This window comes from Desulfobacterales bacterium, from assembly GCA_030066985.1.
GTDB lineage: Bacteria > Desulfobacterota > Desulfobacteria > Desulfobacterales > JAHEIW01 > JAHEIW01.
In genome coordinates, this window is record JASJAN010000005.1 from 57672 (window position 1) to 115342 (window position 57671).

49 protein-coding genes, 3 tRNA genes and 1 riboswitch (1 of these 53 only partly in view) are annotated in these 57671 nt (G+C 46.3%); of the genes, 15 read left to right on the forward strand and 37 right to left on the reverse strand.

Annotated features, from left to right (window positions below):
* From QNJ26_04165 to QNJ26_04245, 17 genes are all read right to left on the reverse strand, one after another.
* A protein-coding gene (locus QNJ26_04165; GenBank protein MDJ0984717.1) for a ComF family protein crosses the window boundary here: on the reverse strand, positions 1 to 212 show its start. It extends 646 nt beyond the left edge of the window; the window shows 212 of its 858 coding nt (coding positions 1-212); it begins with the start codon at positions 210 to 212; the stop codon falls past the left edge of the window.
* A gap of 34 nt (positions 213 to 246) precedes the next feature.
* The gene (gene rlmB, locus QNJ26_04170) at positions 247 to 999 is read right to left on the reverse strand and encodes a 23S rRNA (guanosine(2251)-2'-O)-methyltransferase RlmB (GenBank protein MDJ0984718.1); all 753 of its coding nucleotides are present in this window, start codon (positions 997 to 999) and stop codon (positions 247 to 249) included.
* Between the two features lie 106 nt (positions 1000 to 1105).
* On the reverse strand, positions 1106 to 1678 hold the full coding sequence (gene gmk / locus QNJ26_04175) for a guanylate kinase (GenBank protein MDJ0984719.1): 573 nt from the start codon (positions 1676 to 1678) through the stop codon (positions 1106 to 1108).
* Positions 1679 to 1827: 149 nt separating this feature from the next.
* On the reverse strand, positions 1828 to 2082 hold the full coding sequence (locus QNJ26_04180) for a DUF370 domain-containing protein (protein MDJ0984720.1): 255 nt from the start codon (positions 2080 to 2082) through the stop codon (positions 1828 to 1830).
* 149 nt (positions 2083 to 2231) lie between these two features.
* Positions 2232 to 3113 carry a YicC/YloC family endoribonuclease gene (locus QNJ26_04185; protein ID MDJ0984721.1) on the reverse strand — a complete coding sequence of 294 codons (882 nt, stop codon included), beginning with the start codon at positions 3111 to 3113 and terminating at the stop codon, positions 2232 to 2234.
* A 136-nt stretch (positions 3114 to 3249) separates the two neighbouring features.
* On the reverse strand, positions 3250 to 3780 hold the full coding sequence (locus QNJ26_04190) for a DUF4416 family protein (GenBank protein ID MDJ0984722.1): 531 nt from the start codon (positions 3778 to 3780) through the stop codon (positions 3250 to 3252).
* A gap of 166 nt (positions 3781 to 3946) precedes the next feature.
* Positions 3947 to 4123: a Trm112 family protein gene (locus tag QNJ26_04195; GenBank protein MDJ0984723.1), complete on the reverse strand. Its 177-nt coding sequence runs from the start codon at positions 4121 to 4123 to the stop codon at positions 3947 to 3949.
* 12 nt (positions 4124 to 4135) lie between these two features.
* The gene (gene lptG, locus QNJ26_04200) at positions 4136 to 5212 is read right to left on the reverse strand and encodes an LPS export ABC transporter permease LptG (GenBank protein MDJ0984724.1); all 1077 of its coding nucleotides are present in this window, start codon (positions 5210 to 5212) and stop codon (positions 4136 to 4138) included.
* A 27-nt stretch (positions 5213 to 5239) separates the two neighbouring features.
* Complete coding sequence (gene lptF, locus QNJ26_04205) at positions 5240 to 6412, reverse strand: LPS export ABC transporter permease LptF (GenBank protein ID MDJ0984725.1); 1173 nt, start codon at positions 6410 to 6412, stop codon at positions 5240 to 5242.
* Positions 6413 to 6541: 129 nt separating this feature from the next.
* A complete protein-coding gene (fabZ, locus tag QNJ26_04210; GenBank protein ID MDJ0984726.1) occupies positions 6542 to 6979 on the reverse strand; it encodes a 3-hydroxyacyl-ACP dehydratase FabZ in 438 nt (145 codons plus the stop codon).
* A 73-nt stretch (positions 6980 to 7052) separates the two neighbouring features.
* Positions 7053 to 7580: an OmpH family outer membrane protein gene (locus tag QNJ26_04215; GenBank protein MDJ0984727.1), complete on the reverse strand. Its 528-nt coding sequence runs from the start codon at positions 7578 to 7580 to the stop codon at positions 7053 to 7055.
* A 59-nt stretch (positions 7581 to 7639) separates the two neighbouring features.
* Complete coding sequence (gene bamA, locus QNJ26_04220) at positions 7640 to 10333, reverse strand: outer membrane protein assembly factor BamA (GenBank protein MDJ0984728.1); 2694 nt, start codon at positions 10331 to 10333, stop codon at positions 7640 to 7642.
* A 95-nt stretch (positions 10334 to 10428) separates the two neighbouring features.
* Positions 10429 to 11175 (reverse strand): ABC transporter ATP-binding protein, encoded by a 747-nt coding sequence (locus tag QNJ26_04225; protein MDJ0984729.1) that lies wholly within the window; start codon positions 11173 to 11175, stop codon positions 10429 to 10431.
* Entirely contained in the window at positions 11168 to 12406 is a 1239-nt protein-coding gene (locus QNJ26_04230; protein MDJ0984730.1) for a lipoprotein-releasing ABC transporter permease subunit, read from the reverse strand. The genes QNJ26_04225 and QNJ26_04230 overlap by 8 nt, the downstream gene beginning before the upstream one ends.
* Before the next feature lie 179 nt (positions 12407 to 12585).
* Positions 12586 to 14079 (reverse strand): lysine--tRNA ligase, encoded by a 1494-nt coding sequence (gene lysS, locus QNJ26_04235; GenBank protein MDJ0984731.1) that lies wholly within the window; start codon positions 14077 to 14079, stop codon positions 12586 to 12588.
* Positions 14080 to 14268: 189 nt separating this feature from the next.
* Positions 14269 to 15552 carry an ATP-binding protein gene (locus QNJ26_04240; GenBank protein ID MDJ0984732.1) on the reverse strand — a complete coding sequence of 428 codons (1284 nt, stop codon included), beginning with the start codon at positions 15550 to 15552 and terminating at the stop codon, positions 14269 to 14271.
* 178 nt (positions 15553 to 15730) lie between these two features.
* Positions 15731 to 16939, reverse strand: a complete 1209-nt coding sequence (locus QNJ26_04245) for a type II secretion system F family protein (GenBank protein ID MDJ0984733.1) — start codon at positions 16937 to 16939, stop codon at positions 15731 to 15733.
* A gap of 633 nt (positions 16940 to 17572) precedes the next feature.
* Here QNJ26_04245 and QNJ26_04250 point away from each other — a divergent pair.
* From QNJ26_04250 to QNJ26_04275, 6 genes are all read left to right on the forward strand, one after another.
* Positions 17573 to 20245, forward strand: coding sequence for a CBS domain-containing protein (locus tag QNJ26_04250; GenBank protein MDJ0984734.1), 2673 nt, complete (start codon positions 17573 to 17575; stop codon positions 20243 to 20245).
* Positions 20235 to 20897, forward strand: coding sequence for a site-2 protease family protein (locus QNJ26_04255; GenBank protein MDJ0984735.1), 663 nt, complete (start codon positions 20235 to 20237; stop codon positions 20895 to 20897). The genes QNJ26_04250 and QNJ26_04255 overlap by 11 nt, the downstream gene beginning before the upstream one ends.
* A gap of 45 nt (positions 20898 to 20942) precedes the next feature.
* The gene (gene trpS / locus QNJ26_04260) at positions 20943 to 21929 is read left to right on the forward strand and encodes a tryptophan--tRNA ligase (GenBank protein MDJ0984736.1); all 987 of its coding nucleotides are present in this window, start codon (positions 20943 to 20945) and stop codon (positions 21927 to 21929) included.
* Positions 21930 to 21941: 12 nt separating this feature from the next.
* Complete coding sequence (locus QNJ26_04265; protein ID MDJ0984737.1) at positions 21942 to 22655, forward strand: segregation/condensation protein A; 714 nt, start codon at positions 21942 to 21944, stop codon at positions 22653 to 22655.
* Complete coding sequence (gene scpB, locus QNJ26_04270; protein MDJ0984738.1) at positions 22655 to 23353, forward strand: SMC-Scp complex subunit ScpB; 699 nt, start codon at positions 22655 to 22657, stop codon at positions 23351 to 23353. The genes QNJ26_04265 and scpB overlap by 1 nt, the downstream gene beginning before the upstream one ends.
* Positions 23354 to 23455: 102 nt before the next feature.
* Positions 23456 to 23530 (forward strand) — tRNA-Val (locus QNJ26_04275).
* Between the two features lie 96 nt (positions 23531 to 23626).
* Here QNJ26_04275 and QNJ26_04280 read toward each other — a convergent pair.
* From QNJ26_04280 to gdhA, 3 genes are all read right to left on the reverse strand, one after another.
* Complete coding sequence (locus QNJ26_04280; protein MDJ0984739.1) at positions 23627 to 23914, reverse strand: GYD domain-containing protein; 288 nt, start codon at positions 23912 to 23914, stop codon at positions 23627 to 23629.
* 144 nt (positions 23915 to 24058) lie between these two features.
* Positions 24059 to 24805, reverse strand: coding sequence for a CoA pyrophosphatase (locus tag QNJ26_04285; GenBank protein MDJ0984740.1), 747 nt, complete (start codon positions 24803 to 24805; stop codon positions 24059 to 24061).
* 597 nt (positions 24806 to 25402) lie between these two features.
* Positions 25403 to 26752: an NADP-specific glutamate dehydrogenase gene (gdhA, locus tag QNJ26_04290; GenBank protein ID MDJ0984741.1), complete on the reverse strand. Its 1350-nt coding sequence runs from the start codon at positions 26750 to 26752 to the stop codon at positions 25403 to 25405.
* A 490-nt stretch (positions 26753 to 27242) separates the two neighbouring features.
* On the opposite strand from gdhA, the gene QNJ26_04295 reads away from it, so the two are divergent.
* The gene (locus QNJ26_04295) at positions 27243 to 27734 is read left to right on the forward strand and encodes an ATP-binding protein (protein ID MDJ0984742.1); all 492 of its coding nucleotides are present in this window, start codon (positions 27243 to 27245) and stop codon (positions 27732 to 27734) included.
* 92 nt (positions 27735 to 27826) lie between these two features.
* On the opposite strand, the gene QNJ26_04300 is transcribed toward QNJ26_04295, so the two are convergent.
* Positions 27827 to 28798 carry a YvcK family protein gene (locus tag QNJ26_04300; GenBank protein MDJ0984743.1) on the reverse strand — a complete coding sequence of 324 codons (972 nt, stop codon included), beginning with the start codon at positions 28796 to 28798 and terminating at the stop codon, positions 27827 to 27829.
* Positions 28799 to 29042: 244 nt separating this feature from the next.
* On the opposite strand from QNJ26_04300, the gene QNJ26_04305 reads away from it, so the two are divergent.
* From QNJ26_04305 to QNJ26_04315, 3 genes are all read left to right on the forward strand, one after another.
* Positions 29043 to 29639 (forward strand): histidine phosphatase family protein, encoded by a 597-nt coding sequence (locus QNJ26_04305; GenBank protein ID MDJ0984744.1) that lies wholly within the window; start codon positions 29043 to 29045, stop codon positions 29637 to 29639.
* A 213-nt stretch (positions 29640 to 29852) separates the two neighbouring features.
* The gene (locus QNJ26_04310) at positions 29853 to 30038 is read left to right on the forward strand and encodes a hypothetical protein (GenBank protein ID MDJ0984745.1); all 186 of its coding nucleotides are present in this window, start codon (positions 29853 to 29855) and stop codon (positions 30036 to 30038) included.
* A gap of 80 nt (positions 30039 to 30118) precedes the next feature.
* Positions 30119 to 30454, forward strand: coding sequence for a hypothetical protein (locus QNJ26_04315; GenBank protein ID MDJ0984746.1), 336 nt, complete (start codon positions 30119 to 30121; stop codon positions 30452 to 30454).
* Positions 30455 to 30471: 17 nt separating this feature from the next.
* On the opposite strand, the gene QNJ26_04320 is transcribed toward QNJ26_04315, so the two are convergent.
* Both QNJ26_04320 and QNJ26_04325 read right to left on the reverse strand, forming a co-directional pair.
* Positions 30472 to 31284: a radical SAM protein gene (locus tag QNJ26_04320; protein MDJ0984747.1), complete on the reverse strand. Its 813-nt coding sequence runs from the start codon at positions 31282 to 31284 to the stop codon at positions 30472 to 30474.
* An 81-nt stretch (positions 31285 to 31365) separates the two neighbouring features.
* On the reverse strand, positions 31366 to 32976 hold the full coding sequence (locus QNJ26_04325) for a hypothetical protein (GenBank protein MDJ0984748.1): 1611 nt from the start codon (positions 32974 to 32976) through the stop codon (positions 31366 to 31368).
* A gap of 820 nt (positions 32977 to 33796) precedes the next feature.
* Here QNJ26_04325 and QNJ26_04330 point away from each other — a divergent pair.
* Positions 33797 to 35344, forward strand: a complete 1548-nt coding sequence (locus tag QNJ26_04330; protein MDJ0984749.1) for a PP2C family protein-serine/threonine phosphatase — start codon at positions 33797 to 33799, stop codon at positions 35342 to 35344.
* 376 nt (positions 35345 to 35720) lie between these two features.
* Here the strand turns inward: QNJ26_04330 and QNJ26_04335 are convergent.
* Positions 35721 to 35797 (reverse strand) — tRNA-Arg (locus QNJ26_04335).
* Between the two features lie 111 nt (positions 35798 to 35908).
* Positions 35909 to 35984: transfer RNA gene (locus QNJ26_04340), tRNA-His, on the reverse strand.
* Positions 35985 to 36238: 254 nt separating this feature from the next.
* Here QNJ26_04340 and QNJ26_04345 point away from each other — a divergent pair.
* The 3 genes from QNJ26_04345 (at position 36239) to QNJ26_04355 (ending at position 39880) form a co-directional block, all read left to right on the forward strand.
* Positions 36239 to 36412 (forward strand): hypothetical protein, encoded by a 174-nt coding sequence (locus QNJ26_04345; protein ID MDJ0984750.1) that lies wholly within the window; start codon positions 36239 to 36241, stop codon positions 36410 to 36412.
* Between the two features lie 91 nt (positions 36413 to 36503).
* Complete coding sequence (selB, locus tag QNJ26_04350; protein ID MDJ0984751.1) at positions 36504 to 38414, forward strand: selenocysteine-specific translation elongation factor; 1911 nt, start codon at positions 36504 to 36506, stop codon at positions 38412 to 38414.
* Between the two features lie 47 nt (positions 38415 to 38461).
* Entirely contained in the window at positions 38462 to 39880 is a 1419-nt protein-coding gene (locus tag QNJ26_04355) for a patatin-like phospholipase family protein (GenBank protein MDJ0984752.1), read from the forward strand.
* Positions 39881 to 39941: 61 nt separating this feature from the next.
* Here the strand turns inward: QNJ26_04355 and hemW are convergent, their stop codons facing one another.
* The 11 genes from hemW to QNJ26_04410 all read right to left on the reverse strand — a co-directional run bounded on the left by hemW (position 39942) and on the right by QNJ26_04410 (position 55115).
* Positions 39942 to 41132 (reverse strand): radical SAM family heme chaperone HemW, encoded by a 1191-nt coding sequence (gene hemW, locus QNJ26_04360; GenBank protein ID MDJ0984753.1) that lies wholly within the window; start codon positions 41130 to 41132, stop codon positions 39942 to 39944.
* A 210-nt stretch (positions 41133 to 41342) separates the two neighbouring features.
* Positions 41343 to 41672 carry an HIT domain-containing protein gene (locus tag QNJ26_04365; protein ID MDJ0984754.1) on the reverse strand — a complete coding sequence of 110 codons (330 nt, stop codon included), beginning with the start codon at positions 41670 to 41672 and terminating at the stop codon, positions 41343 to 41345.
* 153 nt (positions 41673 to 41825) lie between these two features.
* On the reverse strand, positions 41826 to 42539 hold the full coding sequence (aat, locus tag QNJ26_04370; GenBank protein MDJ0984755.1) for a leucyl/phenylalanyl-tRNA--protein transferase: 714 nt from the start codon (positions 42537 to 42539) through the stop codon (positions 41826 to 41828).
* Positions 42540 to 42629: 90 nt separating this feature from the next.
* Positions 42630 to 44873, reverse strand: a complete 2244-nt coding sequence (gene clpA, locus QNJ26_04375; protein MDJ0984756.1) for an ATP-dependent Clp protease ATP-binding subunit ClpA — start codon at positions 44871 to 44873, stop codon at positions 42630 to 42632.
* A gap of 3 nt (positions 44874 to 44876) precedes the next feature.
* On the reverse strand, positions 44877 to 45191 hold the full coding sequence (gene clpS / locus QNJ26_04380; protein MDJ0984757.1) for an ATP-dependent Clp protease adapter ClpS: 315 nt from the start codon (positions 45189 to 45191) through the stop codon (positions 44877 to 44879).
* Between the two features lie 151 nt (positions 45192 to 45342).
* Positions 45343 to 47868 carry a preprotein translocase subunit SecA gene (gene secA, locus QNJ26_04385; GenBank protein MDJ0984758.1) on the reverse strand — a complete coding sequence of 842 codons (2526 nt, stop codon included), beginning with the start codon at positions 47866 to 47868 and terminating at the stop codon, positions 45343 to 45345.
* A gap of 275 nt (positions 47869 to 48143) precedes the next feature.
* On the reverse strand, positions 48144 to 49082 hold the full coding sequence (locus tag QNJ26_04390) for a peptidoglycan DD-metalloendopeptidase family protein (GenBank protein ID MDJ0984759.1): 939 nt from the start codon (positions 49080 to 49082) through the stop codon (positions 48144 to 48146).
* A 289-nt stretch (positions 49083 to 49371) separates the two neighbouring features.
* Positions 49372 to 49456: riboswitch (cyclic di-GMP riboswitch) on the reverse strand.
* Between the two features lie 122 nt (positions 49457 to 49578).
* The gene (gene folD / locus QNJ26_04395; protein MDJ0984760.1) at positions 49579 to 50487 is read right to left on the reverse strand and encodes a bifunctional methylenetetrahydrofolate dehydrogenase/methenyltetrahydrofolate cyclohydrolase FolD; all 909 of its coding nucleotides are present in this window, start codon (positions 50485 to 50487) and stop codon (positions 49579 to 49581) included.
* Positions 50488 to 50650: 163 nt separating this feature from the next.
* Positions 50651 to 51688, reverse strand: coding sequence for an N-acetyl-gamma-glutamyl-phosphate reductase (argC, locus tag QNJ26_04400; protein MDJ0984761.1), 1038 nt, complete (start codon positions 51686 to 51688; stop codon positions 50651 to 50653).
* A gap of 205 nt (positions 51689 to 51893) precedes the next feature.
* Positions 51894 to 52688, reverse strand: a complete 795-nt coding sequence (locus QNJ26_04405; GenBank protein ID MDJ0984762.1) for a response regulator — start codon at positions 52686 to 52688, stop codon at positions 51894 to 51896.
* Between the two features lie 18 nt (positions 52689 to 52706).
* Positions 52707 to 55115, reverse strand: coding sequence for an ATPase, T2SS/T4P/T4SS family (locus QNJ26_04410; GenBank protein MDJ0984763.1), 2409 nt, complete (start codon positions 55113 to 55115; stop codon positions 52707 to 52709).
* A 353-nt stretch (positions 55116 to 55468) separates the two neighbouring features.
* Between QNJ26_04410 and QNJ26_04415 the strand changes: the two genes are divergently transcribed.
* Positions 55469 to 55783 carry a zinc ribbon domain-containing protein gene (locus tag QNJ26_04415; GenBank protein ID MDJ0984764.1) on the forward strand — a complete coding sequence of 105 codons (315 nt, stop codon included), beginning with the start codon at positions 55469 to 55471 and terminating at the stop codon, positions 55781 to 55783.
* A 224-nt stretch (positions 55784 to 56007) separates the two neighbouring features.
* Here QNJ26_04415 and QNJ26_04420 read toward each other — a convergent pair whose 3' ends face one another.
* On the reverse strand, positions 56008 to 57471 hold the full coding sequence (locus QNJ26_04420; protein ID MDJ0984765.1) for a Do family serine endopeptidase: 1464 nt from the start codon (positions 57469 to 57471) through the stop codon (positions 56008 to 56010).
* Positions 57472 to 57671: the final 200 nt, after the last annotated feature.

The following is a 57671-nucleotide window of genomic DNA, read 5'->3' on the forward strand; positions in this document are numbered from 1 at the left end:
TGGCAACAGAGTGCCGTCAGCCATCGCTGCGCATAGAACAGCACATCCCGCTGTTGGGAAATTGCGGACTCGCTTACGGGATCAGTCGCCGCGGATTGGAAAAGGTGGCCGCACATTAGACATTTTGGCGGAAAGATCGCATCCAGGAAAATATTCTTTATGGATGTCAACCAATGCGGTGCTGCCGTTTTAGCGCTAGAATTTTGTTGCACGCTCGCAAGTTCTCCTGCACGGTTTGGCCAACCATTATGAATGTTGATCAACCCAGCGCTGTCGGTAAGATTCATACATGGCGATGGCCCCGGCCACCGAAGCATTCAACGAACCGATAGTTGTGCGCTGGGGAATGGAAATCAGAAAGTCGCATTTCTTTCTCACCAAAGATCTCAAGCCTCTTTCCTCACCACCGATCACAAGTCCGAGCGCCCCTGTCATTGGAGCGCTAAAGAGCGATTGCGTGGCGCTTGGGTCCAGTCCCACAATCCACACATCGCGTTCTTTGAGGGATTCTATACAACGCACCACATTATTCACCTGAGCCACCTGCATGTGCTCCAGGGCGCCACTGGAAATTTTGCATACCGCTGGTGATGGATACGCAGAGCGATCCTTCGGAATAATAACGCCATCAACACCGACACAAAGCGCTGTTCGAATAATAGCGCCCAAATTATGCGGGTCTAAAATATGGTCCAACAATAGCAAAAATGGTGGATGCCCGGTTGATATAGCAGATTTAAGGATTTCAGCGACCTCGACCAGCGGATACGGTTTTACGCTGGCCGCAACGCCCTGATGAGAGGCATTTCCAGCTAAGGTTTGCAGTTTGGGCAGGCTGAGCTTTTTTATGGGGAGTTTTTTGCGTTCGGCCAACAACCGAACATGTTCAATGCGCTTATTCGCGGTTTTCTCGGCAATAAAAATTTCGTGAAAAGTGCGGCGGCCCGCTTTCAATGCCTCACAAACCGGATGGAAACCATAAAGAATTTCTTCCTTCACATCAGCAACTGTCCTTTGAGCACGTAATAATCCTCAGCGTTAAGAAGAATCAGGCCTGTATCCCGGCGCCTTGTCATCGGGTTACCTGAAGAAAAATGAGGTGGCCCTAAACCGGCTTACGATAGATTTCTATGACGGATATCAAATCTTCAAGGGCCACTGAAAGCTGTTCATTTACGATGACATGGTGGTACATGTCTTGCTGGGCCATTTCGTTTTCAGCCTGCCCCATGCGGACTGCAATCGTTTCCACACTGTCGGTTCCCCTCTTTTCTAAACGCTGCCGCAGCACCTCCAACGATGGCGGCCGGATAAAAATGGCGACACATTGGCTGTAACGTTCAAGCAGCTGGCGGGTTCCCTGCACATCCAGATCTAGCAGAATATCTTTTCCAGCACGCAGGCCTTCATCGATAAAATCTGCCGAAGTCCCATAATAATTGTCGTAAACCAAAGCCCATTCAGCCCAGCGACCCGTATCGATGCGATGTTTGAATTCTTCCCGATCGATGAAATGATAGTCAATACCTTCTTGTTCACTCTTACGGGGATGCCGCGATGTATACGACACCGAATAACGCATATCTGGGAATTGTTTGTGCACCTGCCGACAAAGAGTTGTCTTACCGGTACCGGATGGCGCTGAAATGATAAACAGATGCGGCGATGGTGAAGGCATATAAGCGGATATCCCCCGACTTTAAATGGTGTGTATCGGTATTAAGACGCGCTGTTCAAGGATTTTATGTTGAGTGACCCCAAAACAGCTATTGTTGGCACACGCGGGTCTGGCTATCTGCCCTGTTTTTTGTGAATGGTTGCCAAGCGTCACACAAGCTCTTTGAGCGTCGCGTAGCGTTGAGATACGGTTTCTGCTTGAATTGCTGACAGAACAACATGATTGCTGTCCATAACAATTATGGAACGCGTTCTGCGACCATGCGTGGCGTCAATCAGACGCTTTTCTTCTTTGGCCTCATCTTTGAGGCGTTTCATGGGGGCGGAATTGGGCGATACGATCGCAACGACGCGATCTGCGACCACCGAACTGCCAAACCCAATGTTTAATAACGTCTGGTCCATGTTACCTCCAGGTTTAATCCAGCCGATCAAGAAAAATCAAGAGCGGTCTTCACATTTTCTGAAGCGCTGACGCGCTGATAAAACGAAAAAAATAAAACAATCTATCGCGCAGGTTTAATTTGAGGCTATTGGCTTACCATTGCCCGAAGTTATTCTATGTTCTGTATTTGCTCTCTGATTTTTTCAAGCTCCGATTTAACATCAATAATTAAATGGGAGATGGCGGCATTGCCGATCTTGGAACCCATGGTATTAAACTCTCGATTAAGCTCCTGCAGCAAAAAATTTAATTTCCGACCCGCAGGCTCCTGGGCCTGCAGAATTTGATCGAATTGGCTCATGTGACTGGCTGCTCGGGTCAGTTCTTCGGAAATATCGCTTCGATCGGCTAAAATGGCAGCTTCCTGAGCAATCCGTGCTGGATCGAGTTCAACAATGTCTTGCGTTAAAGCCGAAATTCGCTCTTTGAGTCTTTGCTGATACTGCCCAAAAAGATTTTCAGAGCCTTTCTTGATGCGCTTTAGACAATCATTGATAAAAATAAGTCGTTGTTTAAGATCGGCTTCAATAAAATCACCTTCTTTGCACCGCATGGCCTCAAGATCATCAAGCGCCGGGACAATGCACGCTTTGACCACTGGCCAAATTATTTCGTCGTCTTGCAGTTTTTCAACCGGCTTAATGATACCGCCCGCATTGAGCAATGTGTCCAATGTTATATCATTTTTTAACTCAAATTTACTTTTTAATTCCTCAAAAATGGCCATTAAAGCATCGGCTCTGGCGTCATCAATTTCAAGGGCAGTGGCTTCCGTTGTGTGATCCTCGATATGTAGCCGCATCTCAAGTCTCCCGCGGGCGATGCGGGCGGTAATCAGATCTTTAATTTTATCCTCCAGCAATTGGTAAGGTGGCGGAACCCTTAGAAAGATATCGAGGTGCCGGCTGTTGTAAGATCGGATTTCAACCGTTGCTGATAAATCGTCATTTGTCTTTTCAACTGTGGCAAAAGCGGTCATACTTTTAATCATAATGATTGCCTATCTCCGTTGCTTTTAAAAACGGGTTGTCGGCTGTTTTACTAAAACTGCAAACTTTGTCAAGGCAACCAACCGGGATGCACGTGAAACCGATAGAAGTTATGCAACCGATTGAAATTGCAAAATTTCAGACATTGGCGCGTCGATCCCATAAATACTTGTTGCGAACCTTTTCAAGAAAATTGAGCATGTTGCTTGCGACATAATCCGGATAGGTCCATGGCAGCCGCTGAAAGCGACCCTTTTGAAAGATAAGGGTTAAATCTGCATAAACACCGTCACCAATGTATATGCGATGACTAAAATTCTTGCCGGATGCCAATACAAGTCTTTCGGACAGCATATAACCCGGATCAATATTAACACGACGTTGCCCGTCATGTGAATAGGCTAGCTCAATTTGGTGGGTCGCTATTTTTATGCTGACCAGGTCCTGCTGTTGAATCAGTGACGCAAATGAATATACCCGTCTGTGTAAAGGAGATCCCATTTCAGACTCGTAGTATCGGGTACAATTGAACGACATCCAGGGACTGACCAAATCGATTTGACCAAATTGAGATTTGAATTCCGGTATCAGCTTTTCACTAACTTTAAGTTCGCCCGTAAAAATTCCGATGATCAATTTTGCCGGCTGGGGCAATTGCAGTACACTCATCTTTTCACAGATATTCGTTATCGGTTATTCGTTATTCGCAACAACTGTATCAATCGGACAAATGGCTCAAATTCGAATAACGAATAACAAATAACAATTAACCGTCGGCATTTGTTTGCACAAATGCCTCAACGGCTTGCACAATTCGTCCAAAACAATACCAGTGTCACTCTCCATCAAGCGGTTTGGCCTCATCAATCAGCATAATCGGAATGTCGTCCTTAATCTCGTAAAGCAGTCTGCAGTGATCACATATCAGTCCATCTTGGTTATCGTTGAGGTGAATGTCGCCCTTGCATTTCGGACAGGCTAATATTTCTAATAATTCTTGGCTAATGGCCATAAAGCGCTCCTCTTATTCAGCATTTAATAGATTCAAAACAGCATAACATGAAAAAATGATATTTGAAATCCAAGCTGCGATGATCGGTGGCAGTAATCCGCCATAACCGAGAGAAAGGCAAAAACTGTGAAGTACCCAATACAGAAATATCATCAGCGCACCATAGGCAATACTCACAGACGGCCCCTCCCGGCCTTTACGTTTAACGGCAATCCCGATGCCAATAATGCACACGATTATCGATAAAATAGGCAGCGCAAAACGAGCATGCAGGTCGACCCTAAACGTTGTGGCATCATATCCTTCAGATTCGACTTCACGAATATAGGAAAATAGCTCGGCAACATTCATCTCTTCGGACTTTGTAAACACACGCTTAAGATCCTCTGGTAGAATTTCGATATCTGCTTCCTGCTCAGGATAAAACTGCACGGCATAAGTCTCGGTTTCTTTATTCAGCGTTTGTACCATAACTTCGGAAAATACCCACGTGTCATTTTTATACACACCGCTGGTAGCATCGATTCTTTTTGAAAGTCTAAATTTGTCATCAAAATAATTCAATGTAACTCCGGAAATTCTATTATGGCGAGGGTTAAAAAATTTAATAAAGTATATGGCCCGGTTTCCTTTAATCCAAATATTTTTTTGGCGCGTTGCCAAAACCGGCTTTTTTTTAACTTCACTCAGCCAAATTCTGTTGGCCTTGCTAATGGTTATCGGCACAACGATTTCGGATAATAAAAAAAGGCCCGTACTGATAAATATGGCGATGACCATAACTGCTCTCAATAAAAAATAGATACTGACACCACCGCTTTTGAGAGCAATGATTTCATTGTGCTTGTTCATCAAGCCAAATGCAACTAAAACCGCCAAAAGAATGCCAATGGGAGTTATTTGAACAATAATCTGGGGTAGCTTTAACTGCAGGTAACGGATTAATCGCGAAATCGATAATCCGGCTTCCATGAAGTTATCGGCCTTGTTGAAAAATTCGACAATGATATACAATCCCAAAACGACAGCCAACACAATGACAAAGCACTTGAGAATCTCTTTTAGTAAATAACGGTCTAATATCGTCATGGGATGAGACATTCCCTTTGGTGAAGACTACGGTTTCCACCTTGATATCAAATTTTGCAGCCAGCGATAGATAATGTCGAGCTTAAGCGAGCGTTCATTTGCTGTTCGAATGAGAAAATACACGCCCAATCCACCGATGATAACATTGGGAAGCCACATGCCGATCTGAGGTGGAAAAGCGCCTGTTTCCCCATAAACTTTGCCCATAGACATCAGCAAGTTATAAACCAAAAAAATGAGAAGGCCCAAAACAAGGCCAAATGACCGTTTGGCCGACCTGGCCTGTACACCCAGTGAAACGGCAATAAGTCCCAGTGCAAAGCAACCGAACGGAAGGGAAAGTCGCCGGTGCAGTTCCAGCAGCAAACTAAAATATCGTTCGTCCTTTCTGTCTGCGTCACGGACAGATCGACGCAATTCACCAAACCCCATTTCCTTTGGCCGTTTTGGTTTTGCCTTTTTTTTGCCCTCGGACCTCTGGGTATCCAGGCTGATTTCATAAGTGTCAAACTGAATGGCATGCGCGGTCTTCTCATTGAGGTTGGTTTGATGAATGGTGCCGTTGAAAAGCCGTAAATGGGCAGAAGCATTATCGGGGTCGTTAAAAATGATGCCTCTGGGGGCAATGACCGTATTGACATTATCAGGTTGACGGTTGTCTTCAATAAAAACGTCAACCAAAGATTTGTTTCTTAGATCGATTTCATTTACGTAAAGGGTAACGCCATTGAAGCTGTCATCAAATGTACGCTCTTTTAGGCCGATATCAACGCTCTCAGAGACCACTTGGACCGTCAACGCTCTGAGCGCAGACCGTCCCCACGCCTGTCCATAAAGCGTCATAAAAAGCGTTAAGACAAATCCAATTAGACAAACCGCGCCCACCGGTACCAACAGGCCATACAGACCGATACCACCGGATTTAATGGCCAAAATTTCATTTTCACTGGATAATTTTAAAAAGGTCAGCAAAACGGTAATCATAATGGACAGGGGAATGACAAAGATAAGAAAATAGGGCGTCTGGTAGAAAATCATTCGCAAAATGGTTGACAAATTAATACCGTAATTGACGATCCAATTGGTAATTTGAATCAGTTCGGCCATCAGGAATATAAATGTAAACAACAGCACATTTACCACAAAAGGTGGAACAAATTCTCTAAATATATATCTGTTTATGAGTGAAAAGGCTTTCATTTCTGCTTTAAAAACCGATGCTAATTGGTGGGAACGCCATACCTGACCATACCACCCATTCGGGTGGTCCGGTCGCAATTAGATACCACATTATAATGGAGACAAATTTGAAATGACCGCTAAGGATATTTACCCGAGTGTGGCCATAATTTCGGCCTCAGCCACTGTTGTGTCATCAACAGTCGCTTTTGCGGATGCCTTCACGATATTTGATCGGGATTTTAATATTTGAATGTTTAATAACAACTGGTCACCGGGTACCACCGGCTTTCTGAATTTAACTTTATCCATTCCCATAAAAAAAACCGGCTGACCTTGTTTTTCGGCAGGCATCGACTCAAGAGCAAGAACCCCTGCAGCCTGTGCCATGGCTTCCACAATCAAGACGCCCGGCATAATTGGATGGGTAGGAAAATGCCCTTGAAAGAAAGGCTCATTAATGGTGACATTTTTCAGAGCAGTAATCCGTTCACCCGGCACGATATCCAAAACCCGGTCAACCAAAATAAACGGATACCGATGGGGTAAAAGTTTCAGTATGGCCTGTATATCATAAGTTTTGTCCATAATATCTCCTAATGGGCTGCGCCAGTCATAAATGCCATAAAAGTGGTTTTAGACTGGCGCGCGAAGAGTCATCTTATTTTTTGTAATTAGCATTCAGCTGTTTAATTACTTGATCGGTAATATCAATTGAACCCGGCGAATACATAACGTCAAAATTATTGATAATCAGTAGATATCCCTCTTTTTTGCCGATTTCTGTGACCAGCTCAAATACCGCCTTACGCATTTCACCCGCCAGTTTTTTTTCGATGGCCTGCAATTGCCCGCGGTAGCGCTTCTCGAGAGTTTTGAGATCATTGAGTTTGATTCGGAATTCTCTTTCTTTTTCCTCACGTTTCTCTTTGCTCATCACCATCGATTCACGTTCAAGCTGTTTTTTAAGCTCTTCAATCTCAGCGCCTTTTTCTTTCAAGGCCGTCGTCATTTTATCACTTTGCTCTTTTATCTGCGCCTTGGCAGCTTTCCCTTGCTCAGATGTGCTCATAATTCGCTGGATATCAATGACGCCAATTTTGGCCACATCTGCTGCCATCGCCGGCCCGAGCCACATAAGACAAATAAAGCCAATGGATATCGCTTTTGATTTATAAGATCTTAACATTCTTTTCCCCCTGATGGTTATCGAAGTAATTTATGTTTTTGCTTTAAACATTTGCAGTTTTAAAAAGCCGATGCCATGGAAAATTCCCAGTTACCTGGGCCGTCATCTGTTTCTTTTTGATCAAGAATAAACCCATATTCCAGGCGCACGGGCCCCATGGGCGACATCCAGCGGATACCCAACCCCGCGCTTTGGCGCAAATCACCCGGATCGAGTTCGATGCTTTCATTATCCCCATAGACTCTACCGGTGTCAAAAAACAGTCCGCCAAATACGCCCTGATCCTTTAACAACGGAAACGTCAGATCCAAATTAAACTGCACGTATTTGTCACCCCCAATGGAATTGTTATCGTTGTCGCGTGGGGCCAAATCGTCACGCTTAAATCCCCTTAACGAACCAATGCCGCCTAAATAAAACTTCTCATAGTCGGGCAGTTTCTTTGTCCGGGTTTTATTAACATAGCCGGCTTCAGCATGAGGTGCAAGCACTAATCCCCAAAACAAAGGCAAGTAATAAGTGGTTTCGCCGATGTATTTCATAAACCCAATATCGCCACCCAGGCCGGCAAATTCAAATGAGAATCCATGATTGGATCCTTCCGAGGGCACAAAGGTACTGTCGCGAGAATCATAGCGCAGCGATGACTTGATACTGCTTTTTGTATTTTTGCCATTGAGCTCTTTGATGGAACCGGGCGCATCGCTGCTGATATTGCTGATGTCCGCTATATCATAGACATAGCCCAAACGCGCTCGGGTATAATTAAAAATAGGATAGCTAAAGGAAAGTCCAAAACCAAAACTGTCCTTATCATATTCTTCAAAGTCGTATTTCCAGTTGTAAAACGTAAGGGTTCCGCTTAAGGGAATATCCCAGACATAGGGCTCGGTGAAAGTGAGATCAATATCTTGGGTTTTACTGCCCATAGTGCCTTTGAGTTCCAGCTTTTGGCCCCTGCCAAAAAGGTTGCGCTCGGAAATGGAAATGGTTCCATATAACTTATCGGCATTTCCGTAGCCAGCCCCAAAACTGAAAGCGCCGGTTGATTTTTCGACAACATCAATTTTAAGAACCATCTTATCATCGGCACTTCCTTTGCTGGTATCCACATTGACTTGTTCGAAATAATCGAGGCGATAGAGGTTGCGAATACTGCGTTTAAGCCGCGTCGAGCTAAACTGCTCCTGCTCGTAAACACGCAGTTGCCGGCGGATGACCTTATCCCGCGTTTTGGTGTTACCGGAAATAATAATTTTCTCAAAGTAAACTTGCTGGCCTTTTTTGATATCAAAGACGATATCAACCACCCGTTTTTCAGAATCCTGCTTAACCTGCGGCGCGACATCGGCATAGGCAAAACCCTGGTTGGAATATAAGTCTGTAAGGTTTAAGACGTCGCCGCGCAGTATCTCCCGATTGTAGAACTCCTCTTGCCTGATTTTTAAGCTTTCGATCAATTCTGCTTGTTCTAAAATCAAATCCCCAGTCAAGCTGACTTCACCCACCCTAAAACGCGGCCCTTCATTAATTTCTATTGTGATCTCGATCTCTTGACCAACAAAATTGACTTCTGGCTCACCTACCCGCGCCTGCATATATCCGTTATTTTTATAAAAAGAAGTAAGCCTGGCGACGTCCTGTTCCAGCTTATTTTCATCTAGGTCACCGGCGGAGGTAAACCATGAAAGGATGTTTTCTTCCGCAGTGGCCATCTGGCGTTTAAGCTCTTTATCTGAAAAGGCCTCATTGCCCTCAAACATAATTCTTTCAATTTGAAACTTCTCCCCCTCTTCAATAATATACTCGATATCAGCTTGATTGTCTTTGCGCTCATAAATTTTGTAGTCAACATTTACGTTGTGGTAATTTTCTTCTTTATACAGCTCTGTAATGCGATCAATATCGTTTTGGATAACATTGATGTTTAAAATAGAGCCCCTTTTGGCGGTAATGACCTCTGCGACCTCTTCCTCTTCAAAAGCCCAGCGTATGCCGCTGAAACGCACAGCGCGCAGGGTCGGTTTTTCCTTGATCTTAAAGGTGACCATCACTCCATCCGGCCGTGGTTCAGAAAGAATTTGGATATCATCAAAATATCCCATGGCAAAAATTGCCTTCAGATCATCGGACAGGTTTTTAGGGTTATATATGTCGCCGGGTTGTGTCTTAACCACCCTTTTGATGGCTTCAGCCTCAATCCGCAGATTGCCATCTATACTTATTTCCAGAATTCTTTGGCGCTTAAATATCCTCAATACCAGTTCCTGAGCAAGCTTGTCGACTGAAGTTGGTAAGTTTTCGATCCCTTTGCCCTCAACTGTATACAGCTGCGGTCTTGCGGCAGACGCTTCAAATAATTTTAAGTCCAAACTGAACTGCTGCCCGAGCCAGGTTAGGCTGCCCCAGATTATAAAGTCGCCTCCGGTCTGAACACTCAGCCCCTTTATTTCTTCAATACTGCTCACCCGCTTTTTCCAATTCGGTTCTGAAACCGGATCAAGCAACAAGACTCTTGCGCCGGCCTGCTCTAAAGATTTCATTAAGGCCGAGGGAATTTCAGTTTGCAAATAGGTCAGATCTTGTTCGGCAAATATATCAAACGGCAATATGACAGCACTCGGTGCTTGCTGTGCGATGGCTGTTTGCTGGCAGATACCCATTACGACCATAATGATCAAACATAACTTATTGATCACCTGCGTCTTAAAAGAGCGCCGTACCTTTAAAAAGGTTGAATCGTGTTTGATCATCTATTGATATCTGCAAAGAAGGCAATTTGTTTTGAACTGATTTCGGCTATTTTAAAGGCAGTAAAGATCTTGTTCTCAATCATCGCATTGGCAATTTAGGTGACGAGCTCTAGTTGCCCAGCGGTTATGGTAACACGGCGAGACATAAAGGACGCCAACTCCATATTGTGAGTCACCACCACCAGGGTCATGGATAGTTCTTGGTTCAATTCCATTATCAATTGATGCACCTGATCACTGTTGCGATTATCCAGGTTGCCGGTGGGTTCATCTGCCAGCAAAATAGCTGGTTTCAAAATCAGGGCTCTGGCCAAAGCTACACGCTGCTGCTCTCCTCCTGAAAGCTTGCCGACACGATGGTTCAACCGATCCTGCAGACCGACTCGAACCAATATTTTCTCGGCAGCTGCAAAAGCTTCTGATTTGCTTAAGCCGCTGATCATTGCCGGCATCATTGCATTTTCAAGGGCGCTGAATTCAGGAAGCAAGTGATGAAACTGAAAAACAAAACCGATGGTTTTGTTGCGGAAGTGTGCCAGCTTAATATCATCATATTGAAAAACATCCTCACCTTGAAATTTCAAAATGCCGCTATCAGGTCGGTCAAGAGTGCCAAGAATGTGTAGCAGTGTCGACTTACCGATTCCTGAGGCACCAACAATAGCAACCGACTCCCCTGACGCAAGATCCAGCTGAACGCCTTTTAAAACATCAATGCTGACTCCGCCGTTTTGAAAGCTCTTGACTAGATTATTGGCGCTGATCCAGCCACCTGCGTGGGTTTGCGGACGGCTGTTCAATTTGGGTCGACTCGATTTTTCAAAAGATCCTGAACTATCCATAACGAATGGCCTCCACCGGGTCCAGTTTGGACGCCTGCCTCGCAGGATAAAGGGTTGCCAGAAAGCAGATGACCATGGCAGCCGAAACGATACCCAGAACCCATAAAGGTTCCACTTTTACTGGAAGGGTGGTCGTAAAATAATAAATATCACCGGTTAACTCATAAATATCGTAATGTTTGAGCAACGTGCACAGTAAAAGACCCAGACATAACCCTAAAAACGTGCCGATGGCGCCAATGACCATCCCGTTAAAAACAAAAATTTTGCGGATGCTTTGGTTTGTGGCGCCCATGGCCTTTAAGATGGCAATATCGCGTGTTTTTCCCATAACCAGCATAATCAAACTGCTGGCAATATTAAATGCAGCCACCAATACGATTAAAATCAAAATAATGGCCATCACCCAGCGTTCCATTTTAAGCGCTCGAAATAAATTTTGATTCATTTGCATCCAATCGCGTGCCCAGTATGGAAAGCCAAGCTCGGAAATGATGCTATCCGCAATCGCGCGAGCCGCGTATATATCGTTAACACGAATATCGATACCGGTTACCGAATCACCCATTCGCAACATTTTTTGCGCATCATAAATATGGATAAAAGCGAAGGTCTGATCATACTCATACATGCCCGATTGGAAAAAGCCGGTCACCTTAAACTGTTTCATAGCCGGCAGGTGTCCGATTGGAGACAGCATACCATGCGCCGATATCAGATAAATCCGGTCACCTTCAATTACACCCAGATTGCGGGCCAACTCTTTCCCCAGGACAATACCGGGTTCCTGGAGCGAAGATTGCTGGTTGGATTCATTCGAAGACAAATCCGGCAAAGACACCTGGGCCAAAGTTGCCATCACCTGCCCGGCGGTGGCAGGATCGATTCCACGGATCACGACACCGGCTGCACCGGATTTGGAGCGTAGCATCGCCTGGGTGACAATAAAAGGAGTGGCGGCTTCAACGCCTTTGGCTTTTCCCACCTGGGTTAAGACCGAACGGTAATCTTTAAATTGACCACCGTGGCGCATGAGCATCACCTGAGATTGTCCCCCCAGAATCCGGGCTTTGAGATCGGCATCAAAACCGGTCATTACAGCAATCACAACGATCAGAGCCATCACACCGACCGTTACCCCGGCAATCGAAAGAATGGTAATCAGCGAGACAAATGCTTGTTTTTGTTTGGCCCTTAGATAACGACGGCCGATGTATAATTCAAAAGACATGGGTTTAGAATGGATATATTGAGTTTGCGTTATTGGTTAACGGCATCCCATTATGGGGTTTTGCATTGCAATTGATATAGGCGCCGCTTTGGCAGTTAAAGTTTACAAGGCAATTTTACCAAATACCATATTTCTGATTATCTTTTTTGAATTAGGATATACGCCCCCAATTCCGCCACTTAGCCCCTGGGTTTCATATGCGGAAAAAGAATGACTTCGCGGATTGAATCCGCATCGGTGAGCAACATCACCAGGCGATCAATACCAATGCCCTCACCGGCCGTTGGCGGAAGACCATATTCTAGTGCTTCAATATAATCGTCGTCCATCTGGTGCGCATCTTTTTCTCCGGCTGCCCGATTTTCAACCTGTTGGCTAAAACGTTCCTGCTGGTCCACGGGGTCGTTTAGCTCTGAAAATCCGTTGGCGATCTCACGACCGGCTATAAAGAGTTCAAAACGGTCGGTGATGTCAGGTTCATGATCACTGCGACGTGACAGCGGCGAAACTTCTACCGGATAGCCGGTGATAAAAGTGGGCTGAACTAATTTGGGCTCAACCAAAGCATCAAACAGTTTTGTAATCACTTTGCCTAACCGACCGGTCTTGGTAATTTGGATTCCGCTCTGGGAGGCAACACTCAACAAAGCGTCCTTATCTTTTAACAACTTGGCCTCAATACCGCCGATATCCACCAATGCTTCAGACAGTGTCATGCGACGCCAGGGACCGGCCAATTCAATGGTATCGTTTTGATAAACAATGGTTGTGGAACCGTTGACTACCTGCGCTACGAAGGAAAATAGCTGCTCGGTTAAGTCCATCAGATCGGTATAGGTAGCATAGGCCTGATAAAATTCTAGCATCGTAAATTCGGGATTATGCTGGGTGGAAATACCTTCGTTTCTAAAACTTCGATTGATTTCAAAAACCCGCTCAAATCCACCGACCACCAGGCGCTTTAAATACAATTCTGGGGCAATCCGCAAATAAAGATCCATTCCCAGTGCATTGTGATGCGTAATAAATGGCTCCGCTTCAGCGCCGCCTGCAATGGGCTGCATCATTGGGGTTTCGACCTCGAGGAAATCATGCTTCAGAAAAAAATTTCTAACCTCCTGAATAATTTGACTGCGCCGCACGAAAAGCTTTCTGACATCAGCGTTCATGATCAGGTCCAGGTAACGCTGACGATAGCGCTTTTCCGGGTCTTTAAGCCCATGAAATTTTTCAGGCAGCGGCCGAATCGTTTTGCAGAGCAGCTTTAACTCTTTGGCCAGTATTGTCCATTCACCGGTTTTGGTTTGAAACATCTCTCCAGCAAGACCGACAAAATCACCGACATCCAGCTGTTTAAAAAGCTGATAGGTCTCATCACCGATTTGATCTTTGCGGATGTAGGCCTGCAATTGCCCGGTCCGATCCCGAAAACGGATGAACGTTGTTTTGCCGAATCGATTGATGGCCACCATGCGCCCGGCGACAGCAAAAAGGGGCGATTTGGATTTTAGCGTCTCCGGTGATTTTTCTGTTAGCGACTTAATTTCCGAGATGTTGTGAGATACTTTGAAATCATTCGGAAAAAGCTGCAAATCACTTTTTTTGAGGGTGTTAAATTTATTTCTTCTTTTTTGAATGAGCTCGCTGGTTTTTTCCATATTCAATCCCGTCACCGATCCTGCCCCCGGGCTTTAAACATCGCTCAACGGCGGATTGGGGTTTGAAAGAGCTTAGCGACAGTTTAAAATGGGTGAATTGATGTCCTTTGGCTAAAAATCCGTATAACTTACCGGTATAAACTGATTTTGGTATCCCATTTTACCGTTGACTGTCAAGTCCGAGTTCGGTTGTTGTCCGGTAGGTTAGTCCGGTGGGGACATTTGCTTGAAATGTAAAGTAATGGTGGTGCCTTTGTTGAGCTGACTTTCGACGTTTAACCAAGCGTCATTGGCCTCAACTATCCGATGGACAATCGATAAACCAAGTCCGGTGCCGTTTGGTTTGGTCGTGAAAAACGGATCAAAAATCGTCTTCAATGTCTCTGGAGAAATGCCGCTGCCATTATCGCTGATTTTGACACAGGCGTATTTGTTTTTGGCGGGAAACATCTCAATCCCGATTTGGCCTTCACCATCAATTGCCTCGGCTGCATTCAGCAGCAGATTCCACAGAATTTGGTGCAGATGACCCGGATCCATCGTAATCCATACATTAGAGGACACATTTTTGGTTGTTTTGACGCGCCCGTTATTGGACCCGTCGATTTCAAAAAGCTCCGCAATTTCAAGCAAGGCCAGGCTGAGATCGATGGGTTCGACCTTGCCGGCTGGCGGGCGGGCGTAAAACAAAAAATTGCTGGCCAGAGAACTCAAGCGGTCGGCTTCGCGCAGTATAATTTGCATCAACCGTGCATGGTCAGGGTCATAGCGCATATCTTCTTTGAGCAGCTGTATTGAACCGGTTAAAGCCGCCAGCGGATTTTTAATCTCGTGGGCCAAACCGGCAGCCATCTCGCCGACAGCTGCCATCTTTTCAACTCGCTTCACGTGACCTTCCATGGTGCGCAATTCTTCCTTAGTTTTGCGGGTCTGTTCAGACAACAAACTGCTTAAAAAGGCGACTGCAAAACAAGCTGTCATGGTGATCATCAATTTAAAGAAGATCTGGCTCCAGTCATAAGCGCTGGCAAGGGGATTACCGTTGATACCGATTGGATTGAGAATGCCGAAATATTCCAGCTCGACCAGTGCGCAAAACTGCAAACTACAGAATGCCGCAATAACCATCGTCCCACGCATGGGAAGCAACATACTAGAATAAATAATGACGACCAAATAAAGAAAGGAAAATACGCTCACAAAACCGCCGGTTAAGAAGACGATCAGGGTTACAATTAAGGTATCGATGCCGGTTTGGATAAAGGCGAAACGGGTGAGGTTTTTGACACGTTTGAGCAACACACTGTAAACAACGGATAAAACGAATATCGCGGTGATAAGGCCGTAAAGAACCACCAGCGATCGATCCATCGGCGGGGTGTTTTCACCCATATGCTGGAGAACGGCAGAAACCAACAGCAGCAATGAAAAAAGAACACGTATAAATATCAACCACTTGAGTTTTGTTTTGTCATCAATTTCAAGCATGGCTTGTCAAACGGGACTGTTGAAAAGTGGCATCAGAAATCAGCACCCCAGCGAAAAGGGCCGTAATTCGATTACGGTACGACAGATATCTATATCATACACAAAGGGTATGCGCTAAACAAGCGGTATCAGAAATGAGAGATGTCTTTTATGTATAGGCTTCGACGGCTCAGCGATATTATTGAATGGCTCCGGCCATCTTAAATATGGGCAGATACATGGCAACCACCAACCCGCCGATGGTGGCCCCTAAAAACACGAGCATAAACGGTTCAATCAAGGCGGTCATATTTTCAACTGCCTGATCAACTTCTTCGTCATAAAAATCGGCGATTTTTTCCAGCATGGCGTCCAACGCCCCGGTGGATTCACCGACCCCGATCATCTGACACACCATGGCCGGAAAAACGCCGCTTTCCTGCAAGGGGTCAGCCATCGTACGACCTTCAGCTATACCAGAACGCACATCATAAACAGCCTTTTCGATCGTTCGGTTTCCGGCTGTTTTAGCCACAATATCAAGTGCTTCAAGAATAGCGACCCCGCTGGCCAGCATGGTGCCCATGGTACGGGTAAATTTGGCAACTGCCACTTTGCGCAGCAATTCACCAAAAACGGGTATTTTGAGCACAAGATCATCAACCATGTCCTGCCCTTTTTCAGTGGCGTATGCTTTTTTGAAGGCAATTGAGAAAATGATCAGCCCGATGATGATATAGACAATCTTGCTCTTGGCAATCTCACTGGCCGTCACGACAATCTGGGTTGGCAGGGGCAACTCACCGCCAAAATCAGCAAACATTTCTTCAAAAACCGGTATGACAAAAACCAAAATAACCGCCAGCACGATAATGGCGATGATCAGCGTTACGATCGGATACGTCATTGCGCCTTTAACTTGAGATTTGAGTTTGGCGGCCTTTTCCATGTAAGCGGCCAGACGTCTTAAGATAGCATCCAAGATACCGCCGGCTTCGCCAGCTGCGATCATGTTCACAAAAAGATCATCAAAATGTTTCGGAAATTGCTTGAGTGCCTCGGCAAGCGTCGCACCGCTTTCAACCTTTTCTTTGATTTCTTTGATCATTCGTTTAAAGGTTTTATTATTCTGCTGAGTGTGAAGTATTTCCAGGCACTGGATGATGGGCAGCCCTGCATCGATCATTGTAGAGAACTGACGGGCAAATAAAATTATGTCCTTTTCTTTGACTTTGGGTTGCAGCCAGGATACGTTTTCAAATAAATCTTTGGGCTTTTTCTTTATTTTGGTTGGCGTAATGCGGAGTCGAACCAGATTTGATCGAACCATGGCTTCATTGGTAGCCTCCATTTCGCCTTTGCGAGTTTCATTATTTTTGTTCGTGCCTACCCATTGATAAACTGGCATGATCAAGCCTCCATATTCATTAAAACAATCCAGGCCACAAATGGCATTGCGAACCCGATAGCAACCACAGTTCGCTTATGTATTAATTTATCATATTTGACAGCTCAGAACCAACAAATTGATACCTGATTTTTGAGAACCCTTAGATTCGCCGATGCGCAGCCCATCAAATCGGCAGAAAGTGAAAGCTGGACACGAAATTCAGGCTACCTGAGCTACAGAAAGTATATCGGTCCATCCTGGCGGAAACTTAAGATTTTTATTCGGTGCAGCTAGGGCAGCTTTCTGTGTGTTCGCATGGGGGCCGCAGGTAAACCGCACTCCCCTTTTGGCCTTTGTCTTGCAAATGTTGGCAAATATTATTAATATTACAACGATTTCAGATAGTTGTCAATAAACGTGCCACCCGATCGAGAAATCTGGTTGGCAATTTGGGGCCATTTGTGATACGGTCGGACAGGCTTAAATTATAATTATTTTCAATATCTTAAATATATTCAAACCGTCTAGGGTCGAATTTTATCCGGTATTTCGTGTTTTGCGTTTTGTGTTTTGTTCATAAACAAAAAAACATGGTCATTTTGATAAATACCTGTTGCTAAATATGAGACACCAGCATCAAACACCTGACAGATGACGCCAAAAACAGAAAAACAGTCAGCCGATGGCCTGACCATCATTACCACCCATGTGAATGCGGATTTTGATGCACTGGCATCCATGCTGGCAGCCCAGAAGCTCTATCCGGATGCATTGGTCGTATTTCCGGGTTCTCAGGAAAAGAATTTAAAAAATTTTTTTATCAACTCAATGGCCTATCTGTTTAACATGGCCGACATCGGTCGCATCGACTTCAGCAGCGTCAAACGACTGGTTCTGGTGGACACCCGCCAACCGAAACGCATCGGTAAACTGGCCAAGCTTTTAAAGCGCAAGGACCTGGACATTCATATCTACGATCACCATCCGGCTACGGATAATGATATTCAGGGCAATATCGAGGTTAAGCGCTTGAGCGGCGCCAATGTAACCTTGCTGACCGAGATTATAGCTGATAAGGGCATCGAGATCAGTGCCGATGAAGCCACGATCATGTGCCTGGGGATCTATGAAGATACGGGCTCATTTACCTTTCCGTCCACCACTGAGCAGGATTTTAAAGCAGCCGCATTTTTGTTATCCAAAGGGGCTAATTTGAATGTGGTTTCGGATTTAATTGCCAGAGAGCTGAGCCCCGCGCAGGTGGGTTTGCTAAATGATATGATTCAATCTGCAACGCGGTACAATGTCAATGGAATCGATGTGGTAGTCACGACAGTAACCACTGAAAAGTATATGCCGGATTTCGCGTTTCTGGTCCAAAAAATGGTAAAAATGGAAAATCTCGATGCCCTTTTTGCCATTGGACGTATGGAAGATAAAATTTATGTGGTGGCCCGCAGCCGCATCAATGATGTTGATGTGGGCAGCATTATTACCCCTCTGGGCGGCGGCGGACACGCCTATGCCGCCTCGGCATCCATCAAAGGCGATACGCTGGCACAGGTTGAAAACAAGCTTGTCGATATTCTATATCGCAAGGTGCAGGCCCAGCGACAGGCCAAAAACCTGATGTCATCGCCGGCTATCACCGTAGGATATGATGTCTCGTGCAAGGATGCCAACAATTTATTGACCCGCTACAACATCAATGCCCTGCTGGTCACTGAAAACCGTAACGGACAGGATCGGCTTTGCGGCTATATCACACGACAGGTGATCGAAAAAGCCCTGTACCATAAACTTGAATCGGCCCAGGTAAAAGAATACATGACCACCGAATTTGCCACTGTGGCACCCGAAGCTGACCTGAGTGAAGTTCAGGAAAAAATTATTGAAAACAAGCAGCGTGTTTTACCGGTCATCGATAATAGCACCATTGCCGGTGTGATCACCCGCACCGATTTGTTGAACATTTTGGTTCGCCAGGCGAAAAAAGATTCTACAGGATTGCCGGATCCTTTGCGGGAGCCGACGCATGCCCAAACGCGAAATGTTGTTAAATTTATGAAAGAAAGACTGAGTGGGCGCTTATTGAGAATTCTCAAAACCATTGGTGAAGTTGCCGATGAATGCGGGTATGGTGCTTATGTGGTGGGTGGGTTCGTTCGTGATCTGTTTCTGTATCGCTCGGATGAAGACGTCGATATTGTCATTGAAGGCGATGGAATCGCCTTTGCCAAAAAATATGCTAAGTTGCAGCATGCGCGCATCCATACCTATGAAAAATTTGGCACGGCGGTCATTATTTTTGAGGATAGCTTTAAAATCGATGTGGCGTCGGCCCGATTGGAGTATTATAAATTTCCAGCGGCCTTGCCGATTGTCGAAATGAGCTCGATAAAATTGGACCTCTTCCGCAGGGACTTCACCATCAATACGCTGGCGATTCAGCTGAACAGTGAAAAATTCGGCACCCTGATTGATTTCTTTTCTGCGCGCAAGGATTTGAAAGAAAAAATTATTCGTGTTTTGCACAACTTGAGTTTCGTGGAGGATCCCACCCGGGTATTTCGGGCAATTCGATTTGAGCAGCGATTTGGATTTACCATCGGCAAGTTAACCAAGAGGTTGATCAAAAACGCAGTCAACATGGACTTCTTTCGGGGTCTCAGCGGACGGCGGGTGCTCACAGAACTGAAACAAATCCTACAGGAAGACAATCCCGTGCCTGCCATTATCCGACTCAATGACCTGGATCTACTCAAATTTATCTACCCGTCGATTGAAGTCGACAAACGTCTGATATCTTTATTAAATTCAGCTAAACAGGCTATTGCCTGGCATGATTTGCTTTTTTTAGATGAATCCTATATGAAGTGGGTCGTTTATTTTTTGGTCTTGATCCATTCCTGTGACCCAAAGCGATCAGAAGAAATATGCAATCGTTTTGAATTGGCACCGCATTTTCACAAAATATTCTGCAGGGAACGGTTTGCGGCCGAAAAAGGCGTGTTGGCTTTAGCGCGCAGTTTGCCGGTTCCCAATAGCGCCCTGTATCGCATGCTCTCTGAATTCCGGACTGAATTGATCTTGTTCATGATGGCGATCAGCCGACAAAAAAAGGTAAAAAAGGCCATTTCACATTACTTTACCGGACTGCGAAAAGTGACGGTATCCATCAAAGGTAGAGATCTCATCCAGATGGGTGTGAAACCCGGACCGATTTACCGGGATATTTTTCGGGCGACCCTGGATGCCAAGTTAAACGACAAACTCAAAACAAAAAAAGACGAACTGGAATTTGCCAGAAATTATGTTGCGTAATTTTGATGTTCTTCAATTCATTTTGATGATATTGCCGTTGGTTGTCGCTGTCGTATTGCACGAATTGGCGCACGGATATGTTGCCGATAAACTGGGCGACCCGACTGCCCGTCTGGCCGGTCGTTTGACCTTAAATCCAATTAAGCATCTTGACGCTTTTGGCTCATTTCTTTTACCGATCCTCTTAAAGTTAAGCGGATCACCGGTTATCTTTGGCTATGCCAAACCAGTACCGGTAAATTTCGCCAATTTACGACAGTTTCGCAAAGCAACGATATGGGTTGCATCAGCCGGTGTCCTGACCAATATGATCCTGGCAATTATCTCGGCAGCGCTTTTTCAGCTGATCGCAGCAGGATATCCTGACTGGGCGCAGACACATTTTGAACAGCCGGCTGTCCTCTTGCTGCAGTTGCTAAAATACAGTGTGGTCATCAACTGTGTGCTGGCGCTGTTTAATTTGATTCCGATACCGCCGTTGGACGGCAGCCGTATCGTTGCCATGCTGCTGCCCGCAGCGCTGCGACGGCCGTATACGCGTCTGGAGCGCTTTGGTATGATCATCATATTTGCGCTGCTGATCATCGGACCACTGGCGCAACTGATGACTTTTGTGATGAGACCGGTACTGGACTTTTTACTAAGAATATAGCAAAGACCTCAGAGTTAGGTGAATCGAATCGCAAGGACGTAAATGATGAGTGATAAGAAACGAATTTTAAGCGGTATGCGACCCACCGGCCCTTTGCACTTAGGCAATTTGCTGGGCGCGCTGGCAAATTGGGTAGCGTTACAGGAAGAATACGAATGTTTCTATTTTATCGCCGATTGGCACGCGCTAACCAGCGATTATGAGGATACGGCGGCAATCGATCGTTTCCGCAAAGAAATCATGATCGATTGGCTCAGTGCGGGATTGACACCGGAAAAGAGCACCCTCTTTGTACAATCAGAAATCAAAGAGCACGCGGAACTGTTTCTCATTCTGGGGATGATCACTCCGGTGCCCTGGCTCGAGCGCAACCCAACCTATAAGGAGCAAATCACTCAGATCAGCAACAAGGACCTGTCCAACTTCGGTTTTTTGGGATATCCAATTTTGCAGGCAGCTGATATTATCATGTATAAACCCTATGGCGTGCCGGTGGGCGTCGACCAGGCGCCGCATGTTGAAATCACCCGTGAAATCGCCAGACGATTTAACCACTTTTACGGTGATGTCTTCCCGGAGCCCAAAGTAATATTGACCGAAACCCCGAAAATATTGGGTGCCGATCGACGCAAAATGAGCAAAAGTTATGACAATGCCATTTTCTTATCCGATACGCCTGATCAGATCAGTAAAAGGGTTTCTGGCATGATCACCGATCCACAGCGCGCCCGGCGCAGTGACCCCGGTGACCCAGATGTGTGCAATGTTTTTGACTTTCACAAATTATACACGCCGGCCGCCGAGGTTATAGAGATTGACCAGGACTGCCGCGCAGCAAAGATCGGTTGCGTAGAATGCAAAAAGAAAATGGCGCTTAACCTGAGCCAAGCGCTGGCGCCTATACGTGAAAAGCGCGCCTATTATGAAGCCCACCCGCAACAGGTCGATGAAATCATGGCCGATGGATGTAACCGGGCCAGAAAATCAGCCCGGGCTACCATGGAGGCTGTCAGGGCCGCTATCAAAATATAGAAGCGTGTCTTAATGCAAAAAGAAATTTACCAAGTTCAGTTGGAAAATATATTTGAAGGGCCAATGGATCTTCTGGTTCATCTGATCAAAAAGAATGAACTGGATATCTATGATATCCCCATCGCATTGGTCACTGAGCAATACCTGCAATACGTGGAGTGGATGAAGATCATGAACATTGATTTTGCCGGTGAGTTCATTGTGATGGCGTCGACCCTAGCCCAGATAAAATCGCGCATGCTGCTGCCAGCCTCCGCTGATGAAGAAGACGAGGACGATCCTCGCCAGGAAATTGTCAAACCTCTGATGGAATACCTTCAAATGAAATCTGCCGCCGAGCAGTTATCTGAAAGACATCTTTTGGGTGAGGAAACATTTGTCCGCAGTGCCGATAGTCAGGAGTTTTTGGCCGATCAGAATGAGCCCTATATCAAAGTGGGTCTTTTTGAGCTGATTGATGCTTTTCAGAAAATTCTGGCAAAAATTCCCGACGATTTGCAGATGGAATTTACGCCCGATAAAATTTCTGTTAAAGAAAGGATAACCCAGATTACCGATATTCTGGAAGCCAAGAGTTCGGTCACTTTTGATCAGTTATTTTCGGAACAGCCCGATAAAAGCGAGGTTGTTGTAACCTTTCTGGCCATTTTGGAAATGGTCAAACTGGCATTGATTCGCATTGCACAGCATGCACAAACCGGCCTTCTGCGCCTTTTCTATGTCTAATGGAAGATTTAAAAAATATTATTGAAAGTTTGCTGTTTGTTGCCGATGAGCCACTGACAATTGAGCGTTTAAAGCAAATCATCACCGGCGCAGAGTCCAAAGCGCTGCGGGAAGCGCTGGATGAATTGACTGTTGATTACGAAACGCGCCAAGGCGGTTTTTACCTGAATCCGGTTGCCGGGGGGTATCAGATTCGCACCCGTCCGCAATATAGGGAATGGATTAAACGCTTGTTGCAGCCCAAGCCACAGCGTTTGAGCAAAGCTGCTTTGGAGACTTTGGCCATTGTTGCATATAAGCAACCGGTCATCCGCAGCGATATTGAGCACCTGCGGGGGGTTGATTGCGGAGGTGTTTTACGCGTGCTTTTAGAACGAAAATTCATACGGGTCCTGGGCCGCAAAGAAATTCCCGGGCGCCCGTTAATTTATGCCACCACCAAACGCTTTTTAGAGGTATTTGGGCTTCAAAATCTCAAAGACCTGCCGACACCCAGGGAGATCGAAGAATTCGGCAGCACACTATCTGAGGAAATAGATGAACCAGCCGATGAAGATCAGTTCGAAACCGAGGTTACACCCGAAGCTCAGATAGAAGAAGAGGACACGCCAGATGAAGCGGTGGAGACGGAAATCCCGGCTGAAAACCTGCGAACCTCAGCGGAACCGGATGAAGCCAAACCGGATAAAGATGTGTAAAAAGGCTTGACTCGGACACCAACATTTTTCTATCTAATAAAATGCCTGGATCTTGTGCGAGGCGGAGGATTGCTTATTCGCATTAAATTTCACGCAAAATATGGGCGGTTAACTCAGTGGGAGAGTGCTACCTTCACACGGTAGAAGTCACTGGTTCAAATCCAGTACCGCCTACCAGACTAAACAAGGGGCTGCGGAAGGTTTCCGCAACCCCTTTTGATTTTATACGCCAATCGGTATCGTCATACAAACCGACACAATTGTTTGTAATATTTAGCCAGCCGATTTTACCAGTTCATCAAAGGCTTCAACCGTTACCGCCGGGCAGGTGGTAAATGCAATACCGGTCAGATCGCTCAGCGCGACAGAGGCTTTTATGGCATCATCAATACCGGGCAACGTCACACAAAACAACAGATCGTAGGGCCCTAGAAGCGCATGCATGGCATTGACCTCACCGCCCATTTTCTTAATTGTGCTGATGGCCTGCTGTGTTCTGGCCGCACTCATTTCCTTGCGTGCTTCTGCGGTATAATTGCCGAACATAAAAAAAATCGCCATACCAAACCTCCTTTCATCGCCGTTGTTTATGATCGTCACATTTAGTGATATGCCATTACGCGCTGTAAAGCAATCCCGAAATTTATCCAAAACACCCCTATTTCAAGTTACACCAAAAAGGTTTGGATCACTATCCTAAGCCGTTCACCTTAGATTATTTAGAAGGTAAGACCGGCTCAAACGGCCCCGGATCTCCGGGACAGAATCCATCGCCGGTGGCTCAAAATCAAAGACCCGTTTTAAAAATCGGATCGTAATTCGGTAAGTCGCACCCCATAATATTTCGGCTTCGCCTGCTTTTTCATATCGAAAGCAAGGAAAGGTATTCAGAATATCGCCTGCTGAGGGATTTTCGATTTGCAGGCAATAGCGTGCGTATTGGGCCGCATTAAAAAAATCTCGTAGCGGAATATAAACGATTTTTTCAACTTCCCAGTTTGGGTGAAATCGCTTTTGGCCCGAAATCCAGACAGCCATCGGATAAATCACGCGATTAAACATGACCAGAGATTGCGCCGAGAGTGGGCCTAAAAATGTAAGGCCAAAGGGATTAAGGCGCATCTCTTCGACACTTTCGCGCAGGCCGGTGGCCAAAAGCAGCCGCAACCATCCCGCCTGCTGGGGCCGCTCCCGTCGCCAGCGCTGCCAATAGGGCCAGCGTGTCAACGGCGACATCGGTATCCGCAACAGCGCTGCCAGGCCGGCGTCTAGTCGCGGCATAATACGACCGCCGGGGCAGCAGAGATCACCCGGCTGGCGGACTTTGGCAGATCGTTTGTTGAGTATTAGACAGGGTTGACCTGCAATTCGGCCCTGGCCTGGATAACGCCCCAGCAGAAACAGGACCGCTGAAACCGACTGCCAGTCAACCTTGGCTAGATTAAATATCATCTGATGACTGCTTTGAGAATTCAGACGGTCGATGATATGTTGCCTGAGAAGTCCAGGCTGTCGCAAGAGTTGGTCAACGTCTTTTAAATCCATAACCACCACTGAGAATCGTAAACGGCTGTTATCGGTCAGAGCTGTCTAAAATAACCCATCTTTAACATTTTGCCGAAAATCATTCAATTGCTCGAACCGGGCTCATCCTAAAAACAGAACAACCGTCAAAATGGTAAATGGATATCCGAGTTAAATGGACAGATACGCTGGCAAGGCTAAATGTGGCAGATTAGAAATTAAAAGAAAAAAAGTAAAAACATACCATGACTTGTCGTTTTGGGGCCTGACGTGCATGTTAGAGACGCTGAACTGTTGTTTTCCGGCTTCACGTGACAGTGAATATTTCCGCTCTATTAGCGAGCAATAGATATGTTAAACGGGTTTCAAAATAAATAGATTATTTCCGTTTTGAAAGCGAGGAATTTTTTGCAAGGTCAAGGAAAAAAGTGGGATTGAGCGGTGGCGTACTATGAGTACGTCGCACAATTCAATCCCGCTGTTTGACGCAGAGATTGCGGAAAAGGGCCGCTTACAAAACGGAAATTAGATGAGGCCTTGATCCAGCATGGCCTCCACAACCTTCACAAAACCTGCAATATTGGCACCGTCGACGTAATTGCCCGGCGTTCCGTATTGTTCGGCGGCTGCCAGACAGGTGTTGTGGATATTTTTCATGATGATTTGGAGACGCTGGTCCACCTCTTCAGCCTGCCAGTTGAGCCGCATGCTGTTTTGAACCAATTCCAGACCGGATACTGCCACGCCACCGGCATTAGCTGCTTTTCCGGAAGCAAAAAGGACGTTGCGGTCCTGGAATATAGTGACGGCTTCAGGTGTGCAGGGCATGCTGGCCCCCTCACAGATGAGCTTAATGTTGTTGTTGATCAGGTTATAGGCATCCTTGTCGCTAATTTCATTTTGAGTGGCACATGGAAATGCGCAAACGGCCCGGTGACTCCAGAGCGGATTATAATCTAAGGTGTAATCGGTATCCGTGTAAACGGCGGAAGGATATTTTTCGACGTAATCCTTAATCCGGCCCCGTCGGATATTTTTAAGATACTTGACATAATTGAGTTTATTGCGATCAATGCCTTCAGCATCATAAATATAGCCGGTGGAATCCGATAGCGTGACCACCTTAGCGCCCAATTCCAAGAGCTTTTCAGCCGTGTGTTGCGCGACGTTGCCTGACCCGGATACCAGACAGGTCTGATCTTCCACTCCAATGTTGCGGGTGGCCAGCATTTCAGCGGCAAAATAAACACACCCATAGCCGGCTGCCTGGGGGCGTATCAGACTGCCGCCCCAGCTGACGCCCTTGCCGGTCAAGGCGCCGGCAAATTCGTTGCTGAGTTTTTTAAACATCCCGAAAAGATAACCGATTTCTCTGGCACCGACACCGATGTCAGGCGCAGGTATATCAGTATTGGCTCCGATATGGTGAAATAGCTCTGTCATAAAGCTTTGGCAAAACCGCATGACCTCATTATCGGATTTGCCCTTAGGGTCAAAATCAGATCCACTAGCCGCACCACCTAACGGCAAGGTGGTTAACGCATTTTTAAACGTCTGCTCAAAGGCCAGGAATTTCAAAATACTCTGGTTGACTGACGGATGAAATCGCAGTGCCCCTTTGTAAGGACCAATGGCGCTGCTCATCTCAATGTTAAAACCGCGGTTTACATTCACATTGCCCCGATCATCCAGCCAGGGAATTCGAAAGGTTGTGATACGCTCAGGCTCAACAATTCTTTCCAAAACAGCTTCCTGCCGATATTGAGAGTTCTGATCCAAAACCGGTTTGACGCTTTCAATGACTTCCTGCACAGCCTGAAGAAATTCGTTTTCATGTAGATCCCTGGTTTTGATGATTCTAATGATGTCTGTCATCGATCCTCCAGATGAGATGTTGGATGGGTGGATTTACAGATCCGTAAATAGTCGGCATTGATAAAAAATGTCAATACCATATTGAATTTGCGTTAAAATCCCGTTTGGCATGCACCATTTCGCCGCCGATGCTGCCGACATGCCTACGCAGCGCAGAAAATTATCAGGCATTTCACATGAAACCAAAATGCGCACGAACAGCAGATAGGCGACAGCGACAAACACCGACAGCTAAATTAACGCTTTCAGCCGCTTGTTGTGGGTAATTACCCCCACGGAAGTGGGAATTTTCCACCCCATTTTGAGTGTTGCTTGTCGGCAGATAAATATCTCACTTTTAATTTTATACATTGATTCTAAATAGTTAAACACAAAATTTTGACCAAATTCATATATTGGCAGAATTTTTGCTTGTCCATAGGGGCAAATCGAATAAAATCCGAATGTTTACGCCTGCATAATTGAAAACCCCGATTGGAAAATTCAAAAAATGGTTCATTCTGAAATCTCTGATGAAAACTTGAGCGCCAAAGACTGCCCAATACCACAAGCTTATTCATTTGGGCTCAAAAATGATCTGTCTGAGCTTCCGGTCCTGCGCCATCATGTGGAAAATTTTGGCAAGATGACTGGGCTGCCGAAAGATTGTCTGTTCGAAATCAACCTTTGTTTGGACGAATTGTTTACCAATATTGTTTCGTATGGATTTGATGACGATCGACATCATTTAATCCAATTTACCCTTCAATTGGATGAGGATGTATTGATTCTAGATATTGAAGACGGTGGTATTCCGTTTAATCCGCTTACCAAAAATGAATCCCACAACCCGATTGATCCCAAAAACATAAAGATCGGCGGACTAGGCATTCATATTGTAAAAAAACTAACCACCGATATTTGCTATCAAAGAGATTGCGGCAAAAATCATCTGACGCTGAGAAAAACCATCGATTCCGATGATTCACCGTTGGCCGTTTAAGCAATACTATTCAAAGCAAAAAAAGGATATGATCTGGTGATCATATCCTTTTTTTTCGGGTGTTATGTCGATGGAAGACAGCCGCTCGCCATCTAAGCAGCGATAAGCCCTTGGATAAGACGCGCTAATTTTTTGCTGTCGTGTCGGACGATGCTGCCGGACGTATCGAGCAAATCGGCCAGAATGAGTTTCCGATCCTGCCAAAAATGCTGATCATTGATGATTTCAACAAATTCGGCTTCCTGTTTGCGATATTGCTTTAATATCGACTCCTCCGGTTTGGTGCGGTTACAAATAACGATTTGTACCTTACGACCGATACCTTCTTCAAGCTTTTGAACAAAATCGAGGCCGGAATAGTTGTGGGTTTCACCATACTTGGTCATAACGTTTAGAACATACAGAATAGTGGCCTTTGTCTCCTTGATCGCTTTTTTAACGCCTGGGACGACAATGTTTGAGAGTATACTGGTAAATAGATCACCCGGACCAATCACGATGTAGTCCGCATCACTGATCGCATCGATAACGGGGGGGAAAGCCTTTATATCACCGGTATGGTGGGGCACAAGATAGACGTCTTTAATCTTGGACGGCTGCCCACCGCGGGGCACGTCAATGGCGCTTTCGCCAAATATTCGCTGACCATCGGTTAGTTCTGCAACCAGGGTCGCCCTGTCGGTGGTGACCGGCAGAATGACACCTTGAACGTTTAATATTTCACCTAAAGCCTGGATCCCGGTCGGAAAGCTGCCGGTATAACGTGACAGCATGGTCAGGAGCATATTGCCGGCATTGTGGCCTTTGAGGCGTTTATCCCGTTCGAAACGTCTTAACAGAAGCGTTCGCGCTATTTCGCGCTGGGGTGAGAGCGCCAACAGGCATTTTAAGACATCTCCAGGTGGTAAGATGCCGAGCTCATCTCTTAATCTGCCGGTGCTTCCGCCACTGTCCACCATAGAGACAATAGAGGTAATCTCAATTTCAGCTACATCTCTCAGACCGGACAAAAGGGCATATTGACCGCTTCCGCCCCCGATGGTTGTCACTTTTAGTTTGGTCATGGAATTTAAAATGATCGGTTAACGGCATCAACAACTGTTAGGCATAGAGTGTGTTATTAGAAATGTATTATAGTTGATCGTTAAAATCAAAATTTTTACATTTTACCGTGTAAGTTATTCAGCATTATAAAAAACGACAAATGGAATTGTGCCGCAACATTTTCAGTCTTATGGTATAACTGTCAAAGTGCCTCGATAGACAGTGCGAACTTGTCAAAAAGACCATATAAGAGGAAATCAAACAATGCAGATACGATTATGGCTCGGGTTAACGCTATTGCTGCCTGGGCTTTGGGCCCCGAATGCCATAGCAGATGGCTCTTCAAAGGGCGCTGCAATGATTGCCGACTTGAAAGCCGGTGGTCACGTTCTGATGATCCGGCATGCGCTGGCACCGGGCACGGGTGATCCGGCCAATTTTAAGATTGGAGACTGCTCTACCCAGCGCAACCTGGATGATCGCGGTCGCCAGCAGGCCAGCGCCATCGGCAATTGGCTGCGCAAAAAGGGAATCACCTCAGCCCGGGTATATTCGAGCCAATGGTGTCGTTGTCTTGAAACGGCCAAGCTGCTCCGGATGGGGCCAGTAACTGAGCTGCCGGCTTTGAATTCATTTTATGAGCTGACCCAAAACCGCGAGCCCAATCTGAGAGCTTTGAACGAGTTTATAGCCGAGCAAGACCCGTACGGCGATCTGATTATTCTGGTAACCCATTTGGTAACCGTCTCAGCCATTGCCGATGTGATGGTCTCATCTGGTGAAGGGGTCCTTCTGAAACTCAATCAGCAAGGCTCTTATGAGATGGTCGGTCGATTGAATTTTGACGTACAGCCAAAATAAGCACCGAAGTGGCTGATGCTGCGCTTTGTAACCATAATCATTGGCAAACCGCTTTAATAGGTTTAACCCCTCATTTTTCTACCAAATTGCTCGTATTGCCATTTCTGCTTTTCGTATCCATTCTATGTTAGCATAAATAAATACTTTCAGATACTCATATTGGTGCGGTATTAAAGCACAAACCATCAATTTAATGATCAGGGAGCAAACAACATGAACGCAAACGATGAGCTCTTTCAAATGTACGAAGACGAAACTGGAGAAGCGTATTATTGTCCGATTTCCGCAGTTGCAGATGATCGCATGGTCTCCGAATGGGAACTGGATGACTGCGTGGAAGCATCAACCGCAGGTCGCTATTCAGGACATCTAAATGTAATCGACCACAGCACGTCTTAAGGTACTTATGACCCTTGGCCAAAAGAGCGCAATGGTGCCACATCAGGTTGAAGACCAATTAGCGTATGAGAGGTTATGTTATGAACCGCAAAATAAACAAGGTTTTGGATACAATCGGGGAATCATATAGGGGTAAAATTCTAAAGGGTTCGCGTCATTATCTGGAGGTCAGTATCGCCCAGCACGCCGAAAGACTTGGTCATACCGACTTGAAGCAAAAATATATAAATACCTATGCGATTGTGCCCTTAAAAACACCCCAAAAAGGAATGAAAGTCAGAATAGACGGCCGGACGTTTGTCGACTATGCCGAGCATGCCTCCGGTATTGCCGTTCCCGGATATCTTGCCAGGGAAGCCGGCCGATCGTTTAAGGCCTTTGCCCCTCAGGACAGTATGATCTGCAACTTTACTTAAATCGGCGGTCATCCGACTTAGGTCAGGGCATCACCCGATGGCGATTGGTGATATTTTCGATATGCGGTATCCCAGCTGGGTGACGTTTTTTGCTGCCGCGTCGGCCACAGAAAACCAAAGTGCCCGCAATACCGGCAGGCGATGACAAGCTGGTCCCGCATATCATCCGATGGCGAGGGCAGCTGCTGGCGTGCAATCTGAAATCCGAATACGCGGTCGATGCCCCCGGCGATAGCGCAGGCATAATATCCTGACGGCGTCAACCCAATACCACAATCCTTTAATATTCGGCAGCCGGCAGCAAAATCAGCGAAGCGGTAAAAAACACTGTCAATGGGCGCTAAATTGAATGGTCGGAACAAACGCTGCCGCTTTCCCTTGGCGGTGCTTTTAATCACAATATCTCCGGGCAGGCGGGACAGTACCTCCCCCACCCGCTGTCCAGCCCCATTGGTACATAAAACAATGCGCATCTTAGGATTGTGATCTACCTTGTATGCCATAAGCTTATCAATAATTATTGTGATTTTTGGATGAAGGGTTGGCTCACCCCCCAGCAAACGAATACGTTTCCATCTGATGCCACTATAAATACTTTGCTCCAAAAATGCGGTAATGCGGTCAAATGAAATATCAGTGGTGCTGGGTGCCTGGGTGCAGGATCGATTGCAGTTATGACACCTTATGTTACAGCGGTAGGTCATATCGATTTCCACATACTCATGGCTTCTGCTAAATTGCGGGCCCAGCAAACCTGTGGCCGCTTTCTGAGCGCGGAAAAACTGAAAGATATCAAGGGCCATACGCTTGAATGTGATGTTTCGATGCATGCAAACCTGTTCCTTATCCACTCGCCCCCTGACCTGGATTGACGGAAGCCCAACGCCGGTCTCCTGTGAGAAAAGAAATCATTATCCTATATAATCCGATTGAAAACAGCTGCCCGGCACCTCAACTGTCTCATCCCGGGTTGAGTTTAAGCCGCCCTCCTCTTTCGTTGTTTTTTGGAGGGTCACCCGTCTGTTGATCAACTCGGTTAGGGTCAGCCGTTGCTGACGGCATTCGGCCATTAGTTTCTTATTCAGCTGATATTCACCAGCGTTTTTTTTGAGCGTATCCCGATAAAAGCGTCCCGCCAAGACAGTATAAAGATCTCGGGTTGTTTGTCGGGCAAATCGGACCCCGGTGCTCGGATATGAAGGGCTGGGACCGATCCGGGGACGGGTAAATCCATCATAGGCATTAAGTCCCGGTGGTATGCGCAGAAACACCGGGGGGCCGTCCACCCCCACCGTACGAATACTCAATGCACGGTTGCAGTTAAAAGACGCATACCAGGGCATGGGCAATTCACCGCGAAGCATCTCAAAATTGCGGCACCCTTTGGTCTCGAAAATGATGCGGCGGCCTTGTCCCAATAAATCCATCTCATGGATGAGTTTTGCGCTCACATCCCGGGGATCAATACACCCGGACCTGGGGCCATGTGCGCTTACCTGAAAGCGCTTGGTTTGCTGGAGTTCCTGAAGGCCATTAAACTCAAAATCCTTAAAAATAATTTTCACGTCTTCATATGCCAGATCATTGCCGTAGCGTCCAGCCCGCGGGATGAAAAGAACCCGCAGATCGGGATTGCGTGTCAACAAGATTTCGAAGCGCTTCATGTCGATCAGTGATTCCAGATAATCATCGCAGAAAAAAACCAGCAGAGTCGGCACATTCGTATCCACCACCTCGGTATAATAATCGTTGAGAGATTCCAATCCAAATTGTCCTTGGGGTCGTATGGCAATATTCAGTAAGCGTTTGGCAACAGAGCAAAGGTCGAATGTGCTTATTTTGGCCATGGCCGCCGGCGAACTTATCCAGTGTTCAGGAAGTGGCAACAAGTCGCGATTTAACAAACGAGAAGCGGCTGAGGCGGAGCTCTTTAGATTGATACCAATATGCCCGGACAATATCGATAGTTGAATTATTTGGGTGATGTCACAGCCATTGTTGCGCAAAACCCCGTCATCTTCAAGCACCTGAAGCATGGCCATCCCGATGCGATGGCAGATGGCGTTGAAATTTCGGTACATGTGCGGTTCTTGGTGACGGCCATCAGAGTTGCGAATATAGGATAGTATCCGTACAAATGTGTCCTCGTATACCTGCTGGGGTATTGCGTCAGCGAGTGTGATCCCGTCGATGGTTTTAAATGCCAGCATTTTCACGGCTTGTTCGACCATCTGCTCGATCGATTCCTTTTTTGCCCTATTACGATACCCTGCCTCGGTTTCGATCATCGCGCGCGCGATCCCGGTTACATTGCGCGCCAGCCAGCTGTCATACATTTCAAGTCGGGCGTCTAGTGTGTCCTGGAATACTTCCGGATGTTCCTTTCGATAGCCGATGGAAGTGGTTCCCGGAAAAGAGGGGGGGCCGAAATACCGTGAAAGGTCATCGGGTAAAGCGGGGCTGGGGTCGCGGTAAAGTATACGCTGGGTCAGTGCATACTGCTGCTGCAACGAAATCTTCATCGAATAAGTTTGAACCAGAAAAAATTATTGTCAAATTTAAAGTTAGCACACCCGTCCAATAACGGCGCCAATAAGATCATTAAACGTTGTGACAGTCAAGAATATTGAACCCATCTTTCCTGCAAAAATCGCATATGAACTATAAACAATTCGCACAGTAAAAGACTGCGTCATAATTACAGGGACGTCCATGAAATTATAACTTTCTAGCCAAGCCGAATTTCTGCGCAAAAAAGGGATATGGTCTAGCAACCTTATCCTTTCTTTTTATGATGGTACGCCCGTTGAAACCTTAATATTTTAAAATCCGATGCGAAATCCCGCTTTGTGACTATGCGGAGGGCAGGATTCTTAAAATTCATAAACCAAGTGATTTAAATTGATTGGCTATATTCAACGTTTTATCGAATTTTTGGTTCCCTTAAAACCCGTTTGGAAATATTTGATTGCGACGGGCACATTCAGGCTCAGTTTCCTCCAAATCCACACCAACCACCTATTTTCTGATTTCCGAATAGCGCCTCTACCGAAAGACGCTGGTTAGCTAGACTGGCTGCTGACCATGGTAAAATACCGTAAAAAAAATCTAAATTGACTATAAATTTAAATTTTGGGAATATCTATTCTCAGCTTCACATCTCTTTTGTACCCGGCCGCTTTACTCCGGATTAGTTGGCCGACTTCAAGTGGAACGAGTGACCGGCTTCCTCCGGTTTAAGCGACCGAGAACGCCTGAAGGGGCAAGAAAAGCCGTCCACGTTGTTTATTCCTCAGGTATCGCTAAAGCACGATCGGACACAAATGAATGGGATTATTCTCCATGAAAAATGTTTCAATTCACATTAAAATCACGCTTTTCATCGTCTTATTTTTATTGTTCACCATTTTAATCGTCCTTTTTCTCTCAATGTCGTACAGCAGGAAAAGCCTGTCGACTGCCACGGACCGCACTTTGCGCACCAATGCGCAAACAATTGATCGCGCAATCCGATCAATCATGCTTAGTGGCGAAGCGCCGCTCGCAGTTCGAACCATCAGCAGTCTCCAAGAGATTCAGGGTTTAGAGCAGATTGGTCTTTATCGCACCAATGGTTTAACGGCATTTCATGATTATGAAACTCTGAATTTAGTAAATGCCCAGCAGAAGGCATTTCAATTTAAAAAAACACCTCGAATTGCCAAAAAAGAACTCTTTACCCCACTACTTGGAAATTTAATTAATGAAAAAAGGCCGATTAAATTTGAAGATAAGAAAAACCAACATTTTGAATATTACTATCCCCTTCAAAATGAACCTACATGCCAATTGTGTCACGGTAAAAACAACGATGTCCTGGGCGTATTACATCTGAAGATCTCAACCGCCGACCTAAATATGGAAATAAAAAAGGCCGGTATCATATTAAGCTCTATTCTTATAATGGCGGGTGTCCTAATAGCCTTCTGCCTTATCATATTTCTAAATCGTCTGATTGTTGATCCTTTGGTAAAAATTGGAAGTATCGTTGACCAAGTGGGACAGGGGCATTTTGATGTGAAGGTTGAGATTTCACGTGGAGATGAAATTGGTATCATTTCTGATCAAATTAACAGTATGGTTCAAGATTTGAAAGAACAAGACAAATTGAAGCAATCTCTTTATCTGGCACAAGAGGTCCAGCAAAATCTTCTGCCGCATGAGTTTCCTCGCTCAGATAACTTGGAAATTGCAGGCAAAAGTATTTACTGCGATGAAACCGGTGGTGATTATTATGATTTTATCTTCAACGATAATGAAGAGAAGGAACGAATTGCGATAGCCGTAGGAGATGTATCAGGACACGGCATTTCTTCTGCTTTGCTTATGGCTGCAGTGCGCTCGTCTTTGCGACAGCGCTCATCTTTACCTGGAAGTATCGGTAGTATAATCTCGGATGTAAATCATCAAATGGTAAAAGATGTAGACAATTCGGGGCAGTTTATTACCATGTTTTATATGACCATTGACCCGACTCAAAAGTCGCTCCAATGGGTTCGGGCTGGCCATGACCCCGGCATTTTTTATGATCCTCATTCTGATACCTTTGAAGAATTGCATGGATTGGGCGTATCACTTGGTGTAACGGAAGATTGGCATTATGAGGAATATACAAAAACAGCTCTTAAAAAGGGGCAAATAATTATTCTTAGCACCGATGGTCTCTGGGAAGCGCGCAACATTAAAGGAGAGATGTTTGGTAAAGAGCCTATCTACGATATCATTCGTAAGAATGCATCTTCAAGTGCAAATGAAATCCTTAATGAACTTTTTGAGTCTTTGAATGGTTTTATAGAAGGCACTAAAATAGAAGACGATATTACAGTGGTGGTCATTAAAATAAGTAAATAATCGACTGATGATCTTTTGACGACCTGCCGAACTGTCAACGCTCATATAAAAAAAGGATATGGTCTTAACACCATATCTTTTTTTGTTTTCTGGTACGCCCTTGATCCCCCTAATATTTTAAGATCCGATGCGTAATCCCGCAATTTCACATTGCGGGAGCAGGATGAGAAGAATCCTGCCGAATGCACAAAAAAAGCAGGTAATGGTTGTCAATTAACCACCACCTGCCTGACTTTCTTGGTACGCCCGGCAGGATTCGAATCCGCCTAAGGCGGATTTCGCAGGCGCTCAACCTGCTTCTTGGTCCGAATCCTTTCGGGAAGCATATAAAAAGCAGGTAATGGTTGTCAATTAACCACCACCTGCCTGACTTTCTTGGTACGCCCGGCAGGATTCGAACCTGCGGCCTACGGATTCGAAGTCCGGCGCTCTATCCAGCTGAGCTACGGGCGCGCAAGCAGAATTGAGCAATGCTCAATTCTGCGTTATTCGTTATTGGTTATCCGTTATTGGTAAAGAACGAATATGGCCTCAATTGAGCGAAGCTCAATTGAGGCTTTGAAATGGGGTGAGTGATGGGATTTGAACCCACGACCGCCGAGGCCACAACCCGGTGCTCTACCAACTGAGCTACACCCACCATAAGATCGAATTCGGAAGTCGGAATTTGGAAACTACAAGACCGCACGATTCAGAGCCATTTTAGTTAACAAATTCAATGTTTCTTTTCAAGAACAAAAAAATGCTTATGGTTGATTTTGCATGATATTTCTGTGTTTAGGCAACAATCAATAGATCATTCTTCAACAACTGTAATACCAAAAACTTAGGGTTGACGGGTATACCCTTCTCGGTTACACATCATGTGAATAATTTCTTTAGAAAGTTTAAACAATGAACCAACTAACTATTTTTATCGTCAGAGCGATCGTCGGGCTGGCAATAGCTGCCATCATCAGCCGTGGCTTTTTCGGTACCCTAAATCCTGTATACGTGGTGGGGTTGGCCATTATATTGGTGGGTTTGGCCTATTTTGCGGAATATTTACGCAAAAGAAAACAACCCTGAAGCCTCACGCGAAGGTGCAAAGAAAAAATCGTTGTAAGCGTCTATAAAAGCAATGCATCTTTATATGATTGCTCAAAAAGGAGTCTTCCCATTGAAGCAGATAATTCTGGGAACAGCCGGTCACATTGATCACGGCAAGACCAGCTTGATTAAGGCCATCAGCGGTACAGATACGGACCGTCTCAAGGAAGAAAAAGAGCGCGGTATCACCATTGAACTGGGTTTTGCCGCCTTGGATTTGCCCGGTGGTCAGCATCTGGGAATTGTGGACGTACCGGGTCATGAAAAATTTGTCAAAAATATGGTGGCCGGGGCCACTGGAATTGACATCGTCGTTATGGTGATTGCAGCCGATGAAGGCGTTATGCCCCAAACGCGCGAACACATGGAAATCTGCACCTTGCTGGGTGTCAAATACGGTCTGGTGGCGGTCACCAAAATCGATATGGTGGATGAAGAGTGGCTCGAGCTGGCCCTTGAGGATATTCGGGATTTTGTCAAGGGAACCTTTTTGGAAGAGGCCCCGGTCGCCGCTGTTTCCTCCACCACCGGTAAAGGCATACCCGAATTCATTGAAACCCTGGATGATATGGCAGCTAAAATCCCCGATCGCCCGCACTCTGACCTGTTCCGCCTGCCAATTGATCGTGTCTTTACCATGAAAGGTTTTGGAACTGTGATTACCGGCACCCTGATTTCCGGTCAGGTCAAAGTAGGTGAACCGATCATGATTTATCCCTCAGGCATCACATCCAAAGTCCGCGGAATCCAGGTGCACAATCAAAGTGCAGAACAGGCTGCCGCCGGTATGCGCACCGCTATCAATTTTCAGGGCCTCGAAAAAGAAGCCATCCGCCGTGGTGAGGTATTGTCCAAACCTGGTAACCTGGTGGCCAGTTATATGGTGGATGTATCGTTACATTATTTGACCAGCAACAAAAAACCGCTGAAAAATCGCACCCGGGTCCGATTTCACACCGGCACCAGTGAAGTGCTCGGCAACGTCATTTTACTCGATCGCAAGGAACTTTTACCCGACGAAGGCACCGTCGTCCAGTTGAGGTTAGACACCCCGGTAGCACTGGTCAAGGATGATCGTTTTGTCATCCGCAGCTATTCTCCGGTATATACGATTGGCGGCGGCAAGGTCATCAACCCGATCCCCTTGAAACACAAACGCTTTAAACCCGAGACCGTTGACAATTTAAAGGCCCTGGACGATCAGGCCCCGGACGCCATCATCGCGGTTCAGGTAGCCGCTGCCGGTTATCAGGGAATTTCATTTTCTCATCTGAAAATGATGACCAATTTGCCCGATAAGCAGTTAGATAAAATTCTTCAGACGTTGTTGTCCCATAAAACACTCATTCAGGTTGAAAAGGAAAACAGGCTCTACATTCACCAGAATGGTTTTGATAAGCTTAAAAAGGACATTCAGCATCAACTGGCCGCTTATCATAAGGCCAATCCTCTTAGAACAGGCATGCCCAAGGAGGAACTAAAAACCAAATTCTCTCCCCTGCTAACATCTAAACTATTTAACCTGACGCTGAATCAGGTGATCAAAGAAAAAGACGTCGCCCAGGAAGAAAATATGATCCGGCTGGCATCGCATGCGGTATCTCTGGGCGGCAAACAGGCGGATGTCAGAGATAAAATACTAAAAACCTATCTGAAAGCCGGACTTCAGCCCCCTTATTTTAAAGAGCTGGTTAAATCGCTGGATTCGGATACCAAGCGCGCCAACGACGTACTTCAGCATTTGGTTGCAGAAGGCACCATCATCAAGGTAAAAGAAGACCTTTACTTTCACAGTCAAGCGATCAAGGGTCTCAAAAATAAGTTGATTGAATATTTAACGGCACAAGGGGAAATTACCACGCCACAATTTAAAGAAATGACCGGCGTATCGCGCAAATATGTCATCCCGCTGGCCGAATATTTTGACGCCACCCAGGTGACGCTCAGGGTGGGCGATGTTCGCAAACGCCGTAAAGGATGAGAAATTATCCTAATCAGTTTTAGCCAGTTAGTGAAGCCGATTGCCAAATGAGATATCTGAAAGCATCTAAGCTTCTGTTGTTGAACATCTTTGCTGCCTTGATGGCTGCCTGCACTGCGCATTATACGGTCAACAACAACATTACAAACGTTGAGCCCGTTAAACGCTATTCGCTTCAATTCCAGGCAGGATCCGAAAAGTCTGATGAGCTTTTGCTGATTTTGACCTTTTCAGGAGGAGGAACTCGGGCGGCGGCGTTATCATATGGTGTTCTGCAGGTGCTGGCAGATACCCAGATTTCCATCGGCGGCCGACCGCGGCGTCTTTTAGACGAGGTTGACGTCATAAGTTCGGTATCAGGCGGCAGCTTCACTTCAGCATACTATGGTCTTTTTGGCGACCGTATTTTCGAGGATTTTGAGACCCGGTTTCTCAAACGCAACGTCGAGGGAGACCTGGCCCTGGGATTGATCGCTCCGAAAAACTGGCCTAAATTGATGTCCTCGTATTATGCCCGCTCAGATTTTGCCGCTGATTTTTTCGATGACATTCTATTTGAGAAAAAAACCTTCGGTGATTTTAAGCTTCCCCAACTACCGCTAATAGCCATCAATGCCACCGATATCGCTCTGGGAACACAGTTTACATTTCTCGGTTTTCAGTTTGCCCCCATCTGTACGGATCTTTCTTCTTACCCGGTATCAAGGGCAGTTACCGCATCAGCAGCCGTGCCTGGCCCCTTTTCCAGCATCGTTCTTAAAAATTACGCCGGCACATGTGATTATCAGCTGCCGTACTGGGCGGCCAATGCACTGCATGAAGGCCTGGCCACCACACGCCGATATCAAGACGCTAAAACGCTCAGCAGCTATATGGATGTTGAAAAATTTGCTTTCATACATTTATTCGACGGCGGCTTGTCGGATAATCTGGGTGTGCGTTTCATTCTCAATTACACCGCGCGGACAGAAAATATTCAGCAGCAAATGGCGGCACTAAATCTGCAAAACACCCAAAAACTGGCCATCATCGTCGTCAATGCCCGCAATCGAATGGCAATCGATTTTGCAAAAGAACGCCAATCAGCCCCGATTATTGATACAATTGGACTGATTTCATCCATCCCGCTGGATCGTTATTCATTTGATACGATGGACTTGCTGCGCGGCAATATCAGAGGCTGGGAAGATACCCTGACAAGGATTCGTTGTAAAAATCTAAGGATTGCTGACAGCAATAAAAGGAGCGGGACCGATTCACCGGATCCGTATTGCGCTTTTAAAAGCTACTTAATTGAGGTGAGTCTGGATCAGACGCCTAACGAATCTGAACGCCAAAAACTGTTAAGCCTGCCCACTTCATTTTATCTTGAACCCAAAGACATCGATCGGTTAAAAGCGGCAGCACGCCATCTGCTGTCATCCTCAGTTGAGTATCAAAACCTCGTTTTCGATCTACAGCACTGAGACCAAACGCGATACCCATTTCAGCATCGTCAGTGCGTCAGCCTATAGATCCCTTGCAGGGTTACATTTTAGCGATGGTATGGGGAACATCGGTATTGACCAGCGTTGAGGCGATACTATCCAAGAAGGCCCTCCCCCGCCGCGTTAAGGCGACGTGTGTCGCGCCCGCTTTCAGATACTTTTTGTTGACCAAATCAGCGATGACGTCTTTAAAGGTCTGTAAGAAATTATATCCAAATTTTTCTTCAAACCGGATGAGATCTATTCCCTGCGTCATTCGCAGACCCAGGTAGATGGCCTCAATCAATACTTGCTCTGAAGTGAGCCCCTCTGTTTCGGCGACCGGTGTTTGACCGGATTCAACAGCTGCAAGATAACGGTCAATGCCTGATAGATTCCAGTAACGCTGAGAGCCGCGAAACGAATGTGCTGAAGGCCCCAATCCGATATAGGGCGACCGGGTCCAGTATTTTATATTGTGCCTCGATACGTTGGTTTCCAGACCCTCCTGCTGCCTGGCAAAATTGGATATCTCATATTGAACAAAGGCGTTGTCTTCCAAAAATTCAACCGTCGTCTCAAATAATCCGCGCCCCTGATCATCAGAAAGCGGTTGCAATCGGCCGCATATTAAATCCCGCTGCAGGGGGGTCCCTTTTTCATAGGTGAGCATGTAACAGGATAGATGAGTTGGTTCGTATGCAATGGCCTGCTCCAGGTCTGCGAGCCAATCCGCTCTGCTCTGCTCCGGCAGGCCGTAAATCAAGTCAAGTCCGGTATTTGCAAATCCCGCCTGTTTCGCCTCGTTTATGGCTTTGCGCGCCTCGCTGGCGGTGTGGATGCGACCTAAAAATTCCAGGTTGTTTTGATTAAACGATTGTACCCCAATATGGATACGGTTTATGCCTGCCTGTTGATAACCCCTCAGTTTTTCAACGGTTGCAGTTCCGGGATTGACTTCAATAGTGATTTCGGAATCAGCCTGAAATGGATATTTCTGGAAACTGGCAGTTACAATCCTGTCGATATCTTGATACGCAAAGACGGATGGGGTCCCACCGCCGATATAAAGCGTATCAAAGCAAAGCCCCTCAGCTGCAACCATTTCCATCTCAGTCAGCAGCGCTTCCAGAAACCGCGGCGTTATCGACAGGTCGGTCTGTGAATAAAAATCACAATAGGGGCATTTGCGCTCACAAAACGGGATGTGAACGTACAATCCCGCATTGCTACTCTGTGTTGTTATGTCCATCAGAATTAACAGATTAGAATAATGATGTATTTTCTTTTTTGAGATGAGGTGTTTGTAATAATTAAGTAGAATTGACTTTAAAATGTTAGATCTTGTTCGATAGCGCGACAAAATTCGATTCAAAAGTGGAGCGTACACGGTAGTACGTGAGCATTTTGAATCGAATTTTAACAAAGCTATCGGGCAAGAGATGACGGTTTAAAGCCAATTCTAACGCCAGCCGCCTATGAGGTGTAGGTGAAGGTGAAAAATCACCTGCCCCCCTCCCTTTTCAACATTGTACAATAGCTTGTATCCGGACTTTGAAACACCGTGTTCCTTGGCCATATCCCGAGCCACCATTATCAGCTCTGAGAGAATTTCATGATTGTCGCCGGTCAGATCATTAATGCTTCTAATATGCTTTTTGGGCACAAACAGCAGATGCACCGGCGCATGGGGATTAATGTCTTTGAACACCACCAATGTGTCGGTTTCGTGTAATATTTCCGTATCGGTCTGACCGTGGGCGATGCGGCAAAAAATACAGTCCTTTTCCATTCTGAAAGTGCCTCCTTTTTTTGGCGTTCAGCATTTCAAGGGATATTTGCAAACCAATGTTCGAAATTGCCATCTAAATGGAATATCAGGTTCCTGTCAAGAGATTCTGATTGCAAGGTAGCATATATAGATCATCACAACCCTGAGGCGGGTTTAATGTATACGGATATCAGCCGTCGCCGGATCGGAAAATGACCAGCGACCCTTTTGGGTGGGAGATTTTAAGGATATCGCCAGTTCTTCAAGAAACCGAGCACGCGGGATTTCAAACGCGCCAAAGCTTAGCAAATGGGAGGTGGTAACTTGGCAATCTATCAACGCAAAGTTTAATTTTTGCAAGTATTTTACCAGACTAACAAAGGCCACCTTGGATGCATTGCTGATACGCGTGAACATGGATTCTCCAAAAAAACACCTGCCGATTGAAACCCCGTAGAGACCGCCGGCCAATTCATCGCCTAACCATGCTTCAACCGAATGCGCCAGCCCCGATTTATGCAGTTGGCAGTAAGCTTCAATCATTTCATCAAGAATCCAGGTGCCTTCATGGGTTTCAGTCCGGCTGCGGGCGCAGGCGGTGATCACATCTTTAAACGCCTGATCCATCGTCAATTCAAAATCGCCTTTGTTAATCGTCTTTTTCAAAGATTTTGAAATCTTGAGCTGATCCGGATACAAGATGAGGCGCGGATCGGGTGACCACCACATGATGGGTTCGTTTTCAGAGTACCACGGGAATATGCCCATGCGATAGGCCAACAGCAAACGCTCCTGGCTTAGATCGCCGCCAACGGCCAACAGACCGCCCCGGGCAGCCAGTGTGGGGGAAGGGAAAATAAGTTCATCTGATAGAAGGTAAACAGGCATTCAATTGAGTCAATTGGTTAAATAGTCATTGCACAACAAATCATGAGGTTTGCGTGCAGATGACAAATGGTAGTGTTACCAATTAACAAATTAACCATAATTGAAGGTTAGCTGGTCGTCTGCCAGATCAAGAGACACCAGACCACCGTTTTGAAGGTCTCCAAACAAAATAGCATCGGAGAGCTTATCTTTGATTTCCATCTGGATGACCCGACCGAGGGGTCTGGCACCATAGGTCGGATCATGGCCTTTTTCAGCCAGCCAGGTGCGTACCGCAGGAGAAATGGTCAAGGCCACCTTTTTGATGGCCAGTTGCTGGTTGAGCTCGGCGACAAATTTATCGACGATCATTTCCATGATTTCTAAATCCAATGCATTGAAGGTAATCGTTTCATCTAACCGATTCCTGAATTCAGGGCTGAAGAGTTTTTCAATGGCCTTTTTGCCCTTGGACTGTGCATCTTTGTGGGTCTGACCGAAACCAATATTGGCCGCACTCATCTCTCTTGAACCGGCATTGGAGGTCATCATTAAAATCACGTTTCGAAAATCCGCCTTGCGACCGTTGTTGTCGGTTAAAGTAGCATGGTCCATGACCTGAAGTAAGATGTTAAACAGATCCGGGTGCGCCTTTTCAATCTCATCCAATAACAGCACACTATGGGGGTGTTTGCGAATACCGTCGGTTAACAACCCGCCCTGGTCAAATCCGATATAACCGGGTGGTGCCCCGATCAGGCGTGCGACGGCATGTTTTTCCATGTACTCGCTCATGTCAAATCGCATAAACTCGACGCCCAGAATGCGCGCTACCTGCAGGGACACTTCGGTTTTACCGACACCTGTGGGACCGGTGAACAGAAAACAGCCTACAGGGCGTTCGGGTGATCCGAGGCCTGCCCGCGAGCGCTTAATGGAGGTCACCAGCGCCCTGATGGCATCTTCCTGGCCAAACACCACCTTTTTTAATCCATCTTCCAGGTTTTCAAGCTTGGTGCGATCCGATGTGGAAACACTTTGGGTTGGCACGCGCGCCATTTTGGCGATAATTTTCTCGATATCAGCCGGATTAATCTTTTTGCGCCGCGTTGACCCGGAAAGCCGAATAAACGCGCCGGCTTCGTCAATCACGTCGATGGCTTTGTCCGGCAAAAAACGATCTCGCAGGTATTTGGTGGACAATTCAGCAGCGGTCTTCAACGCCGCATCGGTGTAAGCAATTCCGTGATGCTCCTCATAGCGGGATCGCAGCCCCTTGAGTATTTGAACCGTCTCTGAGACGGGTGGTTCCATGATTTCAATTTTTTCGAATCGTCGTGAAAGGGCGCGATCTTTTTCAAAATGGTTTTTGAACTCTTCAAAGGTCGATGAACCGATGCAACGGATTTCACCGCTGGCCAGAACCGGTTTCAGAATATTGGAAGCATCCATTGAACCGCTGCTGGTGGCCCCAGCACCGACAATGGTATGAATCTCGTCAATAAACAGAATGGCTTTAGATTTCTTCTGCAACTCAGCGATAACGCCTTTAAGACGCTGCTCAAAATCGCCCCGGAATTTGGTGCCGGCTAACAGCCCCCCCAGATCCAGGGAAAAAATTTCCATATCCTTGAGCAGGTCTGGGACCTCCCCTTTCTGAATTTTCTGAGCAAGACCTTCGGCCATTGCCGTTTTGCCCACACCGGGGTCACCGACAAAGACAGGATTGTTTTTCCGCCTGCGGCAGAGCACCTGCATGGTGCGCTCTAATTCGGTTTTTCGGCCGATCAGGGGGTCCAGTTTGTTGGCAGCAGCCAGCTCGATGAGATTGAGAGTAAATTGTTCCAAAGGATTGGCTTGTCGCCGGCGATCCTTTTCTTCTTTGCCGGGTCTGACCAATCCACCGGGGCTGTCGCCAAATGAATCTTTGGAAATATTGTGCGAGATATAATTGAGCACATCCAGGCGCGTGATGCCTTCGGAGCTTAAAAAATACTCGGCGTGCGAATCTTTTTCGAGAAAAATGGAGGCCAAAACATCCGCAACGGCCACTTCCTGCTTCTCGGCTGATCGCGCATGGTTGACGGCCCGCTGGATAACTCGCTGAAACCCGATGGTCTGCTGCAGCACATAGTCATTGCCTTCCGGGATACGCTCAATTTTTTCTTGAAAAAAGTTTTCAAGCGCATCCAGAAGATTTTCAACATCGCCGCCGCAGTTTTCGACGATTTCAACCCCGTTGGGATCGTTGAGAATGGCAAATAAAATATGTTCGATACTGACGTATTCGTGGCGTCTTTTTTTGGCTTCCTTGACGGCAAATCCGAGTGTTGCGCTGAGTTCCTTGCTGATCATGATTTACTCTCTTTCAATGGTGCATTTCAACGGAAAGCCTCTTTCACGCGCGAGCGCTTCAACCGTATTGACTTTGGTTTCCGCTACTTCAAATGGATATATTCCACACAGTCCGAACCCGTTACGGTGTACGTTTAACATAATCTGGGTTGCGTCAGTGACCGATTTATTAAACACAAACCTGAGCACTTCAACGACAAAATCCATGGTGGTGTAGTCATCGTTCAAAAGCAGAACCTTATACATGGGTGGTTCCTTAACCTTCTGCTCTTTCTTTGAACGAACACTTTCTTCCAACTCAGTATTAAAGTCACCCATAGAAACACTCTCTGAAGAATTACGCCCCAATGCCCTGCAGAGTGCAATTCAAGGTGCCATAATCGTCGGATTCAGACTATAGTCTGCAAGTATAATAATCATCTGAATCATTGCTTGTAAAGGGTCACAAAAAATTTTGTTTTGAAAGTGCTTAGCGACCGCAACATTTTTTGTATTTCTTACCACTGCCACAAGGACAGGGCGCATTCCGACCGACCTTTTTGGCTTTTCGCTGGGCTGGTTTTGGCTTAGCGGGCCCCTCTCCCCCTGAAAAGGACAGTTTCTGTTCTTTGGGTGCCCGGAGGTCATCAATCTTTTTAGGCTCTTCGATCTGGATGCGAAACAATATCCCCAGGGTTTCTTCTTTTACCCGGGCAATCATCTCATTAAACATCTCAAAGCCTTCCTTTTTATAAACCAGCAACGGATTCTGCTGGGCGTAGCCTCTCAGGCCGATACCTTCTTTCAGATGGTCCATAGACAGCAGATGATCCTTCCAAAGATTGTCAACGGTCTGCAGCATCACCACGCGCTCCAATTGCCGAAAATCCTCTGATCCGATGGCTGCTTCACGTTCGTTGTAAAGCGATTGGGCACCTTCAAAAATCAAACCCGCCAGTCCCTCTTGTCCGAGGTCCTCCAGCGCGTCCTCGCCATCAACATTCAGATAAAAATTGAACTGTTTAAAGGCGGCGCTCCGAATCGCCTTTAAATCCCATTCTCCAGATACGACTTCTTCGCCAAACATTTCAGCAGCGATATCTTCGGCTTTTTCTCGAATCATCTCAATGATAACGGGTTTTAAGCTTTTTCCGTCTAAGGCTTCGCGGCGTTGCCGATAGATAACTTCCCGCTGCTGATTCATAACATCATCATATTCAAGCAGCTGTTTGCGAATTTCAAAATTGTGCCCCTCAACACGGCCCTGCGCATTTTCAATCGCGCGGCTGATCATATTGTGCTCGATCGGTTCGCCATCGGGCATACCCAGCTTTTCCATAATTCCGGTGATGCGCTCACCGCCGAAAATCCGCAGCAAGTCATCTTCTAGAGCCAAGTAAAATCGTGAAGACCCGGGATCGCCCTGTCTGCCGGAACGTCCCCGCAGCTGGTTGTCGATTCGGCGACTTTCATGGCGCTCAGTGCCGATAATATGCAACCCGCCAACATCGGTTACACCATCGCCCAGAACAATATCCGTGCCGCGTCCGGCCATGTTCGTTGAAATGGTGACAGAGCCTGGTTGCCCGGCCATAGCGATGATCTCGGCTTCTTTTTCATGATTTTTGGCATTCAGCACCGAATGATTGATGCCTTTTTTCTTTAGCTTCTTGCTCAGGTTTTCGGAAACATCTATCGATATCGTGCCGACCAGAACCGGTTGGCCCTTGGCGTTCAATTCCTTAATTTCATCTAAGACTGCATCAAACTTTTCTTTACGCGTTTTGTAAATCGCATCTGGAAAATCATCCCGAATCATCGGCATGTTGGTAGGAATCACCATTACATCCAGATCATAAATCTTTTTGAACTCGGCCGCCTCGGTATCGGCGGTGCCGGTCATGCCGGCGAGCTTGTCGTACATGCGGAAATAATTTTGAAAGGTGATTGTGGCCAACGTCTGGTTTTCATTTTCAATTTTTACGCCCTCTTTGGCCTCCAGGGCCTGGTGCAGCCCTTCGCTGTAACGACGGCCCGGCATCAGGCGACCGGTAAATTCGTCAACGATGATCACTTCGCCATCTTTGACGATGTAATCCACGTCACGCTTGAACAAGGTATGCGCTTTCAATGCCTGGTTGATATGGTGCAGCAATTCGATGTAGCGCGGATCGTAGAGGTTATCCACTTTCAGCAACTGCTCACATCGGGCAACACCATCTTCGCTAAGAGTTGCCGAGCGCGCTTTTTCGTCGATCCTGTAATGCTGATCGGCGGAAAGCCTCGGAATCAGACCGTTTACCTGATAATAAAGATCGGTAGACTTTTCAGCCGGACCAGAAATAATCAATGGCGTTCGCGCTTCATCGATCAGAATGCTGTCAACCTCATCAACAATGGCAAAATTATGATGCGGCTGGACCAGTGATTTGTGGTCAAATTTCATGTTGTCCCTGAGGTAATCAAAACCAAACTCGTTGTTGGTCCCATAGGTGATGTCAGCAGCGTAAGCCGCCAGGCGCTCGGCATCATCCAATCCATGGACGATGGTGCCCATTGATAAACCCAGAAACTGATAGATGTGACCCATCCATTCGGTATCCCGTCGGGCCAAATAATCGTTGACTGTAACAATATGCACGCCTTTTCCGGTCAGCGCATTTAGATACGCCGGTAACGTCGCCACCAGTGTCTTGCCCTCACCGGTTTTCATTTCTGCGATCTTGCCTTCATGCAGCACGATGCCCCCGATCAACTGGACATCAAAGTGTCGCATGTTCAAAGTCCTTAAGGATGCTTCTCTGACAGCCGCAAAGGCCTCCGGCAACAGGTCGTTAAGGGATTCGCCCTGATCAATGCGCTCTTTGAATTTGGCTGTCTGCGCTTTGAGTTCATCGTCACTCATGGCCTGAACAGCCGGTTCAAGGGCATTGATCCGTTCAACCTGAGGCTGAATCCGCTTTATTTCCCGTTCGTTTTTACTGCCGAAAACTTTTGTTAATGCGTTAAGTATCATTTCGTAAATGACTTTCTGATTCCATTGATTTAAAGAAAATGATCTCTTGGAGTGAATTATACCAAATCTGAGGTATGTCTCAATAACAAAATCAGCTCAGGATGATTATCAGGATTGCTTCAAATATAATGGCGGTAAGCATCAGATGCAAGGGCAGCAGGTACATTCAATGTCGTGTTGGCGTATGCTATAGGCGGCCAGCAGGTAAAGCCGAGGGTGTACGGATAGTAGCGCCAACCGAATCAAAGATAGGGATAGAGGCCGCTGCGTGCGTATCAGTTTAAGATGTACTTTGTTGGATTGACGGGAATACCGTTCAGACGCACTTCATAGTGCACATGGGGGCCAGTGCTGCGGCCGGTATTGCCAACCAGCGCAATGGGTTCCCAGCGTTTGACTTTTTCGCCGCGCTTTTTGAGAAACTTTTGGCAATGTCCGTAGCGGGTCACCATTCCGTGGCCATGATCGACAACAATTGTTTGGCCCAGCAATCCCTTGCGTCCCACAAAAATGACCACACCATCAGCCGTCGCCATGATAGGAGTGCCTTCCCGCGCAGAGATGTCGTGTCCTTGGTGAAATTCCCGCTGTCCGGTGAAAGGCGATCGCCGGAATCCGAATTTTGAGGTTACCCAGGACTTTTCGGCGCTTGAAATGGGACGAATTGCAGGTGTAGAAGCCAAAAGGTTTTGCTGATCTTCAAGGGATTTGAGCAGGGATTCAAATTCATATTGCTGCTGAATTGAGGCCCGGTTGAGCTCATCAATCTGCTCGTGCATATCACGTATTAAACCGGTGTGTTTTTCCATGAGGGGCAAACGCGCATCCAGGTCTTCAGGCACAGAGCCGCCGACACCGAATATATTGTTCGACTCGTTGGTTTTTTCGATATTGGCGATGATGCGAATTTTGGTTTCAAAATTGTTGAGCGCCACCAGTTTGCTTTTTAACGAATTGATCTCATTGGCAAACTCTTGAATCTGCTTGCGCTGGCTTTGAATTTCGCCCAGTTCACTGGTCAGATACACCTCACGTGACTCTAAGTGCTGGGTGGTATGTTTAAGCTGAAAATAATCGTAGACGACATAACCAAAAAGCGCAAAGCAGGCGAGTAGCAATACACCCGCCAATCGGATGACGGTTTTTGAGGCGCAGAATTGCTTAGCTGGCGCCCCGCTGTTGCTGAGAACAACAAAAGAAATTTTCTTTCGCATAGCGGTATACCTTAAAACAGATTTTTAATTTGCCCTGGTTTTTTAATATTCCCCATTCAACCCCGTATACAACCCGGGAGCGATTGGAGCCAATGGGTATGAGTGAGACGGCTGGGCGACAGGCATTTTGGGATTGTTTGGTATCATATCCTCAGCAGGCCTGTCAAGGCTGTTGGCGCCTATTGGTTTTGCGTTCAGTCAACCGTATCTTTTTTTCATACCCCAAAAGATCAAACGAAAAAAGAACGCCTTTAGGCCTGATCACCCAAAAGCGTTCTCGTTAAGCAATATTGGCAACCTGGCAGTCTTAGCCGCTTGGCTTTAGACCCATGGTTTTGCGCCGCCATCTTTCGGTGACTTTGCCCTTTCAATAAACAAAATTGTCCTAAAAACAATATATTAGGGTGCAATTTATTTGTCAATATATAAATAATCGTGTCTGGATTGTATATCGGCTTGTAGTCGGCAAACTTTAGCTTTTTTTACCGGTTGCCAATTATGCCAAACCCAGCTTAAACCGGAGAGACTTCAGCGTGTTTTTCATCAACATGGTTACGGTCATGGGGCCCACGCCGCCGGGCACCGGGGTTATCGAACCCGCAATCTCTTTGGCTTCATCAAAATCGACATCGCCCTTTAGGATGGCAATTTTCTTGCCCGTTTTTTCACTAATCTTTTCACCCACCCGGTTTACACCCACATCAATTACGCATGCCCCCGGCTTGATCCATTCGGGTTTGACCAGACCCGGTACACCAGCGGCAACAATCAGAATATCGGCCCGTTTACAATGAGCAGCCAAATCCTGGGTTCGGGTGTGTACGACGGTTACCGTTGAGTTGGCGCCATCGCCTTTTTGCAGCATCATATTGGCAATCGGTTTGCCGACGATATTTGAGCGCCCGACGACGACCACCTCGGCGCCGCTGGTCTCCACACCGGCGCGCACGATCATTTCTTGAATTCCGGCGGGGGTGCAGGGTGGAAATTTGACCTCTTTGCCGCCAATCATTAAACGACCCACATTGACCGGATGAAATCCGTCTACATCCTTGTCCGGATCGATGGCATTGAGCACTTTTTTTTCATCCAAGTGTTTGGGAAGCGGGAGTTGTACCAGAATTCCGTTAATCGAATCATCGTTGTTGTACTTGTCGATCAGGGCCAGTAGATCTTCCTCGGAAATATCATCGGACTGGCTATCTTGGATTTCCTTAAAGCCCAGCTGATTGGCGGTCTTGATTTTTAATGTGACGTAAGAAATGGAGGCCGGATTCTCCCCGACCAAAATGGTGACCAGGCCGGGAACAACGCCGTGCTCTTCTTTAATTTTTTTCACTTCATCCGAAATTTCATTTAAAATTTCTTCGCGGATCTCTGTTCCCTTAATCAACTTTGCTGTCATCTTTGTCCTCCTTTATGGGATAGTTATTAGTTATTCATTATCGGTTATTGATAAAGAAAATACTTGTTACATACAATTCATTCCAGGCAAAAAGTCAATAACTAATCACTGTATTTTGCACGATTCAGCTCATCACAGATAACCAATAACAAATAACTGAAAATCAGAGTGGATAGGGAATTGCACTTAAACCGGTGGTTTCATCGAATCCTAGCATGATATTCATATTTTGAACCGCCTGCCCGGCAGCGCCTTTCACCAAATTATCAATGGCAGATATCAGGATCAATCGATGACCGCGATTATCCAGCTGAAATCCGATATCACAAAAATTGGTGCCCTTGACATGCAGGGTATCCGGCCCATGCCCATCTGGGCATAGCCGCACAAATGCATGATCTGAATATGCCTTTTGCAAACAGCTGCGAATATCAGCCTTTTGCAAGTTGCCATTCGGTGAAGCATAAATGGTGGTCAACATTCCCCGGCTCATGGGGATCAGGTGAGGTACGAATGTTATATTGACCGGCCGGCCGGCTACACGGCTTAAAATGGCATTCATTTCCGGATTGTGGCGATGATTGGCAACCTTATAAGCTTTAAGGGATTCATTGACTTCGCAAAAATGGCTGGTTATCGCTAAAGACCTGCCGGCTCCGCTGACCCCTGATTTGGCATCAACAACGATGCTATCAATATCCAAAAAATTTTCACGTACCAATGGTATCAGTGGCAACAGGGTGCTGGTGGGGTAACAACCTGGATTACCGATCAAATCAGCAGATTGGATGTCTTCAAAATAGATCTCGCTCAGACCGTAAACGGCCTGTTTGAGCAAATCCTTAGCGGTATGCTGCTGGTAGGCAGATTCATATACGGCAACATCACTAAAGCGAAAGTCAGCAGATAAATCCACCACGCGAACACCGCGCTCGAGAAATTGCGGAACAAGGGCCATGGGCAATTGGTGAGGCAGCGCCAAAAATACAATGTCGGCCTTTTGACACACCGTTTCGAGATCCAGCTCATCGCAGGTCAGATCGACGTATCCAGCCATTGCCGGGTAAACCCGGTCGAATTGCACCCCGGCAAATTGACGCGAAGTCAAAACAGTCAGTTTTACCTGGGGGTGATTACTAAGAATTCTGACCAGTTCTGCACCGGCATAACCGGTTGCCCCCACAATACCCACCCGTACCATAAAACCCCCTTGATCTGATAAGGCTGTCAGAAACGCGTATCAGCTCGAACGGAATTGTGTTTAAATTTGACTTCTTACCAGATAAAACCGTTTGCTTCAAGTGGATTCAACGCAGGAGTTCAAAAGGTGATAAACAATTCTGGAGGGCTAAGATACACCTATCAAGTGGGTTGGATGAAAAGGGCATACAACCTTTGTTGGGTATTCAGCTTACAGAAGAATCTTCCAGAGAAAGAACCCAACCGACATCGCCGGCCGGTTGCGCTATTGTTGATACACTCGTGCGGATCATGCGCTGATCAAACTCTGAAAGAAAGCTTATTTTGGATTTTTCAGACAGTTGCGCCGCCTGCTTTAGGGCGTTACCCAGTTTGGACTTTGCCTCAGCCGGGAAAATTTCACCCACCGGATGATTAAGAACTTCTGTCGGGGATTTGCCAATAATCTCAAATGCTGCGGGATTTACATTTACGATACGGCCATCAATGTCAACCACCACAACCCCCACGGCCAGACTTTCAATAACCGCTTGATGAAATTTTAAGGCGTCGAGCAAGCCAACAGCGTCGCGTCTGGGATAAACACCGCCGGTTTGTCTTATTTGAGTCCGGTCAGATGAGGGTTGAGGTTGCGTCTCAATTTCAGCCATGAGTCCATTCAATTGGACAGCCAGTTTGTCAATCGGCCCTTTGGCCATATAATAGTTGGCCCCTATTTCATTGAGCCTGCCAAGTTGCTCAACCATGACGCCCGACAGCGCTACAATTGGAAAATGGTTGGGACCATACTTAAGCCGCACATAATCAATAAACTGACTACCATCGACTTTGGGCATCACCAGATCCACAAACATCACATCATGCGGCAAGTCCTCTAGCTTAGAGATACCATCTTTGCCATCATAGGCCTTGGTGACGTCATAGCCCCGCTTTGTGAGCAGTTCGCTGACAAATTCGACAAAAAAATAATCCGCATCCACCACCAATGCTGTTTTTGACATTTCGATCCCCTTTAACGTTTATTCGATACAGACCCGGCGCACTTCACGCATATCAGAGGTGCCCTCAAAAACTTTGTGAACACCATCCTGTTTCAATGTCGTCATCCCATCTTTGATGGCCTGTTTCGCCAGGTCTTGAGATGTTGCCTGTCTTTTGATCAGTATTTTTATTTCCGGAGTGCCCTCAATTAATTCATGTATGCCCATCCGCCCTTTATAACCGGACCCATTGCATGTTTCACAACCAATTGATCGATGCAATTTGAAGTTGGTATTGTAATCGACCCCCAGCTCCTGGAAAGGCTTTTCCCCATAGTCCTGAATAATGTAGTTAAACTCTTCTTGTTTTGGGTGATACGTCTCGATGCATTCAGTGCACAATCTTCTGACCAGACGTTGCGCCAACACCGCCAGGAATGAGTCGGCAATGTTCAGCGGATTGATCCCCATATCCAGCAGCCGCGTCAAGGTCTCGGGGGCATTGTTGGTATGCAGCGTAGATAGCACCAAGTGACCGGTTAGAGAGGCCTCTATGGCGGTAGCGGCTGTTTCGCGATCCCGCATTTCTCCGATCATGATAATATCCGGGTCAAGGCGCAAAAAGCCGCGCATGATCCTGGCAAAATCCAAACCAATTTTGGGTTTCACCTGCACCTGACGCAATCCGGCCTGGGTAATTTCAACCGGGTCCTCAGCTGTCCAAATTTTGACACCCGGCTCGTTGATGCTCGCCAGCGCGGAATGCAGGGTCGTTGTTTTTCCTGAACCTGTCGGACCCACGCACAAAATGAGACCATAAGGCCGTAGGATGCACCGTTGCAGGACCTCTAGATTGCGCTCACTCAGCCCAAGTTCATCCAATTTTAGCATCCCGGATTTTGTCAAAATACGCAAAACCGCATCTTCAAATCTTCCGGCGGTGGGCATGGTCGAAACCCGCAGTTCAAATTCCTGGATGCCTTTGCGCTTGAAGCGTATTTTCCCGTCCTGGGGCAGACGGCGTTCGGCGATGTCAAGATCTGCCATGATCTTGAGCCGCGATACAATGGCCGGTGCCATGGCATTGGGCACCTGGATATACTCATGACAGACCCCGTCGGTGCGAAAGCGTATGGTCGTCTTGCGCGTGATCAACGATGGCTCAATGTGGATATCGGATGCTTTGTTTCGAAAGGCGGTCACCAATACCTGATCGACAAATTTGACCACCTGGCTGGAAGACTCATCCAAGCCCGTTAAGTCCTCCTCAATCTCCTCTTCTTCTTCAAATGAAATATCCGGTATAATTTCATCCAGATCTTCATATGCATTTTCGGTTAATTTCTCAACTTTTGGATCAAAGAAGTGATTGATATAGCTTTCAATGTCCTCTTTATACCCCACTGCGAAATTAATCTTCTGATTCGGCATCAAGGCCTTAATGTGGTCTGTTTTCCGCAGATCCTTGGGATCGTCGACCAAAATCTCGACACCTTTTTTCGTCCATTTTAGCGGGACCCATATATAATACAGCAAAAATGACTTTTTCAAATTATTGGTGAGTTCCACCGGAACGATGATATCCGGATCAAAACTGCGAAACGGTAACCCATAAAACAGGGACAGGGATTTGCCCACTTCTTCCTTTTTAACTTTAAAGCGATCGGTTAAAACAAATTCAACGCTTTTGCCCGCTTTCTTGGAGATCGCCAGTGCATCTTGGAGCTGATTGGTTGTAACCATTTTGTTTCGCAGCAAATAATCATATCTTGAACTGGTTGACATACTCGATTTCAAAGCATCGATTTTAGCTGAAATTTCTTGATTCTTCGGATCAATTTTAGCTGCGGTTTCATACAGCTCAAGGGCCTGGTCGCGCTGCTCCCTACTTTCCATCTCATTGCCCAGCCAGAATTGAATCTTGGCGGTTTCTTTATCATTCAAGTTGTGCTGATAAATAACCTTCATCGCTTTTTTGACAACTGCTTGCGCCTGTTGGGTTTGCAGCAAACAAGTTAAATAGTCAACCACGATCTGGGCGGGGGAATAATCCAGTTTTGAGTAATCGGATTTTCCAAAATCAAATTCAAGCAGCTTCTCATATTCGACAATCGCCTCCTCAAGCAGCCCGAGTTCTTTCAGCGCCCGTGCTCCGTCTAGTATCGTCGGCACATCATCGTGTAATGACAGGTTTTTTCTAAACAGCGATATATCTTCGGCCGAAAGCCCCTGATTTTCGGCCATCTCTCTCAGCTCTAATTCTTTGCGCAAGTTACCGATTTTATTTTTTAAACTACCATTGGCCGCATCTTCCCCATCGGATGATAGAGATAGCACTTCTTCATAAATGGTGAGCGCCTCTTGAATCATCCCCATGGAATGACAGGTTTCAGCTTCTTTGATCTTCAGTTTGATGTCCGGTTGTTCAATCGGCTGTGCGTTACTCATAATTGTTTACCCTGACCTTATTCATCAGCATGCGAATTTTGGAGACCTTGTTGTACAGGCATTTATGACGCTAATTTAACAGCAGTTCGTAACATGACCACGGTTATGAAGCTCATGTATGCGCAGATGCGCACTCAAGCCCATTACCGCTATCGGCTGCTTTTGAAAAAACTTTAGGGGGTTAAGATGAACTTGCGAGCAGGTCAGTCGAGTGGAGAACGGGCATCAAATGCTTGACAGAATTTCAATTCCATTTATAATTTTATTATCAGGTTTGCGTGTTTGTGATGGGGCGCCTGAACGAGAAGTCCAGCCCTATCCAGAATGACATCGGACGGTAACCGGAGAAAAATATGCCAACATATGAGTATGAACATGTTCAGCAAGAGTGCAAATTGGGGAAGGTGTTTGATGTTCAACAAACCTTAAAGGATGATCAATTAACGCAATGTCCCCAATGTGGCGAAGCGGTGCGAAAAATAATATCGAAAATCAATATCAGCTGCCCAAAAACCAACAGCGAACTGCGCGACATGGGCTTTACCAAGCTGGTTAGAAGAGACGACGGTGTCTATGAAAATGTCACCGCTCGCGGCAACGATAGTCGCTATATGGAACGCGGCAAACCAAAGACCATCCCGGATTTGAGTAAGACGATTAGTGATTAGTCTGCAGGTTTCAGGTGTCAGTGTTCAGGTGTCAGAAGACAGAAGCAAGACAACAAAAGTCAGACGATAAATACGAATGATGGATGGATCAACATATCTGTCTTCTGTTTTCTGCCTTCAGTCCTCTTTTTGCTGACACCTGACACCTGAACACTGACACCTAAAAATTTGACCCCTCCAAGCCCGCCAACAGATACTTGGTTTAAAATTCCCGATTCCCCCGATTACTTGGTCATCTTGGCCACTAAAAATCCGGCATTTCGCCGTAGAATAAACAAATTAACCGATTCACCAGATTCAATTTGGCGCAATAGAGATTTATAGCCTGCAACATTTTTGACCGGTTTACGATTGATCTCTTTGATAATATCACCAACTCGCACATCCGCGCCATCGCCTTTACTACCGGTTGCCACCTGGGTGACGATAACACCGACGCTTTCATCAATGTTAAAACGTTGGGCGATTTCAGGTGTCAGGTCTGATACCCGAATGCCAAATTCTTCGGTCTGCTCGGGGGTAGGCCCCCGCCTGGCCAATCTTTCCTCAGGACGCTTGGCAATTTTGACGCTGACCGTTTTTTGTTTGCCGTTGCGCAGTAACTTTATCTTAGCCCTGTCATTGACCGGAATTTTTGCGATGATGCTGGTCAACTGACGGCTAGTAGTAATATTTTCACCATTTACGGTCAGAATAATATCTTTAGGCTTAATCCCTGCTTTATCTGCCGGATCACCATCAAAAACATCGGCTACAAATACGCCCTTCTTGCTCTCGACATTATAGTATTCGGCCATCTCAGCACTTAAATCCTGGATGGCGACCCCGAGCCATCCCCGGGTAACCTCACCTTCCTCTTTAAGCGCTACGATAATATCCCTGGCCAGATTTATAGGAATGGCAAAACCAATTCCCTGGCCGGTGGCGACAATGGCTGTGTTAATGCCGACCACTTCACCCTGCATATTCAGCAGCGGCCCCCCACTGTTGCCTGGATTGATGGAGGCATCGGTTTGAATGAAGTCATCATAAGGGCCTGACCCGATCACACGTCCCTTGGCACTGACGATTCCAGCTGTGACTGTTTGCTCAAGTCCGAATGGGCTGCCGATGGCCACGACCCATTGTCCCACTTGAAGTTGGTCGGAATTGCCGAGTTTTACCGTGGCAAATTTCTCATCAGACTCGATCTTAAGCAGGGCAATATCGGTATTGGGGTCTCGGCCGACAATTGTGGCATTAAATTCACGTTCGTCTTTGAGCTTTACTTTTATCTGGTCCGCATCTTCAATGACATGATTATTGGTGACGACAAACCCGGCTTTGTCGATGATAAATCCAGACCCAAGGCTGGGCTGTTTAAATTCTCTTTGGTTTTCATCACCAAAAAACCGCTCAAAAAAATCTTTGAAGGGGCCCTCTTTACCCCAGGGGTCGCGCTGAAATTGGCGAAAAACCGGCCCGCCGCCTTTAATGGTTTTCACCGTTCGGATGTTGACCACTGCTGGGCTGACCATCACTGCCAATCGATTGAAACTGGCAGGTGCGTTAAAATACTGTGTTTCTTTGGCATATGCGCTATTTGCCCCAAAATCAAAGGCGACGCTGATTAATCCGATCATGATGGCAACAATGATCAAAACAGAGGCGAAGGTTAACCATTTATTGGCACCGTTGCGGCGAGTCATTTAGATAACTCCTTTCAAAACGCTGTGACATGGCAATTGTCGTTTGTTTTTACCCAGCGCTACGGTAAGAACAGGAGCCGTTTAATGATAGCGCTTTTATTTGGTAAGCATAAGGCGCTGCTTCATTCGTTGGACGACTTGCAAAAATGGCATTATTGTAATAGAATTTCTGCTAAACCATATAGCGGGATACAGATTTC

Excerpts from the sequence above, each read along its gene's own strand:
- QNJ26_04285 (MDJ0984740.1), bottom strand. The coding sequence starts at position 24,805 with ATGATATTTAATCTAGCCAAGGTTGACTGGCAGTCGGTTTCAGCGGTC.
- QNJ26_04420 (MDJ0984765.1), bottom strand. The coding sequence starts at position 57,471 with ATGACTCGCCGCAACGGTGCCAATAAATGGTTAACCTTCGCCTCTGTT.
- lptF (MDJ0984725.1), bottom strand. The coding sequence starts at position 6,412 with ATGAAAGCCTTTTCACTCATAAACAGATATATATTTAGAGAATTTGTT.
- QNJ26_04365 (MDJ0984754.1), bottom strand. The coding sequence starts at position 41,672 with ATGGAAAAGGACTGTATTTTTTGCCGCATCGCCCACGGTCAGACCGAT.
- trpS (MDJ0984736.1), top strand. The coding sequence starts at position 20,943 with ATGAGTGATAAGAAACGAATTTTAAGCGGTATGCGACCCACCGGCCCT.
- QNJ26_04300 (MDJ0984743.1), bottom strand. The coding sequence starts at position 28,798 with ATGACCAAACTAAAAGTGACAACCATCGGGGGCGGAAGCGGTCAATAT.
- QNJ26_04330 (MDJ0984749.1), top strand. The coding sequence starts at position 33,797 with ATGAAAAATGTTTCAATTCACATTAAAATCACGCTTTTCATCGTCTTA.
- QNJ26_04415 (MDJ0984764.1), top strand. The coding sequence starts at position 55,469 with ATGCCAACATATGAGTATGAACATGTTCAGCAAGAGTGCAAATTGGGG.
- QNJ26_04265 (MDJ0984737.1), top strand. The coding sequence starts at position 21,942 with ATGCAAAAAGAAATTTACCAAGTTCAGTTGGAAAATATATTTGAAGGG.
- clpA (MDJ0984756.1), bottom strand. The coding sequence starts at position 44,873 with ATGATCAGCAAGGAACTCAGCGCAACACTCGGATTTGCCGTCAAGGAA.
- gdhA (MDJ0984741.1), bottom strand. The coding sequence starts at position 26,752 with ATGACAGACATCATTAGAATCATCAAAACCAGGGATCTACATGAAAAC.
- QNJ26_04230 (MDJ0984730.1), bottom strand. The coding sequence starts at position 12,406 with ATGTCTTTTGAATTATACATCGGCCGTCGTTATCTAAGGGCCAAACAA.
- scpB (MDJ0984738.1), top strand. The coding sequence starts at position 22,655 with ATGGAAGATTTAAAAAATATTATTGAAAGTTTGCTGTTTGTTGCCGAT.
- QNJ26_04405 (MDJ0984762.1), bottom strand. The coding sequence starts at position 52,688 with ATGTCAAAAACAGCATTGGTGGTGGATGCGGATTATTTTTTTGTCGAA.
- folD (MDJ0984760.1), bottom strand. The coding sequence starts at position 50,487 with ATGACAGCAAAGTTGATTAAGGGAACAGAGATCCGCGAAGAAATTTTA.
- QNJ26_04390 (MDJ0984759.1), bottom strand. The coding sequence starts at position 49,082 with ATGCGAAAGAAAATTTCTTTTGTTGTTCTCAGCAACAGCGGGGCGCCA.
- gmk (MDJ0984719.1), bottom strand. The coding sequence starts at position 1,678 with ATGCCTTCACCATCGCCGCATCTGTTTATCATTTCAGCGCCATCCGGT.
- QNJ26_04190 (MDJ0984722.1), bottom strand. The coding sequence starts at position 3,780 with ATGAGTGTACTGCAATTGCCCCAGCCGGCAAAATTGATCATCGGAATT.
- QNJ26_04280 (MDJ0984739.1), bottom strand. The coding sequence starts at position 23,914 with ATGGCGATTTTTTTTATGTTCGGCAATTATACCGCAGAAGCACGCAAG.
- QNJ26_04255 (MDJ0984735.1), top strand. The coding sequence starts at position 20,235 with ATGTTGCGTAATTTTGATGTTCTTCAATTCATTTTGATGATATTGCCG.
- clpS (MDJ0984757.1), bottom strand. The coding sequence starts at position 45,191 with ATGGGTGACTTTAATACTGAGTTGGAAGAAAGTGTTCGTTCAAAGAAA.
- bamA (MDJ0984728.1), bottom strand. The coding sequence starts at position 10,333 with ATGATCAAACACGATTCAACCTTTTTAAAGGTACGGCGCTCTTTTAAG.
- argC (MDJ0984761.1), bottom strand. The coding sequence starts at position 51,688 with ATGGTACGGGTGGGTATTGTGGGGGCAACCGGTTATGCCGGTGCAGAA.
- fabZ (MDJ0984726.1), bottom strand. The coding sequence starts at position 6,979 with ATGGACAAAACTTATGATATACAGGCCATACTGAAACTTTTACCCCAT.
- QNJ26_04185 (MDJ0984721.1), bottom strand. The coding sequence starts at position 3,113 with ATGATTAAAAGTATGACCGCTTTTGCCACAGTTGAAAAGACAAATGAC.
- QNJ26_04240 (MDJ0984732.1), bottom strand. The coding sequence starts at position 15,552 with ATGCTTGAAATTGATGACAAAACAAAACTCAAGTGGTTGATATTTATA.
- QNJ26_04310 (MDJ0984745.1), top strand. The coding sequence starts at position 29,853 with ATGAACGCAAACGATGAGCTCTTTCAAATGTACGAAGACGAAACTGGA.
- QNJ26_04305 (MDJ0984744.1), top strand. The coding sequence starts at position 29,043 with ATGCAGATACGATTATGGCTCGGGTTAACGCTATTGCTGCCTGGGCTT.
- secA (MDJ0984758.1), bottom strand. The coding sequence starts at position 47,868 with ATGATACTTAACGCATTAACAAAAGTTTTCGGCAGTAAAAACGAACGG.
- QNJ26_04355 (MDJ0984752.1), top strand. The coding sequence starts at position 38,462 with ATGAGATATCTGAAAGCATCTAAGCTTCTGTTGTTGAACATCTTTGCT.
- QNJ26_04315 (MDJ0984746.1), top strand. The coding sequence starts at position 30,119 with ATGAACCGCAAAATAAACAAGGTTTTGGATACAATCGGGGAATCATAT.
- QNJ26_04345 (MDJ0984750.1), top strand. The coding sequence starts at position 36,239 with ATGAACCAACTAACTATTTTTATCGTCAGAGCGATCGTCGGGCTGGCA.
- lptG (MDJ0984724.1), bottom strand. The coding sequence starts at position 5,212 with ATGACGATATTAGACCGTTATTTACTAAAAGAGATTCTCAAGTGCTTT.
- QNJ26_04225 (MDJ0984729.1), bottom strand. The coding sequence starts at position 11,175 with ATGGATAGTTCAGGATCTTTTGAAAAATCGAGTCGACCCAAATTGAAC.
- QNJ26_04250 (MDJ0984734.1), top strand. The coding sequence starts at position 17,573 with ATGACGCCAAAAACAGAAAAACAGTCAGCCGATGGCCTGACCATCATT.
- QNJ26_04195 (MDJ0984723.1), bottom strand. The coding sequence starts at position 4,123 with ATGGCCATTAGCCAAGAATTATTAGAAATATTAGCCTGTCCGAAATGC.
- QNJ26_04180 (MDJ0984720.1), bottom strand. The coding sequence starts at position 2,082 with ATGGACCAGACGTTATTAAACATTGGGTTTGGCAGTTCGGTGGTCGCA.
- QNJ26_04320 (MDJ0984747.1), bottom strand. The coding sequence starts at position 31,284 with ATGCATCGAAACATCACATTCAAGCGTATGGCCCTTGATATCTTTCAG.
- hemW (MDJ0984753.1), bottom strand. The coding sequence starts at position 41,132 with ATGGACATAACAACACAGAGTAGCAATGCGGGATTGTACGTTCACATC.
- QNJ26_04215 (MDJ0984727.1), bottom strand. The coding sequence starts at position 7,580 with ATGTTAAGATCTTATAAATCAAAAGCGATATCCATTGGCTTTATTTGT.
- aat (MDJ0984755.1), bottom strand. The coding sequence starts at position 42,539 with ATGCCTGTTTACCTTCTATCAGATGAACTTATTTTCCCTTCCCCCACA.
- QNJ26_04410 (MDJ0984763.1), bottom strand. The coding sequence starts at position 55,115 with ATGAGTAACGCACAGCCGATTGAACAACCGGACATCAAACTGAAGATC.
- QNJ26_04295 (MDJ0984742.1), top strand. The coding sequence starts at position 27,243 with ATGGTTCATTCTGAAATCTCTGATGAAAACTTGAGCGCCAAAGACTGC.
- QNJ26_04245 (MDJ0984733.1), bottom strand. The coding sequence starts at position 16,939 with ATGCCAGTTTATCAATGGGTAGGCACGAACAAAAATAATGAAACTCGC.
- QNJ26_04325 (MDJ0984748.1), bottom strand. The coding sequence starts at position 32,976 with ATGAAGATTTCGTTGCAGCAGCAGTATGCACTGACCCAGCGTATACTT.